Source organism: Flavimaricola marinus (assembly GCF_900184895.1).
GTDB classification, from domain to species: Bacteria; Pseudomonadota; Alphaproteobacteria; order Rhodobacterales; family Rhodobacteraceae; genus Flavimaricola; species Flavimaricola marinus.
Genome location: NZ_FXZK01000007.1, coordinates 56634 through 113669 on the forward strand (window position 1 = coordinate 56634; position 57036 = coordinate 113669).

The 57036-nt window shown below is 63.9% G+C and carries 53 protein-coding genes (2 of these 53 running past the window's edge); 20 read left to right on the forward strand and 33 right to left on the reverse strand.

Features of this window, described 5'->3' with window-relative positions; all coding sequences use genetic code 11:
* The 3 genes from LOM8899_RS16140 to LOM8899_RS16150 form a co-directional block, all read right to left on the reverse strand.
* Positions 1 to 229 carry the 5' end (the start) of a multidrug effflux MFS transporter gene (locus tag LOM8899_RS16140; protein ID WP_093993285.1) on the reverse strand. Its footprint begins 983 nt before the window's first position, so the window shows 229 of its 1212 coding nt (coding positions 1-229); it begins with the start codon at positions 227 to 229; its stop codon lies beyond the left edge, outside the window.
* A gap of 127 nt (positions 230 to 356) precedes the next feature.
* Entirely contained in the window at positions 357 to 2183 is a 1827-nt protein-coding gene (locus LOM8899_RS16145; protein ID WP_093993286.1) for an ABCB family ABC transporter ATP-binding protein/permease, read from the reverse strand.
* 82 nt (positions 2184 to 2265) lie between these two features.
* Positions 2266 to 4302, reverse strand: a complete 2037-nt coding sequence (locus tag LOM8899_RS16150; RefSeq protein WP_133065053.1) for a LysM peptidoglycan-binding domain-containing protein — start codon at positions 4300 to 4302, stop codon at positions 2266 to 2268.
* A 112-nt stretch (positions 4303 to 4414) separates the two neighbouring features.
* Here LOM8899_RS16150 and LOM8899_RS16155 point away from each other — a divergent pair, with 112 nt between their 5' ends.
* Positions 4415 to 4972: an LOG family protein gene (locus tag LOM8899_RS16155; RefSeq protein ID WP_093993288.1), complete on the forward strand. Its 558-nt coding sequence runs from the start codon at positions 4415 to 4417 to the stop codon at positions 4970 to 4972.
* Here the strand turns inward: LOM8899_RS16155 and rarD are convergent.
* The 3 genes from rarD to LOM8899_RS16170 all read right to left on the reverse strand — a co-directional run bounded on the left by rarD (position 4909) and on the right by LOM8899_RS16170 (position 7316).
* A complete protein-coding gene (gene rarD / locus LOM8899_RS16160; RefSeq protein WP_093993393.1) occupies positions 4909 to 5823 on the reverse strand; it encodes an EamA family transporter RarD in 915 nt (304 codons plus the stop codon). The genes LOM8899_RS16155 and rarD overlap by 64 nt on opposite strands.
* A 109-nt stretch (positions 5824 to 5932) precedes the next feature.
* A complete protein-coding gene (locus LOM8899_RS16165; RefSeq protein ID WP_093993289.1) occupies positions 5933 to 6532 on the reverse strand; it encodes a superoxide dismutase in 600 nt (199 codons plus the stop codon).
* A 124-nt stretch (positions 6533 to 6656) separates the two neighbouring features.
* Complete coding sequence (locus tag LOM8899_RS16170; protein WP_168770569.1) at positions 6657 to 7316, reverse strand: class I SAM-dependent methyltransferase; 660 nt, start codon at positions 7314 to 7316, stop codon at positions 6657 to 6659.
* 312 nt (positions 7317 to 7628) lie between these two features.
* Between LOM8899_RS16170 and LOM8899_RS16175 the strand changes: the two genes are divergently transcribed.
* On the forward strand, positions 7629 to 9800 hold the full coding sequence (locus tag LOM8899_RS16175; protein ID WP_133065054.1) for an O-fucosyltransferase family protein: 2172 nt from the start codon (positions 7629 to 7631) through the stop codon (positions 9798 to 9800).
* 62 nt (positions 9801 to 9862) lie between these two features.
* Here LOM8899_RS16175 and LOM8899_RS16180 read toward each other — a convergent pair whose 3' ends face one another.
* From LOM8899_RS16180 to LOM8899_RS16200, 5 genes are all read right to left on the reverse strand, one after another.
* On the reverse strand, positions 9863 to 10411 hold the full coding sequence (locus LOM8899_RS16180; protein WP_093993291.1) for a sarcosine oxidase subunit gamma: 549 nt from the start codon (positions 10409 to 10411) through the stop codon (positions 9863 to 9865).
* Positions 10404 to 13403, reverse strand: coding sequence for a sarcosine oxidase subunit alpha family protein (locus LOM8899_RS16185; protein WP_093993292.1), 3000 nt, complete (start codon positions 13401 to 13403; stop codon positions 10404 to 10406). The genes LOM8899_RS16180 and LOM8899_RS16185 overlap by 8 nt, the downstream gene beginning before the upstream one ends.
* Entirely contained in the window at positions 13400 to 13729 is a 330-nt protein-coding gene (locus LOM8899_RS16190) for a sarcosine oxidase subunit delta (protein ID WP_093993293.1), read from the reverse strand. The genes LOM8899_RS16185 and LOM8899_RS16190 overlap by 4 nt, the downstream gene beginning before the upstream one ends.
* A gap of 84 nt (positions 13730 to 13813) precedes the next feature.
* Positions 13814 to 14023 (reverse strand): hypothetical protein, encoded by a 210-nt coding sequence (locus tag LOM8899_RS16195; protein WP_093993294.1) that lies wholly within the window; start codon positions 14021 to 14023, stop codon positions 13814 to 13816.
* Positions 14024 to 14155: 132 nt separating this feature from the next.
* Positions 14156 to 14341, reverse strand: a complete 186-nt coding sequence (locus tag LOM8899_RS16200; RefSeq protein WP_093993295.1) for a hypothetical protein — start codon at positions 14339 to 14341, stop codon at positions 14156 to 14158.
* A gap of 140 nt (positions 14342 to 14481) precedes the next feature.
* On the opposite strand from LOM8899_RS16200, the gene LOM8899_RS23455 reads away from it, so the two are divergent.
* Positions 14482 to 14622: a hypothetical protein gene (locus tag LOM8899_RS23455; protein ID WP_168770570.1), complete on the forward strand. Its 141-nt coding sequence runs from the start codon at positions 14482 to 14484 to the stop codon at positions 14620 to 14622.
* A gap of 20 nt (positions 14623 to 14642) precedes the next feature.
* On the opposite strand, the gene LOM8899_RS16205 is transcribed toward LOM8899_RS23455, so the two are convergent.
* Entirely contained in the window at positions 14643 to 15893 is a 1251-nt protein-coding gene (locus tag LOM8899_RS16205) for a sarcosine oxidase subunit beta family protein (protein WP_093993296.1), read from the reverse strand.
* Positions 15894 to 16076: 183 nt separating this feature from the next.
* Here LOM8899_RS16205 and ccmI point away from each other — a divergent pair, with 183 nt between their 5' ends.
* The 3 genes from ccmI to LOM8899_RS16220 are packed head-to-tail and all read left to right on the forward strand — an operon-like array spanning position 16077 to position 18036.
* Entirely contained in the window at positions 16077 to 17315 is a 1239-nt protein-coding gene (ccmI, locus tag LOM8899_RS16210) for a c-type cytochrome biogenesis protein CcmI (protein ID WP_093993297.1), read from the forward strand.
* On the forward strand, positions 17312 to 17788 hold the full coding sequence (gene ruvX / locus LOM8899_RS16215; protein WP_093993298.1) for a Holliday junction resolvase RuvX: 477 nt from the start codon (positions 17312 to 17314) through the stop codon (positions 17786 to 17788). Before ccmI ends, ruvX begins: the two co-directional genes overlap by 4 nt.
* Positions 17785 to 18036: a DUF1289 domain-containing protein gene (locus tag LOM8899_RS16220; protein ID WP_093993299.1), complete on the forward strand. Its 252-nt coding sequence runs from the start codon at positions 17785 to 17787 to the stop codon at positions 18034 to 18036. Before ruvX ends, LOM8899_RS16220 begins: the two co-directional genes overlap by 4 nt.
* Positions 18037 to 18222: 186 nt before the next feature.
* On the opposite strand, the gene LOM8899_RS16225 is transcribed toward LOM8899_RS16220, so the two are convergent.
* The 9 genes from LOM8899_RS16225 to LOM8899_RS16265 form a co-directional block, all read right to left on the reverse strand.
* Positions 18223 to 18990: a hypothetical protein gene (locus LOM8899_RS16225; RefSeq protein ID WP_093993300.1), complete on the reverse strand. Its 768-nt coding sequence runs from the start codon at positions 18988 to 18990 to the stop codon at positions 18223 to 18225.
* Positions 18987 to 19811 carry a sulfite exporter TauE/SafE family protein gene (locus tag LOM8899_RS16230; RefSeq protein WP_093993301.1) on the reverse strand — a complete coding sequence of 275 codons (825 nt, stop codon included), beginning with the start codon at positions 19809 to 19811 and terminating at the stop codon, positions 18987 to 18989. Before LOM8899_RS16230 ends, LOM8899_RS16225 begins: the two co-directional genes overlap by 4 nt.
* Before the next feature lie 82 nt (positions 19812 to 19893).
* Positions 19894 to 20850, reverse strand: coding sequence for a tRNA dihydrouridine(20/20a) synthase DusA (dusA, locus tag LOM8899_RS16235; RefSeq protein ID WP_245820579.1), 957 nt, complete (start codon positions 20848 to 20850; stop codon positions 19894 to 19896).
* A 603-nt stretch (positions 20851 to 21453) separates the two neighbouring features.
* Positions 21454 to 21801, reverse strand: coding sequence for a chaperone modulator CbpM (locus LOM8899_RS16240; protein ID WP_093993303.1), 348 nt, complete (start codon positions 21799 to 21801; stop codon positions 21454 to 21456).
* Positions 21798 to 22742, reverse strand: coding sequence for a DnaJ C-terminal domain-containing protein (locus LOM8899_RS16245; protein WP_093993304.1), 945 nt, complete (start codon positions 22740 to 22742; stop codon positions 21798 to 21800). Before LOM8899_RS16245 ends, LOM8899_RS16240 begins: the two co-directional genes overlap by 4 nt.
* A gap of 245 nt (positions 22743 to 22987) precedes the next feature.
* On the reverse strand, positions 22988 to 23371 hold the full coding sequence (locus tag LOM8899_RS16250; protein ID WP_093993305.1) for a hypothetical protein: 384 nt from the start codon (positions 23369 to 23371) through the stop codon (positions 22988 to 22990).
* Positions 23368 to 23673 carry a hypothetical protein gene (locus LOM8899_RS16255; protein ID WP_133065055.1) on the reverse strand — a complete coding sequence of 102 codons (306 nt, stop codon included), beginning with the start codon at positions 23671 to 23673 and terminating at the stop codon, positions 23368 to 23370. The genes LOM8899_RS16250 and LOM8899_RS16255 overlap by 4 nt, the downstream gene beginning before the upstream one ends.
* 87 nt (positions 23674 to 23760) lie before the next feature.
* Positions 23761 to 24180, reverse strand: coding sequence for a cupin domain-containing protein (locus LOM8899_RS16260; RefSeq protein ID WP_093993307.1), 420 nt, complete (start codon positions 24178 to 24180; stop codon positions 23761 to 23763).
* Positions 24181 to 24356: 176 nt separating this feature from the next.
* Positions 24357 to 25076 (reverse strand): Crp/Fnr family transcriptional regulator, encoded by a 720-nt coding sequence (locus LOM8899_RS16265; protein WP_245820580.1) that lies wholly within the window; start codon positions 25074 to 25076, stop codon positions 24357 to 24359.
* Positions 25077 to 25238: 162 nt separating this feature from the next.
* Between LOM8899_RS16265 and LOM8899_RS16270 the strand changes: the two genes are divergently transcribed.
* Positions 25239 to 25475, forward strand: a complete 237-nt coding sequence (locus LOM8899_RS16270; RefSeq protein WP_093993309.1) for a hypothetical protein — start codon at positions 25239 to 25241, stop codon at positions 25473 to 25475.
* Positions 25476 to 25500: 25 nt separating this feature from the next.
* Here the strand turns inward: LOM8899_RS16270 and LOM8899_RS16275 are convergent, their stop codons facing one another.
* Both LOM8899_RS16275 and LOM8899_RS16280 read right to left on the reverse strand, forming a co-directional pair.
* Positions 25501 to 27903, reverse strand: a complete 2403-nt coding sequence (locus tag LOM8899_RS16275; RefSeq protein WP_093993310.1) for a YbcC family protein — start codon at positions 27901 to 27903, stop codon at positions 25501 to 25503.
* Positions 27900 to 29486 carry a proton-conducting transporter transmembrane domain-containing protein gene (locus LOM8899_RS16280; protein ID WP_093993395.1) on the reverse strand — a complete coding sequence of 529 codons (1587 nt, stop codon included), beginning with the start codon at positions 29484 to 29486 and terminating at the stop codon, positions 27900 to 27902. The genes LOM8899_RS16275 and LOM8899_RS16280 overlap by 4 nt, the downstream gene beginning before the upstream one ends.
* 104 nt (positions 29487 to 29590) lie before the next feature.
* On the opposite strand from LOM8899_RS16280, the gene LOM8899_RS16285 reads away from it, so the two are divergent.
* A complete protein-coding gene (locus LOM8899_RS16285; RefSeq protein ID WP_093993396.1) occupies positions 29591 to 30484 on the forward strand; it encodes a LysR family transcriptional regulator in 894 nt (297 codons plus the stop codon).
* A gap of 67 nt (positions 30485 to 30551) precedes the next feature.
* Here the strand turns inward: LOM8899_RS16285 and LOM8899_RS16290 are convergent, their stop codons facing one another.
* From LOM8899_RS16290 to LOM8899_RS16300, 3 genes are all read right to left on the reverse strand, one after another.
* Positions 30552 to 31574 (reverse strand): AbrB family transcriptional regulator, encoded by a 1023-nt coding sequence (locus tag LOM8899_RS16290; RefSeq protein ID WP_168770571.1) that lies wholly within the window; start codon positions 31572 to 31574, stop codon positions 30552 to 30554.
* A 37-nt stretch (positions 31575 to 31611) separates the two neighbouring features.
* Positions 31612 to 32358, reverse strand: coding sequence for an SDR family oxidoreductase (locus LOM8899_RS16295; RefSeq protein WP_093993312.1), 747 nt, complete (start codon positions 32356 to 32358; stop codon positions 31612 to 31614).
* 221 nt (positions 32359 to 32579) lie between these two features.
* On the reverse strand, positions 32580 to 33857 hold the full coding sequence (locus LOM8899_RS16300; RefSeq protein WP_093993397.1) for a 4-aminobutyrate--2-oxoglutarate transaminase: 1278 nt from the start codon (positions 33855 to 33857) through the stop codon (positions 32580 to 32582).
* Positions 33858 to 34037: 180 nt separating this feature from the next.
* On the opposite strand from LOM8899_RS16300, the gene LOM8899_RS16305 reads away from it, so the two are divergent.
* Positions 34038 to 34631 carry a cupin domain-containing protein gene (locus tag LOM8899_RS16305; RefSeq protein WP_093993398.1) on the forward strand — a complete coding sequence of 198 codons (594 nt, stop codon included), beginning with the start codon at positions 34038 to 34040 and terminating at the stop codon, positions 34629 to 34631.
* On the opposite strand, the gene LOM8899_RS16310 is transcribed toward LOM8899_RS16305, so the two are convergent.
* Both LOM8899_RS16310 and LOM8899_RS16315 read right to left on the reverse strand, forming a co-directional pair.
* Positions 34628 to 35683 carry a Gfo/Idh/MocA family protein gene (locus LOM8899_RS16310; protein WP_370739376.1) on the reverse strand — a complete coding sequence of 352 codons (1056 nt, stop codon included), beginning with the start codon at positions 35681 to 35683 and terminating at the stop codon, positions 34628 to 34630. The genes LOM8899_RS16305 and LOM8899_RS16310 overlap by 4 nt on opposite strands.
* Before the next feature lie 38 nt (positions 35684 to 35721).
* Complete coding sequence (locus tag LOM8899_RS16315; RefSeq protein WP_245820581.1) at positions 35722 to 36444, reverse strand: GntR family transcriptional regulator; 723 nt, start codon at positions 36442 to 36444, stop codon at positions 35722 to 35724.
* A gap of 101 nt (positions 36445 to 36545) precedes the next feature.
* On the opposite strand from LOM8899_RS16315, the gene LOM8899_RS16320 reads away from it, so the two are divergent.
* The 7 genes from LOM8899_RS16320 to LOM8899_RS16350 all read left to right on the forward strand — a co-directional run bounded on the left by LOM8899_RS16320 (position 36546) and on the right by LOM8899_RS16350 (position 44796).
* A complete protein-coding gene (locus LOM8899_RS16320) occupies positions 36546 to 37703 on the forward strand; it encodes an LLM class flavin-dependent oxidoreductase (RefSeq protein ID WP_093993314.1) in 1158 nt (385 codons plus the stop codon).
* Entirely contained in the window at positions 37703 to 38596 is an 894-nt protein-coding gene (locus LOM8899_RS16325) for an aldo/keto reductase (protein WP_093993315.1), read from the forward strand. The genes LOM8899_RS16320 and LOM8899_RS16325 overlap by 1 nt, the downstream gene beginning before the upstream one ends.
* Positions 38593 to 39111 carry a flavin reductase family protein gene (locus LOM8899_RS16330; RefSeq protein ID WP_245820582.1) on the forward strand — a complete coding sequence of 173 codons (519 nt, stop codon included), beginning with the start codon at positions 38593 to 38595 and terminating at the stop codon, positions 39109 to 39111. The genes LOM8899_RS16325 and LOM8899_RS16330 overlap by 4 nt, the downstream gene beginning before the upstream one ends.
* A gap of 89 nt (positions 39112 to 39200) precedes the next feature.
* Complete coding sequence (locus LOM8899_RS16335) at positions 39201 to 39800, forward strand: TRAP transporter small permease (RefSeq protein WP_093993316.1); 600 nt, start codon at positions 39201 to 39203, stop codon at positions 39798 to 39800.
* Entirely contained in the window at positions 39800 to 41290 is a 1491-nt protein-coding gene (locus LOM8899_RS16340) for a TRAP transporter large permease (RefSeq protein ID WP_093993317.1), read from the forward strand. The genes LOM8899_RS16335 and LOM8899_RS16340 overlap by 1 nt, the downstream gene beginning before the upstream one ends.
* Before the next feature lie 30 nt (positions 41291 to 41320).
* On the forward strand, positions 41321 to 42379 hold the full coding sequence (locus LOM8899_RS16345; RefSeq protein ID WP_093993318.1) for a TRAP transporter substrate-binding protein: 1059 nt from the start codon (positions 41321 to 41323) through the stop codon (positions 42377 to 42379).
* 203 nt (positions 42380 to 42582) lie between these two features.
* Positions 42583 to 44796, forward strand: a complete 2214-nt coding sequence (locus LOM8899_RS16350) for a putative bifunctional diguanylate cyclase/phosphodiesterase (RefSeq protein ID WP_093993319.1) — start codon at positions 42583 to 42585, stop codon at positions 44794 to 44796.
* Here the strand turns inward: LOM8899_RS16350 and LOM8899_RS16355 are convergent.
* The 5 genes from LOM8899_RS16355 to LOM8899_RS16375 form a co-directional block, all read right to left on the reverse strand.
* The gene (locus tag LOM8899_RS16355; protein WP_093993320.1) at positions 44718 to 45683 is read right to left on the reverse strand and encodes a nitroreductase family protein; all 966 of its coding nucleotides are present in this window, start codon (positions 45681 to 45683) and stop codon (positions 44718 to 44720) included. The genes LOM8899_RS16350 and LOM8899_RS16355 overlap by 79 nt on opposite strands.
* Entirely contained in the window at positions 45680 to 46867 is a 1188-nt protein-coding gene (locus LOM8899_RS16360; RefSeq protein ID WP_093993321.1) for a hypothetical protein, read from the reverse strand. The genes LOM8899_RS16355 and LOM8899_RS16360 overlap by 4 nt, the downstream gene beginning before the upstream one ends.
* Positions 46864 to 47733, reverse strand: coding sequence for a HesA/MoeB/ThiF family protein (locus tag LOM8899_RS16365; RefSeq protein WP_093993322.1), 870 nt, complete (start codon positions 47731 to 47733; stop codon positions 46864 to 46866). Before LOM8899_RS16365 ends, LOM8899_RS16360 begins: the two co-directional genes overlap by 4 nt.
* A complete protein-coding gene (locus LOM8899_RS16370; RefSeq protein ID WP_093993323.1) occupies positions 47730 to 48674 on the reverse strand; it encodes a hypothetical protein in 945 nt (314 codons plus the stop codon). The genes LOM8899_RS16365 and LOM8899_RS16370 overlap by 4 nt, the downstream gene beginning before the upstream one ends.
* Positions 48675 to 48814: 140 nt before the next feature.
* Complete coding sequence (locus LOM8899_RS16375; protein ID WP_093993324.1) at positions 48815 to 50143, reverse strand: cytochrome-c peroxidase; 1329 nt, start codon at positions 50141 to 50143, stop codon at positions 48815 to 48817.
* A 152-nt stretch (positions 50144 to 50295) separates the two neighbouring features.
* Between LOM8899_RS16375 and LOM8899_RS16380 the strand changes: the two genes are divergently transcribed.
* From LOM8899_RS16380 to LOM8899_RS16395, 4 genes are all read left to right on the forward strand, one after another.
* Complete coding sequence (locus LOM8899_RS16380; RefSeq protein WP_211096215.1) at positions 50296 to 50955, forward strand: ImuA family protein; 660 nt, start codon at positions 50296 to 50298, stop codon at positions 50953 to 50955.
* 21 nt (positions 50956 to 50976) lie between these two features.
* Positions 50977 to 52896 (forward strand): Y-family DNA polymerase, encoded by a 1920-nt coding sequence (locus tag LOM8899_RS16385; protein ID WP_110521984.1) that lies wholly within the window; start codon positions 50977 to 50979, stop codon positions 52894 to 52896.
* Positions 52897 to 53088: 192 nt separating this feature from the next.
* Complete coding sequence (locus LOM8899_RS16390; RefSeq protein ID WP_093993402.1) at positions 53089 to 56403, forward strand: error-prone DNA polymerase; 3315 nt, start codon at positions 53089 to 53091, stop codon at positions 56401 to 56403.
* Between the two features lie 114 nt (positions 56404 to 56517).
* Positions 56518 to 57036, forward strand: the 5' end (the start) of a protein-coding gene (locus LOM8899_RS16395; protein ID WP_093993325.1) for a circularly permuted type 2 ATP-grasp protein. Its footprint extends 933 nt past the window's final position; the window shows 519 of its 1452 coding nt (coding positions 1-519); its start codon is at positions 56518 to 56520; its stop codon lies off the right edge, out of view.

Sequence of the window (57036 nt, forward strand, 5' to 3'; positions counted from 1 at the left end):
CGATCAAGGGCCGCTTGCGGCCAACCTGATCGGCCAGTGGTCCGTAGAACATCTGCGCAAGACCAAAAGCCACGAAATACATCGTCAGGGTCAATTGCGTGGCCGCGACGGTTGTTTCGAGCCCCTCTGCAATAGCCGGCAATGCGGGAAGATACATGTCGATGGCAAACGGACCGACAGCGGACAACAAGCCCAGCACAACGGCTGTGCGAACAAACGAATTTTGCATAAGGATACCTAAAGGGACGAGGTCGTCTTCAAGGGCGACTCGCGCATTTTAGGTCTGTCGACAATCGGTGTCTATGCACGGTCGGCGACAAACTTCGGCCCCGACCCGCGGATGCTTCGGGCTCGGCTCAGGCCGCCACCTGCTCCTCGGTCTCCTGACGGAACCAGAGATGCGCATAACGGCCCTCGAGAGCGAGAAGCTCGTCGTGGGTGCCCTCCTCCACGATCACGCCGTCCTCGAGCACCACGATCCGGTCGGCGTCGGCGATGGTCGACAGTCGGTGCGCGATGGTCAGAACGGTGCGGCCCTCGCCCATCGCTTTCAGTTCGGCCTGAATCTCGCGTTCGGTTTCGGTGTCGAGCGCACTGGTCGCCTCGTCCAACAGCAGGATCGGCGGGTTCTTGAGCAGCGTCCGGGCGATGCCCACCCGCTGCTTTTCTCCGCCCGACAGCTTCAGACCACGTTCGCCCACGGCCGTTTTGTATCCCTGCGGAAGGCTCATCACAAAGTCATGGATCTTGGCCGCCTTGGCCGCGGCTTCGATCTCGGCGCGGGTCGCATCGGCCCGGCCGTAGCCGATGTTGTAGAGGATCGTGTCGTTGAACAGCACCGTGTCCTGCGGCACGACACCGATCTGGTGATGCAGGCTTTCCTGTGTCACGTCGCGCACGTCCTGACCGTCGATCTTCAAACTGCCGCCGGTGACATCGTAGAACCGGAACAGCAACCGTCCGATGGTGGATTTGCCAGAGCCGGACGAGCCGACGATGGCCACCTTCTGACCGGCCTCCACGCGGATGCTCACGCCTTTGAGGATCGGCCGTTCCGGGTCGTAACCAAAGTGGACGTCGTCCAGAACCACCTGCCCGCCTTGCACTTTTAGAACATCTGCGCCCGGTTTGTCGGTCACTTCCGGCGGTTGCTCTAACAATTCGAACATGTCGGCCATATCGATCAAGGCTTGACGAATTTCGCGATACACCGTGCCGAGGAAGTTCAACGGCATCGTGATCTGGATCATATAGGCGTTGACCAGAACGAAATCGCCGACGGTCAGCGTGCCCGCCTGCACCCCGAGCGCAGCAAACACCATCACGATGACAAGGCCGGTGGTGATCAGGAACGACTGGCCAAAGTTCAGGAAAGCCAGCGAATAGTTCGTCTTGACGGCGGCCGCGGCATAGGCCTCCATCGCGCGGTCATAGCGCTCCGCCTCGCGGCTCTCGGCCCCGAAATACTTCACCGTTTCGAAATTGAGCAGGCTGTCGATGGCCTTCTGGTTGGCGTCGGTGTCCTGATCGTTCATCACCTTGCGGATCTTCACCCGCCATTCGGTGACCTTGAAGGTAAACCAGACATAGAGGGTGATCGTGGCCACCACGACCGCCAAATACCAAGCATCGAACATGAAGAACAGAATGCCCATGACGAGGAGCAGTTCCAGAACCAGCGGTCCGATCGAGAACAGGATAAAGCGCAGCAGGAAATCCACGCCCTTCACGCCCCGTTCGATCACCCGGCTCAGACCGCCGGTCTTGCGGGTGATGTGATAGCGCATCGACAGGCGGTGAATATGGGTAAAGGTCTCGAACGCCAGCTTGCGCAGGGCGCGCTGTCCGACCGGCGTGAACACCACGTCGCGCAATTGCTGAAAGCCGACGTTCAACAGCCGGATCACGCCGTAGGCCACGGTCAGCCCGACGGCCCCCAGCATCAGCGCCATCTCGGGCACGTTCTCCGCATTGCCCAGACTATCGACCGCCCATTTGAAAAACAGCGGGGTCGTGACGGCCACCAGTTTGGCGAAAATCAGCATCGACACGGCCAGAACCACGCGGACCTTGACCCCGGTCTCGCCCGCCGGCCAGAGATACGGGATTACCCGGCGCACCGTGCGCCAACCGCTGATCGGAGCACCGCTCAGGTTCGCATCGGTCTTGGAAAGTCGCCGCATCTACTGCCCCCGCCCGAAAGGGCCTTCGTTGCTGAAGCGTAAACCTAAGAACTCGGCGCCCGAATAACCAGACCGCGACGCACTATTCAGCGCCATTCGCCGCGCCGATCTCGGGCAGTCGAAAGACCTGGCCGGGATAGATCAGGTCCGGGTCGCGGATCAGATCCTGATTGGCCTCGAACACCGCGACATAGAGAATGCCTTCGCCATACCGCTCTCGCGCGATTGCCCAGAGCGTGTTGCCGGGCTGCACGGTGCGCACCGCCACGCTAAAGTCCTCCGCGGTCGTGTCCTCGGCCATGACGGCAGCAATCGTGGCACGTTCCTCGCGCAGGAATGGGGTCTCGATCCGGGACGTCACCCGTCCGGCCTCGGTCAACTGATCGGCGCGTAGCGTGTAGAGTCCCGGCGACACGCCCGCCAAGGCCATCGCCCAGGTTCCGTCCTCGCGCACTGGCGCGTCGCCTTGCGGCACATTGTCGAGATAGACCCGCACCGTTCCACCGGTGGTCGCCCGGCCAGAGACGCTGACCTCGCCGCTGTCGTCATAGCTGATCGTGTCGAGCGCCACCGTGCGCAGAAGTTCCGGCACCACGACCGGCGTCCGCGATGGCTGCAACACCCGCACCCCGGTTTCGTCGACCATCAGCAGCGGCGGCGTGCTGACAGGCAGCGGCGCGGGGGCCACCGGTTCGATTTCGGCGGTCACGACCGGCGGTGCGGCGTTCTCTGCAGCATCCATCGGGGCCAGCGGGTCCGGTGCCTCTGGCACCTCGGCGATATCGAGGCTGACAGCCGCGTCGCCCTGCACCTCCGGGCCCGGCGCGACAGCCGGCGGGGCAAGGGGCTCCAGCGCCGGTGCGGCCTCCGCCACGACGGGCGCCACCTCCGGCACCTCGGCGGCAGGAACATCGTCCGCCACGATGTCCACTGGTGGCGCGGCCACCTCGGCCGTCGCCGTCTCAGGCGCATCGGCGGACGGTTCGGTCGCGATTGCATCGGCTTGGGCGGTGCTCGGCGCCTCTGCCTCGGTGTCCACCCCCTCGTTGCCTGTCTCCTCGGCGCCCGTGGCGTCGGGCACGATCGCCTCGACGGCGGCGGCCACGCCTGCGGTTGCCAAGGATGCCACGACATCCCCCGCCCCAAGGCCCGCATCGGCATCGGTGTCGGTATCGGCTTCGGCCGCAACCGCCTCCTGCTCTGCATCCGCCGCGCCCGGCAACGGATCGGACTCTGGAACCATGATTTCCGGTGCGACGGCGGCCGTCTCGACAGCTTGCTCGGTCTCCACGGCCCCGGCATCCGGCGTGCCATCAGATACGGTGTCCGCCGGCTCTACAGGAGCGTCTTGAGACGCAGGCTCCGCCTGCACCCCGGCGTCGGCCACGGCGACTTCCGGCGCGGCAAGGGGCTGTGCATCGAGGCCGGCGGCAGCGATGGACGGCGCATCGGTCACAACGTCCGGCGACGCGACAGGCTCCGCCACCTCCTGCTCGGCCTCAGCGGGCGCATCCTCGGCAGGCGCCGGATCGACCTCTTCGGCAGGATCGGCCGCATCCGCGACCGTCTCCGGGCCCGCTTCCGGCGCGACCTCCGCGCTTGCAATCACGATCGGCTCTTCGGACGCGACGACAGGCTGCGGGGTCGGGGCGACGACGACGGTCTGATCCGATGCGAGGGCCTCACCGGCCGGGTCGGCCACCAAGGCCAGAATACGTGGCTTGTCCGAGGGCTCCAGCGCCAGAAAGCCGACGAACCGGCCAGAGCCATCCGCCTCGGTTTCGAGCAATGCGGTATCGTCGAGCATGATCGCGACTGTCAGACCGGCCTGCGCCTGCCCGGCGACCAATCCGGTGCCATCGGCCTCGATGCGGACCACGTCAAAGGAGGGCGGCACCATCTGTGGAACGGCGGCGGTCTCCGGGGCCGCGACCGGCTCTGGCGCGTCGGGCGGGGTCACGTCCGTCGGCGGCAGCGCCGTGGCGACCTCCGCCGCGGGAGAGTCTGGCGGGGTCACCGGGTCCGGCGACAGCAACGGCACCCCCAGAACGACAGCGACAACACCGACAACGGCACCTCCAGCGCCCAGCGCCAGTCTCGATCCTTGGCTCAGCGCCACTCGCAGTCCTCCGTCTTCGGCCCCGTCTATGCGGTTGAGAGACCATATCAACCCCGCTATGAGCGGTCAAAAGATGTTGATCCGATCCGTTCCGTAACACAAGAGGCCGTCCATGTCCCTGATCCCCAAATCCGTTTGCGTCTACTGTGGCTCCCGGCCGGGTGCGCGGCCCGGCTACATGCAGTCCGCCGACGCCACGGGGCAGATGCTCGCCCGCAATGGCTGGCGGCTGGTCTACGGGGCGGGCGATGTCGGGCTGATGGGACGGGTCGCGCAATCGGTGCAGGAAGCGGGGGGCAAGACCTTCGGAGTGATCCCCACGCATCTGGTGGCGATGGAGGTGGGGCGGACCAGCCTCGACAGCTATGTGATCACCGAGACGATGCACGAGCGCAAGAAGGTCATGTTCATGAACGCCGACGCGATCGTGATGCTGCCCGGCGGTGCCGGATCGCTCGACGAATTCTTCGAGGCGGTCACCTGGCGGCAACTGGGGCTCCATGGCAAGCCGGTGATCCTGCTCAACGTCGAAGGTTACTGGGACGGGCTTATCGCCATGGTCGACACCATCATCCGCGAAGGCTTCGCGGATGCCAGCCTGCGGGACTATATCACCGTCGCCGCCGGATTGGAGGATTTGGAAGCCGCCCTGCGCAGCGCCCTCTCCTGACGCAGACTGGCGGCGGAATAGACCGCCAGCGCCAGCCAGATCAGCGGGAACGCGACCCCATGCCACGGGGTAAAGGGCTCGGCGAAATAAAGGACGGCGCAGCCGAACTGAAGCGTGGGGTTGAGGTATTGGAGAAGCCCGACGGTCGACAGACGCACCCGGCGGGCGGCATAGCTGAACAGGATCAGCGGGGTCGCGGTCAGCGGCCCGGACAGGGCCAGCAACAGATGGGTGGTCACTGACCACCCGCCCATGACCGGGGCGCCGTTCACGGCGATCCAGATCACGGCGATGGGGAGCAGGATGAGCATCTCGGCGGTGACGGAGACCACTGGACCCATGTCGAGGCGCTTCTTGATGAGGCCGTAAAGGCCAAAGGTCGCCGCGATGCTCAGCGCGATCCACGGCGCAGCACCAAGCCCCACCGTCAAGACCAGCACCGCCGCGCACGCGATGGCGACGGCGAGCCATTGCGCGGCCAACAGGGCCTCGCCGAGTATGACGCGGCCGAGCAGGACCGCCACCAGCGGAAAGATGTAATAGCCCAACGACGCTTCGGTCGCATGGCCGTGGCCGATCGACCAGATAAAGACCGACCAGTTGGTTCCGATCATCACGGCGGCCAAGGCGATGCGGCGCAGGCTCGGCCAATCGGACACCGCCGCGATCAACACGCGCAAACGGCCCTGCAACGCCAGAACTGCCGCGAAAAAGATCAGCGACCAGACCGTGCGATAGCTGACCACCTCAAGGGCGGGCACATGGACAAGCTGATCGTAGTAGAGCGGCGAAAGGCCCCAGACCACGCAGGCCAGCACCATCGCCGCAATCCCCTTGCTCGCATCCGTCATCTGCATCCTCCTCGGCGCCAGAACGCACGGTCGGGCGGCAATGACAAGGGGGCCGAAACGCAAAACGGCACCCCGAAGGGTGCCGCCTGCGTAATCGGTCCGGTCAGGATCACATGCGCGATGCGACGTTTTCCCAGTTGACCAGATTGTCGAGGAAGTTGGTCAGGTAGGCCGGGCGCTTGTTGCGGAAATCGATGTAGTAGGAATGCTCCCATACATCGCAGCCCAGCAGCGCAGTCTGACCAAAGCACAGCGGGTTCACGCCGTTCTCGGTCTTGGTGACCTTGAGGCTGCCGTCCTTGTCCTTGACCAGCCAGGCCCAGCCAGAGCCGAACTGGCCAGCGCCGGCGGCGGAGAACTGCGACTTGAACTCGTCGACAGAGCCAAAGCTCTCGGTCAGGGCCTTTTCCAGCTCGCCGGGCATCGCGGAGGCGCCGGGGCTCATCATCTGCCAGAACTCATTGTGATTCCACAACTGGCTGATGTTGTTGAAGATGCCGTTCTGGGCGACGGCAGAGGCGTCATAGGTGCCGACGATGATCTCTTCGAGGGACTTGCCCTCCCACTCGGTGCCCGAGATCAGCTTGTTGCCGTTGTCCACATAGGCCTTGTGGTGCAGGTCGTGGTGATACTCCAGCGTCTCCTTGGACATGCCGTTGTCGGCAAGAGCGTCGTGCGCATACGGAAGGTCGGGAAGTTCAAAAGCCATGGCTGTCTCACTTTTCTGTGGGGTTTCGGGTCTGTGGCATAACAAAGCCCTCAGACAGCAAAGGTCAATGGCCGATCCGGTGCAAAGCACCCGGACCGAGCCATAATCAGCCGTTTTTCAGGGGTCAGGACAGTGGCTTTTCGTCCAGCGGCGTGATCTTTTCGAGCGCGATTTGCGCCCCGATCACGGTCATGATGCGAATTTCCGACGGATGCGCCCCGATAAACTCATGGATCGCGCGCAGCACGCCGTCGCCCCACCAGCCGCGGCGGTGATAATCGTCAAACGCCATGATGCCGCCCGAGACCATCTTGGGCATCAGCGCCTCCAGATCGGCCTTCACGCCCTCATAGGAATGATCGCCGTCCACATAGGCAAAGTTGATCGTCTCGTCCTTGAACTTCTTGAGCGCATCCAGAGACATCTCGCGCATCATGATGACCTGCTTGGATTTGATCTCGGCCTCGTACATGCGGGACACGTCGGCAAAGATCTCGTCCATCTTCTCGGCCTCTTCGCGTCCGGAAAAGGCGGCGTCGTCGTGATCTTCAAAGGATTTCCAAGGGTCGATCAGGCACAGCTTCTTGGGCTCCAGAGCATCGAGGATCTTGCGAGAGAATTCACCGCGCCAAACGCCGATCTCGATCGCCACACCGCCCTTCGGCATCTTTTGCAGGAACCGGGCGCGGTTCATGCTCTTGATCTGCTTTTTCTTGCCGCGCGGCTTCTTCGCCGATTTGGTGGAGTTGTCTTGGGGTTTTTCTTTCAGCTTGGTCTGCGCCATGAATATCCGCCTGTCATCTATCCGGGTGACGTGCACGGGAGAGCTCTTTTTCGGCCTCCTGGACGCGCAACATTGACTGCTCAGATCGCCACCATTGGTGGTAAGTTAACCTTCGCCCCCGATGTTTAGCAAGGAATAGATGGAAAAGGCGTGAACACGCGTCACTTCTGCATCGGTCCGGATCACGATGCCGGTTTCCGGGGGCCTCGGGTTTGACACGCGTGCAAGGCTTGGCCACAAACAGGGCGAGGCAACCCAAAACAGGCCGGCCCCTGCGATGCGCAGGTCGTCAAAGGTCGGGAAAGCAACAGGATGACGTCAGAGCATACAGCGGCCGGTCAGGTCATCGCATTTCGGAATGATCGACTTGGCGGACGGCTCATGATGCTGGTCAACGCCATGCGTCTGGCCGGGCTCGCCGGAGTGCCGTTCAAGGTGCACTGGCATCAGGGCACGGATTTCTCCGCCGTCATCAACGACCCCACGCAATTCTTCGAAACAGGCTTTGTCGACGCGCATTTCATCGACCGCGACAGCTATCTGGCGCTGCGCGAAAATGCCGTGCGGCCACAAGAGCGGCGCGATCTCGATGTCGCGGGGTTCAAGGCCCTGCTGGCGCAGGGAACCAATATCCTCGTCGACGAAGCCTTCGGCTTTCCGGCCTATCCCGGCGAAGACGCGGAACAGGTCGCCCGCGACGGCGCCGCGATCTGGCGCTCGGTGCCGCTCGCGGCCCCGGTCCGCAAGGTGCTGGACGACATCCGCACCGCGGTCGGGCCCCAGACCACCGCCTATCATATCCGGCGCGGCGACATCCTTACCCTGCCGCGCGCGGTCAACCGGCCATGGCCGAACAAATACGTCTATGACGAACTCTATCAGACCCATATCGAAGGGGTGCTGGAAAGCGGTGCGCGGCCGATCCTGTTCTCCGACGACGCCGCCACCATCGCCCGGTTCAAGGAGCGATATCCCGCACTGATCCCCGCGGCGACGTTGTTTGACAGCAGCACGGTGACACCGGGTCAGGCCGATTTCCTCGAACTGCTGGCGCTCGCCTCCTGCACACAGATCGTGGCGCCGCCGCAAAGCGCCTTCTCCTCCGGGGCGGCGACCTTGGGCGAAGTGCCGATCTGCGACGTCGAAACCGCGCTTTCGGAGAAGGATCGGCTGGCCGCCGGGAACCGCTTGCACGAGCGGCTGTGCACACCTGATCCGACAGGGCCGATGGGGCCGGGCGATATCGGGCAGTCGCTGGTGCATCTGGATCGGTTCCTCGGCACGCAAGGACGGCTCCCAGAGGCGCGGGACGCGATCAACAAACACCTGCAATCGGGGCTCGAAATCTCATTCCTCTTTCCCCGGCTGATCGAATTGAACCTGCTGACCGACGATCCGCAAGGGGCGATCGCGGCGGGAGAGTTGATGGAGAACGCCCAGGTCTACCACCGGCCCGACTATGCCAAGGGGCAGATGCTGCACAGCTTCGCCCATCTGGCCACGGGCCAGCCCGCGGCGTGCGCGCGGCTCGCCAATATCGGGTTCTGGCACGATCCCAGCACGCCCTATGTCGGCGAGGGAATGGGCGCGCTCTATGCGGCCGGGGTGCTCGACGATCGGACCGCCCTGCCCTTCAGCCCGGCCGCGCGGGCCATGTGGGCGCGGCCGGTGCTGCGGCTGCCGATCTGCGCTGCGACTTCGCTCGCGCTTGCGAACAGCCCCAAGGACAGCCTCGGGCGGGCGCTCGTGCCCTGCACCGATCCCGTCACATGGGATTGGGCGCCGTTCATGCGGTCCTTTGCGCGGGGCGCTCTGGCGAAACATCGGCACCGGGCAAACTACGAACGCGGGCTCACGCGGCTGGCCGAGATCATGCCCGGGGCAGACACCGCCTCGCTCACCGCGATCTTCGAAATGCATGTGGGCGAAAAGGACGACTGGCTGGACAGGCTGATCGACCTCGGCGCACGGCATCCCGAGGAGGCCATCGTGCAGCACAGGCTGTCGCTCGCCGCCACCATCGCGCAAGACTACCAGACCGCCGGCACCGCCGCCGAGGCGGCGGCCGAGGCCGCCCCCGGCGTGCCTGCGCACATCATGTGGCGCTCCGCCACGCGGATGCGGCAAAAACGGTATCGGCTGGCGATGAATGACATCCGGGTCGGGCTCGACGCGGGATTGGCCTTTCCCAAGATGCACCTGCGGCTGGCCACCATCGCGGCGCGGGCCGGGCATCCCAATGTCGAACGGGCCGCCATCGACGAAGGGATCCGAACCGCTCCGCGGGACGCACAACTGCGGCTCAATCGGGCGCAATACGAATACGAGAGCGGCAATCTCGACGCCGCCCTGCGCGATCTGGATTTGCTGATGAACTACGACATCGTGCCCGCCGCCGTCACGGCGCTGCGGCAGACATGCCTCGACGAACTCGCCGAATACGAGGCGTTTGAAACCAAGGCAGACCTGCGCAAAGGCGCCTGATCTAACCCGGCGCAGGTAGGCGTGTCAGCTGACCACCTGCGCCGCCATACGCGCCGGCTCGCTTAGTAATAGCCCACCGGGCCGGCCTTGGCCGAGACCGTCAGCAGATCAAAGGCATAGTCTGCCACCGACCGGAAACAGACCACCTCGAAGGTCGCCGCATCGCGCATCCAGAACGCCGCCGCGATCTGGCCCATCCGGGTCCGGCGAAACTGGCCGGGGGCGAACTGATCGGGGTGCAGGTCCACCGGGCAGAGCTTGCCCATGACCTCCCGCGCGCCAGAGCCGCACACCCGGAACACCGCCCGCGCGTCGGACACGTCCACCGCGAGGTAATGGCTGCCCTTCAGCGCCGCATCGATCTTGGCAATCGCAGCCGGCACCTCGGCATGTGGCAGCATGATCAACAGCTCGTCGGGCGACATCCACGCCAGACCCGTCTCCTTGACCACGGTCGCATGACCGGCGGCGGGAATGTCCGCACCCGTCAGCGCCTTGCACACGGCCTTGAGCTTCGACGCGGCCAGATCGCCGCGCAGGGTAATCATGCCGCGCGGCCCCAGTGCCGTCACCACCGCCATCGGAGAGGTCTTTTGCATTGCCTCAGCCATTCTGCTTCTCCCCTTCAGGGTCGTAAAACACCGGGCTCACGATCTTGGCCGTCACGCTGGTGCCGTCGATCTTGGGAAACTCGACCAACTCACCCATCCGGTCCGGGCCGTTCAGGATCAGACCCATCGCGATGCCGCGTCCCAGCGTCGGGGACATGTAGGTCGAGGTGACGCGGCCCTGCGTGTTGCGCTGACCATTGTCGTTCACGCCTTCGGACACCGCATAGGCCCCGTCCGGGATCACCGATCCGTCCGTGGTCTCCAGCCCCACCAGCTTCCAGCGGTTGGGGTCGGTCATATGCGGGCGCTGATGGGCGCGCTTGCCCAGATAGTCGTCCTTCTTCTTGGAAATCGCCCAGCTCAGGCCAAGGTCTTGCGGAATGATCGTGCCGTCGGTCTCGTCGCCGATCATGATAAAGCCCTTCTCGGCCCGCATGATATGCAGCGCCTCGGTGCCATAGGGCATCACGCCGAACTCTTCGCCCGCGGCCAAGAGCGCCTCCCAAAAGGCAAGTCCCTGCCCGGCCGGCACCGCGACTTCGTAGGACAACTCGCCCGAGAAACTGATCCGATAGACCCGCGCGTCGAAATCGCCAATGCGGCCGTCCGCCCATTGCATGAACGGCAAAGCCTCTTTCGACAGGTCCATGCCCCCGCCCAGCTTTTCGAGCAGCATCCGTGCCTTGGGGCCGACAACGGCAACCTGCGCATATTGCTCGGTCACGTTGGCCACATAGACCTTCCAGTTCCACCACTCGCATTGCAGCCAGTCCTCCATCCACGCATGGATGCGGTCGGCCCCGCCGGTGGTGGTGTGGCACAGCCATGTGTCTTCGTCGATCCGGGCGACCACGCCGTCGTCGCTCAGAAACCCGTTCTCGCTGCACATCAGGCCATAACGGCATTTGCCCACCGGCAGCGTGCTCATCATGTTGGTGTAAAGCATATCGAGGAATTTGCCCGCATCCGGGCCTTTCACGATCAGCTTGCCCAGTGTGGAGGCATCGAGCAGCCCAACAGCGTCGCGAGTGTTCTTCACCTCGCGGTGAACCGCGGCCTCGGTGCTCTCGCCATTGCGGCGGAACGCATAGGGGCGCCGCCACTGACCCACCGGCTCAAATTCTGCACCGTTGGCCTCGTGCCAGCCATGCATCGGGGTCTTGCGGATGGGCTGGAACAGTCCGTCACGGGCCGCACCCGCAATCGCACCCATCGAAATCGGGGTATAGGGCGGACGGAAGGTCGTCGTCCCAACCGACGGGATCGGCCGACCCAGACTGTCGGACAAGATCGCCAAACCGTTGATATTGCTCAGCTTGCCCTGATCGGTCGCCATGCCGAGGGTGGTATAGCGCTTGGTATGCTCGACGCTCTCATAGCCTTCGCGGGCGGCGAGTTGAACGTCCGAAACCTTCACGTCGTTCTGGTAATCCAGCCACATCTTCTCGCGCAGCGAAATCGCGGCACCCTGCGGCATCATCCAGACCGGAGCCATCGGCTCTTCTGCAGGGGCAAGCGCACTCGGCCCCTTGCCCTTCTTGATCCCGGCGGCGATTTGCCCGGCGGCATAGGCATCGGCCAGCGCCTCGGACGTGGCCAGAAACCCGTTCGCCGTGCCGGCGGCCAGCACAAAGCCCTCGCCGTCAGCGCCGGTCGGCGGCCTGTCGGGGTCCGGACGGAACATCGCGCCCGCCTCGTCCCATGTCAGCTTGCCGCCGCAATGGGACCACAGATGGACCACAGGCGACCAGCCGCCCGACATCGCGACAGCATCGCAGGGGATCTCTTCCAGAACGGCGCCCTCGCCCGCCTGAGCACACAAGGCCACGGCGGTGACACGCTTGCCGCCCTTGACCTTGGCGATGCCCTTGCCGGCTTCGACCCGGATGCCCAGGGCGCGGGCCTCGGCCACCAACTCACCGGTCGGCGCGGGGCGGGCATCGACGATGCAGGGCACGTCGAGGCCGGCGGTCTTGAGGACGATGGCGGTGCGATAGGCGTCGTCGTTGTTGGTCACGACGACCGTGCGGTCGCCAACAGATACGCCAAAATTGACGACGAAGTCGCGCAAGGCGGCGGCCAGCATCACGCCCGGCACATCGTTGCCGGCAAAGGACAGAGGACGCTCGATCGCGCCTGTCGCGGTGATGACGCGATCTGCACGCACCTGCCACAGGCGGTGGCGCGGGCCATCCTTCGGGCCGATATGGTCGGTCAACTGCTCATAGCACAGCACAGAGCCGTGGTCGTAGACACCGGCCCCCATCATGCGAGTGCGAATTTGAACATTCGGCATTTCTTCAAGGGCTTGCAGGGTGGAGTTGATCCACTCTTCAGCGCCCAGCCCGTTGATCTGGGGATCATCCACCGGGGCGCGGCCGCCCCAATGGGCGGTCTGTTCGATCAACAGCACGCGCACCCCGGCGCGGCCGGCGGCCAATGCCGCGGCCAGCCCGGAGATCCCGCCGCCGATGACCAGCACATCCACATGCGCATGAAAATGCTCGTAGGTGTCGGCATCCCGCGACTTCGGCGCCTTGCCCAGCCCGGCAGAGGCTCGGATGAACGGCTCGTAGATGTGCTTCCAGAACGACCGGGGATGGATGAACATCTTGTAGTAGAACCCGGCAGGCAGGAACCGGGAAAGGCGCGCGTTCACCGCACCCACGTCGAATTCAAGGCTCGGCCAATGGTTCTGGCTCTCGGCCTCCAGCCCGTCGAACAGCTCTGTCGTGGTGACACGCTGGTTCGGCTCGAAATGCTGGCCCTTGCCCAGATTGACGAGGCCATTGGGCTCTTCGGCACCGGCGGCGACGACGCCGCGCGGGCGGTGGTATTTGAACGACCGGCCCACCAGCATCTGATCATTGGCGAGCAAGGCAGAGGCGAGGGTATCGCCCGCATATCCGCGCAACCTCTTGCCGTTGAACGAAAACGCGCGGGGCTGCGAGCGGTCGATGAAACGACCGCCAGTTGCGAGACGGGTGCTCATGTGTCGGCCTCCCATGACCAGCCGGGCCGTTTGGCGGCGATGGTCTCCAAGATGTGTTCAGGCGGCTCTGTCGTCTGCGCGGGATAGGTGCCGTAAACCTCCAGCGTGGTGGTGCAGCGGGCGGCCAGAAACCACTTGCCGCAGCCATAGGCATGGCGCCAACGCTCGAAATGCACGCCCTTGGGGTTGGCGCGACGGAAAAGGTAATCCTCAAAGTCCTCGTCCGAGGAGCCGGGGCCGAAACGCTTCAGATGCGCTTCGCCGCCGGGGGCCAGCTCGGTTTCGTCGGCATGGGTGCCGCAATAGGGGCAAGTCAGGGTCAGCATGGGCAGGCCTTGAGGCTGTCAGACGGCAAAAAGGCGAGCGCTGAGAAGCGCCCGCCAGTTGCGGAGTCTTGTGTGAGTGGTGGGTTATTCTGGAACGGCCACCGGTTCCGGGGCCGTTGGCGCGACGGTCTCAGGGCCCGCGATGGGCTCTGGGTCGACAAGCGGTGTTGACGGCACTGTCTCATCGCCACCGCCCATGGAAAGCAGGCCGAGGATGATGACCAAAGCGACCGCGCCGATCCCGAGGTAGATCGGGGCCCTGCTGCGGCCGGTGCCGGAAATGTAGTCTGCCATGCTGAGTCCTCCTTATGGAACGGTCTCACAATGACAGGTCTTTCGGCCCGGCCCAGATCGGCAGGAATGCCCGGTGCATTCCGGCGCAAGGCAGCCGAAACCACCCCGATGGGTCGGCAATCCGCCGCCCGATCACTCGATGAAGTAAACCTGCTCGACCGGCTTTGGCTGTCCGCCCACCGGAACCCCGGTGATCGCGACCACAAAGAACAGCGTGATCGTCCACGTCCCGAAGGTGCCAAAGGCGAAACCGGCGATCTTGCCGCGGTGAAGGTAGAGCCAGTCGGTGTCGGTGACGGCGTGATAAAGTCGGCGCATTGCTGTCTGTCCTGCTTGGTGCACGGGACAGATACGTCGATGGACTCAGGGATCAAGGCTGGACGCTCCGGCGAGGCTTGAGGCCGTCCGTCGCAGCGCGCGGATTTGTAGCGATAGCCTTGTGATGCTATAAAGCCGTGATGGAAAACTGGACCGAACTGCTGGCCCTCTGGCCCCTCGTCCTCATCGTGCTTCTGGCCGTGGTGCTGATCCGCGCCGGTCGCGGAACCAAGCCGCACGGCGACGACCCGCGCGACAGCACCGGTGGCTACGATCCCTGACAAAGTGCGGCTCAGTTCGGTCAATGCGCCACCCCTGCGGCCACGCTTTCGTCGATGAACTTGCCAACCTTGAAGCGGTCGACGGTGAATTCGGCGGCCAACGGCCCCGGCTCGCCCTTGGCCATCAGTTCGGCCATCGCCCAGCCGCTACCCGGGATCGCCTTGAACCCGCCGGTGCCCCAACCACAGTTGACGAAGATGCCGCCCACGGGGGTTTTCGAGATGATCGGTGACCGGTCGCCCGTCATATCCACGATGCCGCCCCACTGGCGCAGCATCTTGAGGCGGCTGATCATCGGAAATGTCTCGACCAGCGCCCGCACGGTCTCCTCGATATGATGGAACGACCCGCGCTGGGTGTAGTTGTTGAACCCGTCGGTGCCGCCGCCGATGACCATCTCGCCCTTGTCGGACTGGGACATATAGCCATGAACGGTATTGGCCATGATGACCACGTCCATCGCGGGCTTGATCGGCTCCGAAACAAGCGCCTGAAGCGCCACGCTCTCGATCGGCAACCGGAACCCAGCCATATCGGCCAAGGCGCTGGAATGGCCCGCCACGACGATACCCAGCTTGTCACAAGCGATATCGCCCTTGGTGGTGGTCACGCCGGTGACCTTGCCAGCCTCCGTCGAGACGCCGGTGACTTCGCACTGCTGGATGATGTCCATGCCCATGTCAGAACAGGCGCGGGCATAGCCCCAGGCCACCGCATCGTGGCGGGCGGTGCCGCCGCGGGCCTGATACAGACCGCCAAGCACCGGATAGCGGGGACCGTCGAGGTTGATGATCGGGCACAGTTCCTTGACGCGGCGGGGCTCGATCCACTCGGTCTTGACGCCCTGCAAGGCGTTCGCATGGGCGGTGCGCTGATAGCCCCGGATCTCGGCCTGTGTCTGGGCGAGCATGATCACGCCGCGCGGCGAAAACATGATGTTGTAGTTCAGATCCTGGCTCAGCGTCTCATAGAGGGAACGGGATTTCTCATAGATCGCGGCGGACGGATCCTGCAGATAGTTCGACCGGATGATCGTCGTATTGCGGCCTGTATTGCCACCGCCCAGCCAGCCCTTTTCGAGAATGGCGACATTGCGCAGACCGTGGTTCTTGCCGAGGTAATAGGCGGTCGCCAAGCCGTGGCCACCGGCACCGACGATAATCGCGTCGTATTTCGGCTTCGGGCTGGGCGCGGCCCATGCACGTTCCCAGCCAAGATGATGGCGGGCGGCCTCCTTGGCGATGGCAAACACGGAATAGCGTTTCTTCACAGGCGAATCCCCTCTGGGTCAGACGCGGCATCTCTTGGGGATAATTGGACCCGGTGCAAAGGAAAATGGCGACTGGCTGCGTCACATAGCCCCCCGAATGCGACAACTGGGGGTGCGCCCCTTTCGCAAGAGGCCAAGGATGCGTAGATAACGAGCAATGAAACGTCATAAGGCCGCACTCCTATGCTGTTCTGGATCATAGCCACGCTAATGGCCGCTGCGGTGGCCGGAACGCTGCTTCCCGCGCTGCTCCGGCGGTCGAACGAGGACGCGAGCGACACGCCGGACGTGGCGCTCTACCGGGATCAACTGGCCGAGATCGACCGGGATCTGGCACGGGGCACCCTGGCAGCAGACGAGGCAGAACGGACGCGGACCGAAGTCGCCCGCAGACTCTTGGCTGCGGACAAGGCCGGGGCGCAGGCGGTGAACGAAGCGCCCAAGCGGGCCACCCTGATCGTCGCCGCGATCAGCGGGCTCGTCGTCATCGGCGGCGGGCTCTGGGGCTATGAACGGCTCGGGGCGCCGGGCTATCCCGACATCCCGCTGGCGCAGCGGATCGCGGACAGCGCCCAGATGCGGGCCGGACGGATCAGCCAAGCCGAAGCCGAACAACTGGTCGCCGCGCAATGGATGGCCCAGGGGCTGAGCGGGCCGCTGCCGCCCGCAGGCGTGCCAGACGACTACCTTGCAATGGTCGAGGAGTTGCGCAGCATCGTGCCCGAACGGCCCGAGGATATGCGGGGCTGGGAACTGCTGGCGCTGCACGAGGCACGGCTCGGGCAATTCGGGGCCGCCGCGCGGGCGCAGGAACGGGTGATCCAGCTCAAGGGCAATGACGCGACAGAGGCTGACAGGATCGCGCTGATCGACAGGATGGTGGCGGCCGCGCAGGGCTTTGTCTCGCCAGAGGCCGAGGCGATCCTCGTCGGGATCCTCGACCGCGATCCCTCCAACATCGGGGCGCGGTATTACATGGGGCTGCTCTACGCCCAGACCGACAGGCCGGACGTGGCCTTCCGTCTTTGGCGGGGGGTCGTCGACGAAGGCTCCAGCAGCGACCAGCACGTCGAACTGGCGCGGATGCAGATCGAAGACGTCGCCTTCCGGGCCGGGGTTGAATATACCCTGCCCGAACTGCGTGGCCCGGATGCCGATATGATGGCCGCCGCCCGCGACATGAGCGCCGAAGATCAGCAGGCCATGATCGAAGGGATGGTCGCGCAACTGTCCGACAGGTTGGCCACGCAGGGCGGCACTGCCGAAGAATGGGCGCGTCTGATCGGCGCCTACGGGGTGCTCGGCGATACCGAACAGGCCGAGGCGATCTGGGTCGAGGCACAGGGCGTTTTCGGCAGCTCCGAAGCCGCGATGACCGTGCTGCGCGAGGCCGCCGACCGGGCCGGAGTGCTTGGCGAATGATCCTCGAAACCCCCGAGGAGCTGGCCGACGCCCTGCCCCGCAATCGCGCCCTTGCCGGGCTCGACCTTGGCACCGTGACCATCGGTGTCGCGGTGTCGGATCGGTCGCTCTCGGTGGCCACGCCGCTGGAAACCATCCGGCGCAAGAAATTCGGGCTGGATGCGGCGCGATTGCTCGACATCGCCAAGGCGCGCGAACTCGGCGGCTTCGTGCTCGGCCTGCCGCGCAACATGGACGGCTCCGAAGGGCCGCGCTGCCAATCGACCCGCGCCTTCGCCCGCAATCTCGAAAAGCTGACAGACCTGCCGATCAGCTTCTGGGACGAGCGGCTCAGCACCGTCGCCGCCGAACGGGCGCTGATCGAGGCGGATACGTCACGCAAACGTCGCGCCGAGGTGATCGACCACGTCGCCGCCGGGTATATCCTGCAAGGACTGCTCGACCGACTGGCCCATATGCGGAGCAACGGATGACCAAACCCGACCCCATCGAAGCCATCTGGCAACGGGCCGAGATCGAAAGCCCCTGCATCAAGATCTGCGTGATCCATCCGGCCACCCGGCTCTGCACCGGCTGCCTGCGCTCCATCGACGAGATCGGCGCATGGAGCCGGATGACACCCCAGGCCCGCGCAGAGGTCATGGCCGATCTGCCGGGTCGTGCGGACCAGTTCAAGAAGCGCCGCGGTGGCCGCGCCGCTCGGTTGCGCCAAAACTCCTGATGTTGCGGTGGGCGGGTCGCCCCACCCGGCAGGCCGATGCGTCGCGCTGATCCGCGATGACCGAGCGGTCTGGTGACGTTTCGCCCCTCGGCTCCGCACCGAACATGACACCGCCCGAATACCGACGGCACACCGACGTGTTGCCGCAGCCGAAATCGGGCGTCAGGGAAATGGTAAACAGCGCCGTTAGGGGGCTTCGATCCAGTCCTGCGGGTGGTCCAAAAGGGGGCGGAAATAGGCCATCATCCGCCCCTCTTCCGGCCCCCAAGCCCCTGATTTCCATGGCGCAATTCCATGAATGGCCAAACGATGCACCAGCACCGACTGCCCCGGCAAAAGCGGCAGTTTGCGCGGCGGACAGCGGTCGAACACCGTTCGCCGCGCCTCTTGATAGACATCCGTCAGGTCGACCTCCGCATAAGCATCAGGCTCCAACCCCTTGAACCTGTTCGCAAAAGCCTCACGAATCACGTGGTGACTGCCCTCGTAAACGACCAAAGGCGCGGCCTCTGGCGACGCGGCGTTCAGCGCCATCCCAAGGATAAAGGCGTGCGGCTCCTTCAGCATCCGCCGCCGGTTCGGCCCCACCGGCAAGAGGCCGTCCAAATGAGCCGCAAACCTGTCCCGACGAAACGCGAAAGCGGTGTCGGATTCGCTTTCATCCCGGCGCGGATACCCCTGATAAACCACGGAAATCTGCGCCTTGTGCCAGTGCTCCTGTGGCGCGACAAGCTGCTCCCAAGGGCCGGTCAGTGGCACGCCGTCAAGGCTGCCGTCCCCGGCATTATCCAGCATATCCACGCCAACGAACCACGTGCCGCCATGGCGCAACCATTTGGCCCGGGCAGCCTCCGACGCCACCAGCGTCCGCGCCCGCACCGCTGCCGCCTCCGCCCATTCCAACACCCCTGAATCCGCTGGTAAAACAGCGTATCCCCGGGTCGTGAGGCTCATGCAAAAACGGCCTTGCGAAGCATGTTAAGTGCCACGAGAAAAAGGAAAATTCCGAATGTGCGCTTTAGCCGGGCGGCGTCGGTCCTATGCGCCAAGCCGGCCCCGATCGGCGCCGTGATCAGGGTCATCGCGATGACCAATCCAAAGGCCACCAGATTGACCGCACCGATGGTCAAGGGCGGGGTCGCTCCCTCCGGCATCTGCACCAGCAAAAAGCCCGCCACCGACGGCACCGCGATCAAAACCCCAAAGCCCGCCGCCGTCGCCACGGCCCTGTGAATCGGCACTCCGAACAGCGACATCACCGGCACGCCAAAAGACCCGCCGCCAATGCCCATCAACACCGACAAAAAGCCCAAGACAGGCGACATCGCCCACCGCACGGGGCCCACCGGCATCGCTTGGCCCAGCCGCCATGAGGAGCGGCCAAATGTCATGTAAAGTGCGACGATCATTGCCAAAAATCCAAAGATCAACTGCAACGCACCGGACCGCAAACTCGCCGCCAAGGCAACGCCGAAAAGCGATCCGACGACGATCCCCGGCGCCCAGCCACGCAGGATCTCCCAATCCACGGCACCCTTGCGATTGTGCGCCAGAACCGACCGGATCGAGGTGACGATGATCGTGGCCAGCGACGTCGCCAGACACATCTGCATCAGCTGCGGGCTGTCATATCCAAGCACTTGAAACGCATAGAAGAACGCCGGAACCAGCACGATGCCGCCGCCCACCCCAAGCAGCCCGGCCAAGACACCCGCAAAGGCGCCAATCACCAGCAAAAGGACCGCCATGCTCAGCAGCAACATCAGATCGGGCATCTTCGGTCTCCGGGATTAGGGTCTGCGCCCATCTGTTCCTGTAAGGGTCGATTTCACAATGGGAAAAGCGCGCCAACCCGCCTCAAACCGTTTGAAACCGGGCCTCGTCGACCTGCTCCAATGCCTGATCGAGCAGCTGTAGCCCCGCCCCGTCTTTGCTCGCCCCCTCGGACAAGACCCGCCGCCATCCCCGCGCACCGGGTTTCCCGGCGAACAGTCCAAGCATGTGCCGCGTGATCTGATGCAACCGGCCACCGGCCTCCAGATGGGCGGCGATATAGGGGCGCATGCGTTCAATCACCTCGGCGGCGGTCGGGCCGGGTCCGGCACCGAACAGCCGTTCGTCGACCTCGGACAAGGCGTCGAACGGCGTCTGATACGCAGCCCGACCGATCATCACACCATCCAATCCGCCAGCCAGCATTTCTTCGGCCTGATCGAGCGTCGTGATTCCGCCGTTTATTGAAATGTGCAATTCTGGAAACGCCTTTTTCATCTCGAAAACAAGGGGATAATCCAACGGGGGAATATCGCGGTTTTCCTTGGGCGAGAGCCCCTGAAGCCAGGCCTTGCGGGCGTGGATCGAAAAGCGGCGCACTCCGCCGGCGGAAACGGTTTCCAAAAACCGCGGCAGGATCTCGGCAGGCACCTGATCGTCCACTCCAATCCGGCATTTCACGGTCACCTCCACCGGTGAGGCAGACATCATCGCAGCCACGCAATCGGCCACGAGATCAGGCGTCTCCATCAGAACCGCGCCAAAGGCACCGGATTGAACCCGGTCGGACGGGCAGCCGCAATTGAGGTTGATCTCGTCATACCCATATTCGGCCGCGATTTTCGTAGCCCGAGCCAGTTGCGTCGGATCGGCACCTCCCAGTTGCAGGGCGACCGGATGTTCGACCGGGTCAAATCCAAGCAGACGATCGCGGTCGCCATGAACAATCGCCGGCGCTGTGACCATCTCCGTATAAAGCAGCGCTTCACGCGTGATAGCCCGATGAAAGACACGGCAATGCCGGTCGGTCCAATCCATCATGGGCGCAACTGAAAGCCTAGCGTTTCGATTTATCTTCATTTTTCCTGCACGCTCAAAATGTTGTTTGACAGATCCCTACGCAGGAATACGCCCCAATATCCCCGATTGCCCCTTTTACGACGCATGGCGCACGATGTGGCCACAATAGGCGAGCTTCCGGCCGGTGGATACCGGGTCCAGATCAGACGCAAGGGCCGCTCCGCCAGCGAGGCCCTTCACCGCCGTAACGACGCTCACAAATGGGCCCGTCAGGCGGAGACGCGTGTTGATCGGGGTCCGGCACCGAACAAGTCGTCCACCGCCCGCTTTGCAACGTTTGGTGATCTCGTTGAGCTGTATATAGACGCATGTGCGCTGTTGGGAAACCACCTAGCAGAAGCTAGGCCGCGAGGGCGGTGGCTGACACTAAGACCTTCGGGCATCTGTCATATCTGGTTCCGACGCGTCCTCAGTTTTTAGGACTGCCGATCAGGCGGCCTCGCCCCTTTTGACGCCCCAAACTGGATGCCGTGCGATATGCTTTGACGTAGATCGCGTCGATCATCGCAGTCTTTGCTCACCATGGCTACGGCATCGTGTTCATCAGTCGACATATCTCCCGGCTCAGGCGGAATCGAACGGTTTATCCTGTTTGAGCGCCTCAAGAACGCTGTCGCGCAACTCAGGTGGCAGGATCTCGATCGCGCGGGCCATGGCGGTCAAATCCTGCCGTGCCGCATGCAACTGATCAATGAGCGAAATCACGATGCCAATAGCAGTCTCATCCAGATCGAGGTCCTGTGACAGATCACACAACAGTTCGAGCCGTGCGATATCGATACGCCGGAATTCATATCCGCCGGCGCCTCGCTTCGGTTTGACGAATTCACCTTCGACGAAGCGGACGAGCTCGGTCCGCGTCAGTCGCGTGACGATCGTGACGACTTGATCCTCCGAGTATCGGTCCGTCATTGTCCTGCTCTCCTTAGCAGCTCGGCACGCGGGTCGAATGTATGGGTCTTGCGCCATTCCGAAAGGAAATCGCGCAACGCGTCATCGGGCTCCGGAGGCGCGATGATTGTCAGTTCGACCTTCTGGTCGCCTTTGGCCTTTTGCCCTGCCCGCTCGATACCGCGACCGCGCAATCGCAAAACCCGGCCAGAGCTGGCACCGGCCGGGATCGTCAGGCCGACAGGTCCGTCAATCGTCGGTGTCGTCACCTTGCCGCCGAGAACGGCCTCGTCGATGGTGATCGGCAGGGTGATCAAGATGTCATCGCCGTCCCGACGAAAGACTGGATGGGGCCGCACGAGGATCGTGATATACGCATCCCCCGGCGAGCCGCCGCCGAACCCGGCTTCACCCTTGCCCCGCAGGCGCAGGGTCTGACCGTCCTCTGTTCCCCGCGGGATCCTGACAGCGAGGCTCTGGCCGTCCGGCAGTGTGATCTTGGTCTCGGTCCCGCGCGCCGCGTCGAGGAAGGGCACCTCCAGACTGTAGCGGACATCCGGCCCGGCCGCGCGAAAGCCACGCTCGCCATATTCGCCACCGCCTTGGCGGGCGCGATTGCGCAAGATTTCTGCGAATATGTCGGCCGGGTCCTCGGACCGATCAAAGCCGGCACGCCCGTGATAGGCGTTGTCGGGGGTGTCCGAGAAATCGCGGTAATATTGGCGTTGCGGACGCTCTGCACCTTGCGCGTCGATCTCTCCTGCATCGAACCGGGCGCGGGTGTCGGGATCTTTCAACAGGTCATAGGCCAAGGAGATCTCCTTGAACCTCGCCTCGGCTCCGGCATCGTCCGGGTGCAGGTCCGGATGGCTCGTGCGCACGAGCTTGCGATAAGCCTTCTTGATATCCTCCGCCGATGCCGACTTGGTCAATCCAAGGGCCGCATAGGGATCTTTGGGCATCACACCTCCTCTTGCCTGACCAACGCGCCTCCAGATCATCAGCGACCGTCGGCACAACTCCGGGCCAAAGTGTCATATCCGCCCTGACGGATCCCTGATCCAAATCAATGCGGAGACAACGCTGTTCGGTCAGGTCCGGCGCTGACGAATTCGGCCAGGCTCGGGCAAGGCAAAGTGGCATATGGCGGTCATGATCGCGCGGGAAGGCTGGGGGCACTGACCCGATCACAACGCCGGGAAAGGCGTCACTCGCGCTTTTTGCCCGCAACATAGCGGCCGGCGACGAATGCGGCTGTAAACACCGCCAAGGTGGCAGGGTCGACAGGGTGTTGCTCCGCCTCCTTCGGCGGCGGCGGAGCAACCGGTTCTCGGCTTCCCGCGCGGCGGTTGGCAAAGGCCAATAGAAGGGCCCCAACGATCAGGGAACCGGCCCCCAAAAGAACCGAAGCCCAAATCGGCCCCAAGGCGTCACTCAGCGCAATGAAACCGGCGGCAATGCAGAAGCCAACACCTGCAATCACCATCAGGACGCCGAGCGTGGCGAGCATCAGTCGCGCCAAGACGTCACGCAGAGCAACGCGGGCCCCGTCTTCGAGGGCCTGCGTCAGATCGTGCAGCAGTCTGTTCACCGACGTGACATCGTGCCGACGAGAAACCCGGCAAGCGCGGCCAACCCGAGGGTCATCATCGGGTGCTCGACCACCGAGGCCTCGATCTGGCGCTCAACGGATTTGCCGCTGCTGGCGGCGTATCTCTTGGCCTCTTCCAACCCGTCGGCGATATCGGCCGTCAGGTTGCTGCTCCGGCGGCCCGCGATTCCGGCCATGGTCTCTGCAAGGCTGGCCATGTCTTCCTTCAGCGCGGCCAGTTGCTTGCGAACGGCTTCCAGATCACTGGCCATCGTCTCTTCGGCATTGCGGCTTTGCGGCATTTGAAACTCCATTCAGTGAAAAATCCGGTCCACGGTTCTTTTTCGGTATGCGAAGATATAGGGCGGCCGAAGCGCGTGTCTAAGCGACTATACCCGAACCACATCCGTTGGTTTCTCGGTGGCCTGCCCTTCGAAGGCTTCGTCCGATGCCTCTGCCTCCGCCTTGGTCTTTTGAACCAGATGGTCCTTGTGATGGGGCGGGCCATAGATCGTATAGAGTTTGAGAGGCTCGTGGCCCGTGCAGATGACATTGTGATGCGCCCCGGCGGGAACGACAACCCCGTCGCCGGGCTCCAGCTTGTGAGGGACGCCGTCGATCACGATCCGTCCCTTTCCAGCCTGAATGCAAAAGAACTGATCCGTATCGTGGTGGATCTCTCCACCGATGTCTTCGCTCGGGGCAAGTGACATCAAGACCAACTGCAACTTGGTTCCTGAATACAGGACATGTCTGTAACTGGTGTTGTTTTCGGCCCGCTCCGCGATATCCGCGATGTATCCGATCATGACAAGTCTCCGCCTTCTGCTTTGTCTGGCATGTGTATGCCTTGCACTGTGTCGCCTAATTCGGCGCCGCGCACTGATCAGGGTTAATCCCGCGGCCATTCATCGGCATGGTATGGGGCAGAAGCACGCGCCAGAAGGCCGCAGCCGGCTTATGGGCCGGCAAGACAAATGCGAGGTCAGGTCAGAAGCGGTCCGACCTGATCGAGGTAGGTCGGATCGAATTCGGCAAATTCGGCCAAACGGTCATGATCCTGAAACGTCACCTGACCATCGCGGAATGTCACCATCCCCGCCTCGCGCAGCTGTCGCAGCACGCGATTGACATGCACCGAGCTCAGACCCAGAGCGTCGGCCAGAAGGTATTGGGTCAAGGGACAGGCAAAACCGTCGCGGCTTCCCATGCCGGCCAAGGTCAGGCGTGACCCCAGCTCCAACAGGAAATGGGCCATTCGCTGGGCCGCATCCCGCCGACCGACATCGACCAGATGTTCGACCACCATCGCCTCGTCCCGCGACGCCGCCCACAACACCGCGGTGGCAAGACGCGGCGCACTGGCAAAGGCGTCGAGCAGATCGGAAACATGGATCTCGGTGACCTCGATATCCGTGACAGGCTCGATCGTGTGATCGGACATATGGAGCAGGATGCTGCGCAGGCCCAGAAAGTCGCCGGGTATCTGGAAGTCGACGATCTGGCGCTGACCGTCGGGCAACAGCTTGTAGGAACAGGCCCAGCCAGAGATCATGACATAGGCCGAGCGATCCGATTGGCCCTGATGGACCAACTCACGACCGGCAACAAAGGTCCGACGCCGTTTGTGCAGCCCGTCGAGCACCGTCAGCTCGTCATCGGTCAGAGCGACGAAAGCTCCAAGTTTTCGCGCAAGTGGCCTCATATCCCAGAGTTGCCCCATTCCCGGACGACATTGCAGATCGCACACTCAAATAGACCGGACGGTGACTAATGTCGATCAGGGCACACCGGCGCGTTCTCTGAAAACATGGGGGAAAGCCGCTCAGGGTCTCTGGACTCGTCATTCCCGGAAGGCACCCACAGAATGCCCAATCACGACACATACTCAGGTGTGGCCGCGCTCTCGATCTGCGAAGCGTTGCTGCTTGCCCTCGGCGACGCCCGTATCCTGCCCGAGAGCGAGATCATAGGCTTGCTGGAAGACGCCGCTGCCAGCCACGAAAATGCGAGCGGGCCGGACATCGACCCGGAAATGCACCGAGCCGTCGCAGCCCTGATCCGTTCGCTCAGAAAAGAGGTCAGGTCGGCGCGCCGTATATGACGCGCCGACGCCCCCGTCGCAGCAGTCAGGCCGCAAGGTCCGCGGCAACTGCGAACGGCTCGAACCGCAGGCCCCCGACATAGCGGCTCTCGATATGTCCTGCGGCGTCCAGCAACAGCAGATGCAGCCAACGATTGTCGAACAGGGCACTCACCTGCGAGTGGCGCGAGAGGATCTCCGCTACCGCCTCGGCCGGCGCCTCCAGGCAAACCGACAAGCGTAGGGGATCGTGGACGAATGCGCTGCCGTCATGGACGGACTGCGTCGGCAGGCCCGCTCGCAGTACGCCGCCGTTGCCTTCGACGACGCCGATCCCGCCAGTGACGTTGTGCAACAGCTTGTTACCACCGCCGAACACGTCCGGAGCGACGACAGAGCCGTAATACTGCAAGCTGATCCAGCTTGCGACGACGACGGGCGCGGTCAGGATCAATTCGAGTACCGCAAATCCTTCGTCCTCGGTCCAATCATAGTCATGCAGGAATGCCTTGCCGTTCAGGGCCTTGCCGCGAGTCCTGCCGCGCGGCGCCGCGATAAAGGCATTGCACCCGGCCAGAGCCCATTCGGGCCGGGTCTCGGCCCAATCGGTGCCGCGACTCGAGACGGCATCACCGTCCTCGGCTCTCGGCAGACGCAGCGCACGTTCCGTCCGGGCGATCCGACCCGCCGCGGCGAGTCCTTCCTTGGCTCTGCTTAGGCTGGCGGCAAACCGCTGTTCGATGTCGTCGGTGTCGAATAGGGTGACAGTGTCGTTCGAGGTATCGTGCAACGCTCCCACAAAGATCGTGTCCGCAGGGATGTGGATACCCTCCTCGGCAAGGCCTTCCCTGACGGACGGCTCGTTCAGCAATCCCGCCAGCAGCCGGGCGTTCACATCTCCCGCATAGCCACCGCAGGCCCCGCATTGCAATGCGCTTGCATTCGGATTGTTCACCACGCTCGAACCATGGCCAACCAGCAGGACCAAGGGGGCAAAATTCTCGGTCAGAGACATGGCGCGCAGGATTTTGCCCGCTGCCGCGATCCGGTCGGCGGTCGCGAAATCATCGCTGAAACGCGGCTGGGGCGTGTCGCTTTGCCGCCCATGCGGCAACCGCATCGCATCGCGCAACAGCTTGCCGACATAGACGGGGCCGGTCGCCTCGACAAAGGCAAAGGACGACACCGCGGCCAGCTTGAACCGGCCCCAGGCCCGCGCCGCCCGTGCGCCCACACGGGCCGCAAGGTCGGCCGCGGCGGCTTCGGGTGCGGTAGCCGAGCTTTGCAGGCCCGGCGTCAACAAGACCGGCAAACGTGCCTCGACGACGTCTGACGCGAAATCCCGATGCCCGGCGGTCACGCCAAAGAAGCCGGCAAACCCGAGCGTCTGGCACTCCGGGTGCACCGTCTCCAAAGCACGGCGAAACACCTCGGAGCGGACGTCGATGCAGAACGCGGCCTGCAACTCCGGGCGTCCATCGGGCTGCGGCTGATCCGACCCGGCAAGCGTTGCGGCCAATGTTCTCTGCCCTGCCCGTTCCGCCGCGTCCTGAAGGATCGCTTTCGCGATCTGAGACGACGTCGGCTTGGGTTTCTCGGCATGTTCCGCGACGACCTGCGCCCACCGCGCCCGGATCTGATCGCCGTACCGCTCCATGAGAGCCTGTTCCCAGACAAGGCGTATGGCCAGCATATCGCCGGTGATCGGGTCGGACCCACCGGACAACTCCGCCTCCCACAACCTTTGACGGGCGAGTTGCGCCCACCCGCCAAGGCCGAGCAACAACTGATGGAAATAGGTTGGCGCGGCGGCATGGGAGAGACCGACGGCATCGCATGCCAGCGACAGAACGGTCCGCGCGCGCGTAGGCAATTCGGAAACCGTGGCGGCAAACCCCGTGAGACCCGCGATCTCGGGGGTCAGGTCGCGGCTGGCGAAGAGCTGCCAGCATTCAAAGGCACCGCTACCGGGGCTGACCTGCCAAAGCGCCTGCCCGGTGTCGAAATAGCCCGCGGCCCAGGCACCGATCCGATCCTCGATCAGGCGTGGCCAATCCGTGCCGGAGACCTCTGCCGCGCAATCGGCAACCGTCGGAAGCGCACTCACCGCGTCGTCCGGTGCCAGTGCCGCTGCCTTCAGGGCCTCCAGACTGGCCGGCGCGCCCGCGGGGGCATCTGCCAGCGCCGCGATAAGATCCGCATCATTGATCGTGCCATCGGCAATGCGGCTCTGATACCAGGCGTTCGGCATCGTCGCCTCGGTGCCCGCAACCCGTGACAATAGGCTGGAAACCTCCGGCAAGGGGCGATCCGCCTGCCCCAGGAACGGGTTGACCGCGACGGAGGAGGACAAGGGCCAGAGCGGTGGGATGGCGCGGCAGGCCGCTTCCGCATCGGCAATGAACTCAAGGTGCGCGCCAGAGAACCCGGCGTGTGTTTCGGCCTTCATGATGCAGCTCCTTCGATCTTGGATTTGGTCGACCAGCCCTTGAGCAGACGGTCTTCGACGGCGTTGATATACAGGCCATTTGAGAGATGGATGCGTAGCCCCTGCGCCGCTGGATGGTGCGACCACAACGGCAAGGTCGCCTGCGCCAGCGCCACCGCGCCAAAGCTGATCAGCGCGAGCAGGATCAGCGCCCATTCCAGCGGGCCGACCGCCGGCGCGGGAGGCAAGGTGCCCGCCGTCAACCACTCCGATCCACGTTGGAACGCCACGTAGGCCACCGTCGCCAGCACCGACGCCAGCGCGGTCCGTCGTGTCAAAGCGCGCGGGGCCGCATCGGCCAGCCCCTGGGCCAGCAGATAGGCCACGCCAAAGATCAGGATCGCGCCCAGCGCCACCGCCTGTGGGGACTTGGCCCCAAAACCGATCAGCAGCCCCGTCGCCAGATAGACCAGACCATAGATCAGCAGTGCCAGCGCAAAGGCCAGACCGACGGATCTCAGGTTTGGAATCGCCACCGGGCCGGGTCTGCGAATGGCGGCGACGCGCTCAACGGCTCCACCTGCCGACAGAAAGGCGTGAGCCTTGTAGAGCGAATGCGCCACAATGTGCAGCAGCGCCAGTGGAAACAGCGCCAGGCCGCATTGCAGGATCATGAACCCCATCTGCGCCACCGTGGACCACGCCAAAGAGACTTTGACAGTTGGCTGGGTGAGCATGACCACCCCGCCGAACAGGGCCGTAAAGCCCCCGATCGCGGCCAACACGGCCAACACCAGCGGCGACAACAGCATCACATCCGCAAAACGGATCAACAAGAACCCGCCGCCGTTCACCACGCCCGCATGAAGGAGCGCGGAAACAGGTGTCGGCGCTTCCATCACCTCGGTCAGCCAGCCGTGAGTCGGGAACTGCGCCGATTTGAGGATCGCGGCGAATGCCAGCAAGGCTGCGGCACCGGCAGCAAGCCCGCCGCCTTCGCCAGCCCTTGCCGCCATCAGAATGTCTGAGATTTGCGTGGTGCCGTATGCCGCGACCAGCAGGGCGGCAGCGCCGATCAGGGCCGCGTCGCCCACACGTGCGGTCACGTATTTCTTGAACCCCGCCCGACGCGCCGCCAAGCGCGTCGGATAGAACAGCAACAGCCTGTGCAGACATAGACTCGTTGCGATCCATGCCCCGACGAATTGCAGCAAAGCGCCCGACTGGACGAGGAGCAGGACCGAGCCCAATGTCGCCATCAGCCAGATGGTAAAGTCGGTCTGGCGGGCCTCCCCGTCCAGATAGGTCCGGGAATAGCGCACCACCACCCACCCGATGAAGGACACCAAGAGAAGCATCGTCACGCTCACGACGTCCACGCGAGCCGACAGACCGATGCCCATCAGGCCCAGAAACGGGCTGCTCCCCGGACCGGCGAGGATTAACGAGACCATTGCGGCAAGGGTCACGAAGAGAGCGGAAGCGGCCGCAGCCTCCCCGAGCCTTGCGCCGTCCCGTGGCGCGATCCCTCGCTTGAGGTGCAACACAACGGCCGTGCAAAGCAGCAAACAGGGGGCCAACAGCGGCAAGAGGTAAATCGACATCACCGTCTCCATTCAGGGGCAAGGCATTGGGCACCTCATAAGGAAAGCGGTTTCGATAGAAAAATTCATTGTTCGCAACATGACGTTCACTTAAAGTGAACGATATGTCGGACCTCAACCTCAATCATCTGCGATACTTCTGGGAAGTCGCCCACGACGGGAACCTCACCCGCACGGCGTCGCGGCTGAACTTGTCGCAATCGGCCGTCTCGGTCCAGATTCGCAAACTCGAAGACAGGCTCGGCCATGCCGTGTTCGAGCGCCGGGGGCGGCAGCTGCATCTGACCGAAGCGGGTCGGATCACGCTCGATTATGCCGATACGATCTTCGGCGCGGGGCAAGAGATGCTCGCCACGCTCAAGCAGATGGGCAGCCCGCGACAGGTGCTTCGGGTCGGCGCTCTGGCCACTCTGTCGCGCAACTTTCAGATCGAATTTCTGAGGCCGCTACTCGGCAAGCCCGACGTGGAGCTTGTGCTGCGGTCGGGAACATCTGTCGAGCTTCTGCAAGGGCTGGAGACGCTCAGTCTCGACGTGGTTCTCACCAACCGGGCGCCCGCTCCGGATGCGATGACGGCCTTCAACGTCCATCCACTCTCCGAACAGCCGGTAAGCGTGATCGGCACACCCGCGCGACTTGGCGCACCGCTCTCCCTGCCCGACCTGTTACAGTCGAACCCGATCATCGTGCCCACCAAGGACAGCCCGGTCCGGGTCGGCTTCGACACGCTCTGCGCCAAGCTCGGTATCACGCCGATGCTGGCCGCCGAAGTCGACGACATGGCGATGATGCGGCTGCTCGTGCGCGAGGACGTCGGCCTCGCCGTCCTGCCGCCGATCGTGGTCAAGAACGAATTGGCTTCGGGGATGTTGAAAGAGGTCGATCATCTCGCCGGCCTGACCGAAAGTTTCCAAGCCGTCACGATCTCGCGGAAATTCCCGAACCCCCTGCTCGCGCCGCTGCTCCGGCGATTGCAGGAAGCGAACCGGCCGACATGACCGCGCGGCAGACCAGTCTGGGATCACGCAGCTTCCGGCCGGACCGATGACCCGCGGACAATGCCTACTACGCGCCGCCCCGCTTGCGGCCCAGCGCCAATGGCAAAAGCAGCACCAGCGCCAGAATACGGACGAAGTGGTGCAACGCCACGAAGGCGGGATCATAACCGAGCGACAGTCCGATCGCTGCCATCGCCTCTACGCCGCCGGGAGCGAAGGCGATCCAGACCTCCGCCAATGGCAGGCCCGATACGGAAGCGGTCACATAGGCAAAGATCAGCGAAACCGACAGCGTCACGACCATCAACGCACTGCCCGCCCGCAGAAAGAGCGACAGCGACCGAAGGCCCACCTTTGTGATGCGGGTGCCGAGCGTCGCCCCCGTCAAGGCGAACCCCGCAAAGACGACCCAATCCGGCACCGCTCCGTGAATGACACCGGTTGCATGGGCCGAACCGCTCAGCAACAGCCCTGCCAGCAGGCAAGCTGCAGGCACACCGATCCTTTGTCCAAAAAGGCCCACGGCATATGCGGCGAGCATCAGCACGGCGAGCGGGCCAAGCCCCATGAAGTCCCGCACAGGCAGATCGACAGGGCTGGCCTCGAGATAGCTTGCAACCGGCGGCACAAGCGTGACGAGCACCAGCAGACGAAGCACCTGCAACGTCATGATGGCCGTCACGTCGCCCCTGCCTTCGATGCCCAGCGCAATCACGTTCGACATCGTGCCGGGACAGGTCGCCAGAACCGCAGTCTGGCGGTCAAAGCCGAACAGTCGGCTCAGCACCCACGCGCCCAGCGCGAGCGTCGCCGCAAGCGAGACGACCAGGAAACCGAGGCTCAGCGCCCACTCCGCGACCTGCTCGCCAAAGCGGGTGTCGATGCCCCCGCCCAGCGATAGGCCGATTACAACGAAGGCCAGATCCCGCAGGCGTTCGGGCATCTGTCCGATCCCTGCAATGGCACCCAAGAGGGCGACCGCAAGGCTCGCGCCGATGAGCGACCCCGCCGGAACGCCCAGCGCGGTGAATGCCGAGGCCCCCACGGCGCCCGCAAGCAACGTCCAGCCCACGTGTTTTGCGCTCATCATGGGCAAACCCTGCCCTCCCGCTGCGACGGCCTGCCGGTCAGACCGACCAGCCACCGTCGATGGCATGCGCCTGACCGGTCGTGAAACCGCTTTCGTCGCTGGCCAGATACAGCGCAAGCGAGGCGATCTCCTCGGCGGTTCCGATCCGCCCCATCGGCTGGCGCGCGATGAATGCGGCAAGTGCGGCTTCATAATCGCCGGTCGCGCGCAAACGGCCATGCATGGACGGGCTGTCCACGGTGCCGGGGCAGATCGCGTTGCAGCGGATGCCCTGCTGAACATAGTCCGCCGCGACAGATTTGGTCAGCCCGATCACCGCCGCCTTGGAGGCGCAATAGGCAAACCTGTTCGGCACGCCTTTGATCGACGAGGCGACGGACGACATGTTGATGATCGAGCCACCGCCGTTCTTCAACATCTCCGGCAGGGTCAATTTGATCAGCCGAAACATCGCTGTGACGTTCAGGTTGAAGCTGAAGTCCCAGTCTTCATCAGAGCATTCGAGGATCGAGCCGTTGGCCACGACCCCGGCGCAATTGAACAACACGTTGATCGGGCCGATCTCCGCCACAAGGGCCGCGGTTGCCTCCGGGTCGGTCACGTCGAGCTTGACGGCACGAATGCCTGGGATCTCTCCCACCTCGGCGAGGGCAGCTTCGTTGATATCGGTTGCAATCACCTCGGCGCCTTCGGCTGCAAACATCTCGGCACTGGCGCGCCCGATCCCTTGAGCCGCCGCCGTGATCAGCGCCCGTTTCCCCGCCAACCGGCCTTGTTTTTGCATGAAATTGGTCTCCCTTCGGCTTCCGACGCAAGGGAATGCGCCGCTTTGCGTGCATTTGCCCACACAAAACGGGATTCATCAATCCGCGACGCAACCAGCGCCGCGAATTCCCAAATCAAGTCCAACGGTTGAGACCGGATGCCCGATCATGCGCCCAAGGCCCCGGCAGTCGGTTCCGATCTGAGATCGGACCTGCCGGGGCCTTGCCGGTTTGCCAGAGATCAGGCCTCTCGCGCCGCGGCGACGGAGTCCTCGAGGATGTCTAGGGCTTCCGCGAAAACCTCGTCCTGAATCGTGATCGGTGCGAGGAAACGGATCACGTTGCCATACACACCGCAGGTGAGCAGGATCAGGTTGCGCTTGAGCGCCTCGACGCGCACGCGTGCGGCAAAGTCCGGCGATGGCGCTTTACCGTCGGTGGTGTTGAATTCGACGGCCACCATGAAACCGGGGCCGCGAATATCCACGATCTCCGGGGTCACGGAGCGGATCGCTTCAAGACGCTGCTTGAGGCGCGAACCTAGCGCATTTGCGCGGTCGCACAGGCCCTCTTCCTCGATCACATCGAGAACGGCCAACGCGGCGGCGATGCCCAACGGGTTGCCGCCATATGTGCCACCCAGACCGCCCGGATTGGCGGCATCCATGATCTCGGCCCGGCCGACAACGGCAGCAAGCGGAACGCCGCCTGCCAGCCCCTTGGCCATCGTGATCAGATCGGCGGTGACGTCGTATTGCTCCATCGCAAACACATGTCCGGTCCGGGCAAAGCCGGTCTGGATCTCGTCTGCGATCATCACGATGCCATGCTCGTCACAGATCTTGCGAATGCCAGAGACCAACTCCGGCGGCGCCACATAGAAACCGCCCTCGCCCTGCACCGGTTCGAAAATGATCGCGGCCACGCGCTCGGGATCGAGGTCGGCCTTGAACAGCTTGTTCAGCGCCGCCATGGCATCCTCAGTCGACACGCCGTGCAAATCGATGGGGAACGGGATGTGATAGACATCCGGCATCATGGAGCCGAATTTCTGCTTGTAGGGCGCCACCTTGCCGGTCAGCGCCATGCCCATGAATGTGCGGCCGTGAAAGGCGCCGCCAAAGGCGATGACGGCATTGCGGCCGGTATGGGCGCGCGCCACCTTGATGGCGTTTTCGACCGCTTCGGCCCCTGTCGTCACGAAAACGGTCTTTTTCGGATCGTCGCCCGGTACCAGATCGTTCAGGCGCTCGGCCAGAGCGACGTAGTTCTCGTATGGCACGACCTGATGGCAGGTATGTGTAAACGCCTGCAACTGGGTCTGGATCGCGTCAATGATGCGCGGATGACAATGGCCGGTGTTGACCACCGCAATGCCCGCGGCAAAGTCGATATAGCGGTTGCCCTCGACATCCCAGATTTCGGAATTCAATGCTTTCTCAGCGAAAACAGGCGTTTGAACCCCGACACCGCGACAGATGGCGTCATCACGACGCACCATGATCTGTGCATTTTTCATTTGCGATTCCATTGAGTATTGGAGAATATTTCAATATATTAAACGGCACGAAATGATTGTTCAATATCGTCCGGTATCGCGTTGCAAAAATTCGTCAGGTTATCCGATAAGGTTGCGACAGGTGGTGATTTGCCTGACAAGGAAGAGCGCCTGACTGAAGGCGATCCTGCGGGGGAGCCCATGGACTTTGACGTTGGCGCAAGACTAAAGAGCATTCGGAAATCATTGGGTCTTTCGCAGCGCCGGCTGGCCGATCAGTCCGGCGTGACGAATGGTTTGATCTCGATGATCGAATCCAACAAGACGAGCCCGTCGATCTCCTCGCTCAAGAAGATCCTGTCCGTCTTTGGCCTGAGCCTGGCGGATTTCTTCGAAACCGAAGAGAGCAACCAAGACAACACCGAGAAGACCTTCGTCTTCCGCGCCAGCGCATTGAGAGAGATCAACCCGGCGCGCGTGTTTCACGAAGGAACCGAACAGGGGCTTGCCGCCGTGTCCCTCAAACGGATCGGGACAGGGCGCGACCACAAGCTGCTGATGCTCTATGAAACCTACGAGCCGGGGGCCGATACCGGACCGGAGACCTACGCCCACGACGGCGAAGAAGGCGGCTACGTGATCGAGGGCGAAATCGTGCTCGAGGTCGACAACCGGACCGAGACGCTGCAGGCCGGCGACAGCTATCTGTTCGACAGCCGTCTGCCGCACCGGTTCCGCAATGTGGGCAAGACCCGCTGCGTGATCGTCAGCGCCTGCACCCCACCCACATTCTAGCCAATCGGCACCGCCTGGCCCGTCTCGGCAGACCGCTGTGCAGCAAGGCCGATTGCCACCGCCATGGCACCGTCGTGCAGCGTCACCTCCACGGCCCCTTCGCCACGAACCACCGCGTTGAAGCGCTGGTGCTGGTAGAAGGTCGAACCATTGTGATCGCCGGCTTCCAGCAGGTCCGGGTCGACGGGAATGGCGCGCTCGATTGGCCCCTTCGGGCTGCGCGGGCTGACGATCAGGCGCGGGGTCGGCGCCGGGCCAAGCTCTGCCGACCAGAACCGCCCCGGTCCCGGGACAAAGCACTCGATCTTGCCATCGGGGCCGACGGCGCTGATTTCTTCCTGATAGCGACTGCCCTCGGCAAACATGCACAGTTCCAGCATCGCCCGCGCTCCGTTTGCGAAATCGAGAAGCACATAGCCATGATCCCAGATATCCGGGGTCCGGCCGCGGATCGTCTCCGACTTGTGATTGACCGCCTGCCCGGCGCTCGCCATCACGCGCACCGGGTCGCTGCCCAAGATCAACCGCATCAGATCGAAGAAGTGGCAGCACTTCTCCACGAGGGTTCCGCCGGTCTGCGCATTGAACCTGTTCCACTCCCCGATCTTGGGCAGGAACGGAAACCGGTGTTCACGAATGGACAGCATCTTGATGCCACCGGTGGCGGCGTCTGCTTCCTCGATCAATGCAGCCACCGGGGGCATGTAGCGATATTCCATCGCCACCCACACGGGCGCCGGATAGTCAGTCGCCATGGACGCGATGAAGCCTGCGTCGTCCGGGTCGGTATAGAGCGGTTTTTCCATCAACATGGGCAAGGCGCGGCGCGACGCGATCTCGCGGAACTGCGGCACGTGGATATGGTTGGGGCTGACGACCACGAGCGCGTCCAGCTCCGGCATCTCAAGCAACTCTGCCAGACTGGCCGCGACCTTGGCACCGCCACACATCTTGGCGGCGTATTCGGCCAATTCGGCGACAGGATCGTAGACGCCGACGATCTCCGCCCCCGGCAACAGCGCAATGTTGCGGATGTGCTCTTGGCCCATCATCCCGCAGCCGACCAATCCGTAGCTTACCTTTTTCAACGTCAAACGCCCTTTCCCATGCGCGATATGTAGCGAGACTTGTCCTTATCGAACCAAGTCCGCGAGTACTCGACCCGATGACCGGATTCCGACCAACTGACCCGCTCGACAAAGCCTGCCCAGTCCCCGGCACGCGGCCCGAACCGAGGATCCGTCCACTCCGGCACCTGCTCGACACCGACGCGATCCTCGACCCGTGCGATCACGAGCCCCAGCTTGTCGCGGTAATACAGATACAGAGACTCCGACAGATCATCGGCCTTGATCCGTCGCACCTGCCCACCATCCAGCCAAATCTCCTCCAGAGCGACCACCTCGCCGTCCAGCCTGCGCAATCTGCGGATGCGATGCGCCTCGTCCGAGCGGCCGAAATCGGGCGCACCATCCGGTTTCGGCATCCGATCGACCGTCAGCACGTCGGCGGTGGGCAATCCGCCGCCCTGCGCACGTTCGAGGCGCAAGAAAGCATAGACCGATGCGGTCTCGGGCTGCTGGCGCACATAATTGCCGCTGCCCTGGATCCGTAGCAAAAGGCCCTTCGCCTCGAGGTCGGCCAAGGCTTTGCGAAGCGTGCCGACCGAGGTGCCGAGATCGACCGCCATCTCCCGCTCGGGCGGCAGTCGCGCGCCGTCGGCAAGGTGGCCTGCCGCGATTTCCCGGATCAGTCGCTCACTGATCCGGACGTATTTCGGCAGTGCGGCGCTCTTGGCGATAATGTCGGGCACGCTTCGCCCCCCTAGCGATACGCGAAATTGATATATGATTGATGCACCAGATCAGAGATGCTACGCAAGTGCCAATAGCGGGGGCCAGTTGGGGGGAATCAATGACCATCGTTCCGGTGACAAGCGCCGATCTCGACGCAAGCGAAGTCTCTTGGTTCTCGGCTCTCTGCGGCGATGATTATCGCTATCTCGGCGTGCCGGAAAGCGCACTCAAGCCGACGTGGGAGCATTGCAGCAACATCGTCAAGACCGCCGAGGCCCAAGGGTTTCGCAACGTATTGTGCCCCTCCTCCTATCAGGTCGGGCAGGACGTGCTCACCTTCGTGTCGGGCTGCGCGCCATTGACGGAAAAGATCAACATGCTTGCCGCCATCCGGTGCGGCGAGTTGCACCCGCTGATGCTGGCGCGGACGGTGGCCGCCATCGACCATATGATGAAAGGGCGGCTGACGCTCAACGTCATCTCCTCGGATTTTCCGGGGGAGAAGGCCGACAGCGCCCTGCGCTACCGCCGCAGCCACGAGGTCGTCGAGATCCTGCGTCAATGCTGGACGCGCGAGACAGTGGACTACGACGGGCAATTCTACAAATTCGATGGGGTCAGCACCGCCCCCGCAGTCCCCTACCAGCAAAACGGTGGGCCCCTGCTCTATTTCGGCGGCTATTCGCCGGACGCGCTCGAACTTTGCGGCGCGCAATGTGACGTCTACCTGATGTGGCCAGAGCCCAAAGAACAGTTGGCCGAGCGGATGCGTGCCGTGAACGAACGGGCCGCCGCCCACGGGCGCACGCTGGACTACGGGCTTCGGGTGCACGTCGTGGTGCGTGACACCGAGGCCGAGGCCCGCGAATACGCCGAAAGCCTCGTCAGCAAGCTCGACGACGAGTTGGGCCGCCTGATCCGCGAACGCAGTCACGACGCGATCTCTCTGGGGGTGTCGCATCAGGCCCGGACGCGCGAGTTGGCCGATCAATTCGGCTATGTCGAGCGGCACCTGTGGACGGGCATCGGACGGGCGCGGTCCGGCTGCGGGGCGGCGATCGTCGGGTCGACCGATCAGGTCTTGTCCGAGATCGAGGAGTACCGCAAAATGGGCATTCGTGCCTTCATTTTCTCGGGCTATCCTCATATCGATGAGGCCGAACACTTCGGCAGCCGGGTCATGCCTCAGCTCAAGACCTGCTCACTGCCGCATGAATATGGTCGCGTGCCCAGCACGACGCCCGCAACGCCCTTGGGCACAGGAGAGCGCCGTTGATGGATCGCGTCAAAATCACCCCAGACCTCGATTTCAGCCGCATGGTTTACGGCATGTGGCGGCTGGGCGACGATCCAGACACCAGCCCCGGACATGTGCAGGCGAAAATCGAGGCATGTCTCGCGCAGGGCATGACCACGATGGATCAGGCCGACATCTATGGCGGCTACATGGCCGAAGAGATCCTCGGTGCCGCGCTCAAAGCCGCCCCCGCGCTCAAGGACCAGATCGAGATCGTGACGAAATGCGATATCGTGGTCGGCGCCGGTCGGCATGCGGGCGCAACGGTTAAGCATTACGACACAAGCCGCGCCCATATCGAGGCATCGGTCGACGCGTCCCTGCGGCTGATGGGGATCGACAAGATCGACCTTCTGTTGATCCACCGCCCCGATCCGCTCATTGACCCGGACGAAACCGGGCGCACGCTGGACGACCTCGTCGCGAATGGCAAAGTCCGCGCCGTCGGGGTGTCGAACTTCCGGCCCTGGGATTGTTCGCTCCTGCAAAGCCGGATGGGCACACAACTGGCAACCAATCAGATCGAGCTAAGCCTTGGCTGTCATGAGCCGCTGACAAACGGCGATGTGGCTTTCCTGCACGAACAGCGCAAACCGATCATGGCGTGGTCGCCCCTGGCGGGCGGGTCGCTGATGGCAGAGGCGCGTCCCGGACTGACGACGCTGCTACGGTCCGTGGGCGAGGCCAACGGCACGGATGCGGCGGCTGTTGCGGTGGCATGGCTGTTGGCGCATCCTGCGGGTATCCTGCCCGTCATGGGCACCAATACCCTGTCCCGGATCGCAACGTTGAGCGACGCGTTCAAGGTCCAGATGGACCGGTCCACATGGTTTTCGCTCTATGAGGCCGCGCTCGGCCATGAGGTTGCATGATGGATGACATATTGCTGACACCCGGCACACCGTTTTCACCCGAAGCCGACACACGGGCCTTCCGCGACGCGCTCGGGGCCTTTGCCACCGGCGTCACCATCGTGACGACGGACAGCGCGGACGGACCGGTTGGGATCACCGCCAACAGCTTCGCTTCGGTGTCGCTGGACCCGCCGCTGGTGCTCTGGTCGCCAGCCAAGGCGTCGCATCGGTTCGAGCATTTCGGTGCCGCCCAGCGCTTCGCCATTCATGTGCTGTCGGCCGCGCAAATGAACATCTGCGAGGCGTTCACCAAATCCAAAACAGCGTTTACCGGATTGGACTGGGTCACGTCGCCATCCGGAGTGCCGCTGATCAACGGCGTCTCGGCCTGCTTTGAATGCAGCCTCGAGGCGACGCACGATGCCGGCGACCACGTCATCGTCATTGGCCGGGTTATCCGGGCGCACCACGGGGGAGGAGACCCGTTGGTGTTCCACGCAGGCAAATACGGCGCATTCAAAGGGCATAGCTAGGCTCGACCGGCGCAGGGGGCATCCAAGACCCCCAGCCACCAAAGCGACGCCGGCGGCGCAAGCCCCGGTCATAGGGAGGAGACACCGCCATGGCGGTCCTGTTCGGGGTCTTGTGGCCTCTGGAGCGGCTGAACAACGGTATCCTGGCGGTGTGCCGGGTCATCGCCATTCTGGCGTTGGTCATCATGGTGTGCCTGATCCTCGGGCAGGTCTTCTTTCGATACGTGCTGAACGACGCACCTGCCTGGACAGAGGAAGGCGCCCGCTTCGGGATGCTGTGGATGACCGGGCTGATGGCGCCGCTGGCCTACCGGAGGGGCGGCTTTGTCGCGATCGACATGCTCGAACGGGCCCTGCCCCGGCTTCTGAGCGGACTGTTGTCACTGGCGCTTCTGGCTCTGTCGCTCTGGGTGTTGATCGTGATGCTCGACAAGGGGATCAATAACCACGTCTTCTCGCTCTCGGGCCGAGGGAACAGCCCGTCCCTGCGCATCCCGCTCAACTATCTGGGCGAAGGCTGGGAGGCGATCAGGTTCAAGAACTCCTGGGTCTACGCCGGGCTAGCAACCGGGGTCGCGTTGCTCATCCTCGTGAACATCGAATTGATGCTGCGGCAGGTCATCACGCTCTTGGGCGGCGGTGACCGGCTATCCGATCTGACCGACCCCAACGTGGCGAGGGCCGATTGATGCTGGTCTGGTTCCTGCCTGTCTTCCTCGTGATGATCATGATCGGCCTGCCGGTGTTCTTCGCCCTGTTGGCCGCGCCCGGCGCTTTGCTGATCCTCAGCGGCCAGGAACGCGACATCGCCGTGCTTTACCGCAACGTCTATACCGGCATGGACAGCTTCCCGCTGATGGCGCTGCCGTTCTTCATGCTGGCGGGCGAAGTCATGAATCGGGGCGGCATCACCACCCGGCTGGTGGAGTTCTCCCAAGCGATCATGGGGCACCTGCGCGGCGGCCTGGCGCATGTGAACATCCTGTCGTCCTTCCTGTTCGCGGGGATGTCCGGCTCTGCGGTGGCCGACGTCAGCGCGCTCGGCGGGACGCTGATCCCGGCGATGGAAAAGAACGGCTACACAAGGCGCTTTGCCGCTGCGATCACAGCGGCGTCGTCGGTGATCGGGCCGATCATCCCGCCCTCGGGCATCATGATCATCTACGCCTACGTCATGGGCGAAAGCGTCGCGGCGCTGTTCCTTGCAGGGATCGTGCCGGGGGTTCTGATGGGGCTGGGGCTGATGCTCGCGGTGCGGCTCTTGGCCGACAAATACGACCTGCCCAAGGCCGAACGGATCGTGCATCGCGGCCAGACCATGAGCGGGCTGGAGCATTGGGTCAGCCTTGTTTTGGTGCGGATCAACATCGCCGCCCTGCTCTACGGCGCCTCGCTGCTGGTCGAAGGGTTGACCCCGATCTCGCTGGGCGAAACCAGCCATTGGATCGTCTTCCTCATCATGCTGCCGGTGGCGCATTTCATGATGATGTGGCTGCGCAGCCGGGTCGATCACGACTTCCGGATCATCTGCAAAAAGGCCGTCGCACCGCTGCAAACGCCGATCATTATCCTCGGCGGCATCCTGATCGGCGTCTCTACGCCCACAGAAGCCTCCGCCGTCGCTGTCGCCTATGCACTCATCATCGCCTTTTTCGTGCTGCGGTCCATGACGCTGGCCGACCTCTGGCAAGTGCTCGGACGGGCCGCCTTGGGGACATCTGCCGTGCTGCTGCTCGTGGGGGCAGCGGTCGCGTTCAAGACCGTCGTGTCCTTGTCACATGCGCCTGAAATCCTGACGGACATGATCCTCGGCCTGTCGAACAACCCGCTGATCCTGCTGTTCCTGATCAACGTCCTGTTGTTCATCGTGGGCATGTTCCTTGACGCGGGGCCGGCTATCATCATCCTCGGGCCGATTTTGGGCCCGATCTTCGTGGAACTGGGGGTGCATCCGGTCCACTTCGCGATGATCATGTCGGTCAACCTGACCGTCGGGCTGGCCACACCGCCGATGGGGCTCGTGCTCTTCGTCGCCGCAGGGGTGAGCGGCGAAAAGGTGGAAACGATTGCAAAGGCCATCATGCCGTTTCTTCTGGTGGAAATTCTGGTGATCTTCCTGATCACCTATTTCCCCGCAATCTCGATGACGATCCCGCGTCTGACCGGGTTCGTCCAATGACCAAGACCAACATAGCAAGGGAGGTTACACATGCTTAAAGGTCTCACCACGTCGCTCCTCGCGGCAACACTTCTGGCCGGTTCGGCCATGGCCGTCTCGGCCCAGTCGATCACGCTGCGGGCCACGGCCAACTCCAACGATCAGGACGAAGACTACGACGGTCTCGTCGTGTTCAAGAACTACGTCGAAGCCGCCTCCAACGGCGACATCGCCGTTGAGCTGTTCATCGGCACACAGCTGTGCTCGACCGGTGAAGAATGCATCGAAGGCGTCTCCGAAGGCTCCATCGACATCTATATCTCCACCTCGGGCGGTGCCGCGTCGATCTTCCCCTACATTCAGGTGCTCGACCTGCCCTATCTGATGAGCGATGACCGCGTGGCCGAGGCCGTGCTGTCGGGCGATTTCACCCGCACCATGCGGGACATGGCGCTCGAAACATCGGGCGACACCGTGCGTCTGATGACCATCGGCAACACCGGCGGCTGGCGGTCCTTTGCCAACACCGAGCGGCGGGTGACGTCGCCCGAGGATCTGGCCGGGCTCAAGCTGCGGACCGTGCCGGCCGACCTGCCACAAGAGCTGACCCGCGCCTTGGGCGCATCCCCGACCCCGATCCCGTGGCCGGAGCTGTTCACCTCGCTGCAAACCGGCGTCGTGGAAGGCACAGCCAACGGCATCACCGACATCATGAACATGAAGTTCCCCGACGCGGGCCTGCAGTATCTCACGCTGGACGGTCACGCCTATATGGGGGCGTTCTGGTGGATGTCGAACGAGCGGTTCATGGGGATGGACGAAGCCCAGCGCCGGATCATCGTCGACGGGTTCTACCAGCTTCAGCAGGCCACCTTCGCCTCGCCAAAGCGCAAATCCATCGCCGCTTATGAGGAATTCGTCGCCGGTGGCGGTGACCTCTACGTGCCTTCGCCGGAAGAGAAAGCCGCATTCGCAGCCGCGGCCGCTCCGGTTTACGAGTGGTTCACTTCTACAGTGGATGGTGGCGATGTCGCCCTTGCAGCCCTGCAAGAGGCCGTTGCTGAAGTAGAAGCAGAGCTCGCCGCAGAATACGCGGCGGATCTGAACTAAATCGTGCATGAATATCCCGGGGCAGCATACGCTGCCCCGGACTGCATCTCCATTGTTTTTGAGAATTTTTTCAATGGCTTGGACTGACGCGAGGGAAGTCCGGCAACGAACGATCCTTCACCAATCCGCAAGATATCGCCTCCAAGATAGACATATTGTCCGGCAACCGTGCCGGATATCGGGTCAAATCTCAGGGGCAATGAATGCCGACAGAACAGTGCCAGGATGCGATCCTTGCGGCGGCGTTTGATCACGCCCCCAGCGAGGCATTCGTGTTCGACGCTGTGTCGCATGAGATCTCCAACGCCAACCTGCGGTTCTGCAACAACCTCCGGGTCGATCGGGACAGGCTGATCGGCTTGTCCCCGGTCCAGTTCTGGCACGGGCTGACCGAGATAGGCCTCGACTACCTGCTCGAGCCATTGGTGTCCGGAAAATCCGACCGGATCGAACATTCCGCGGCATTCCGGCGGATCGACGGGTCGGTCTATGACGTTCAGATCAGCCTGCTCAGGATCGACGCGGAGACGCCCAGCATCCTCGTGCTCGGTCTCGACCTTTCCCAACAACGGGCCGCCGAAATCGCCGCGCTTACTGCGCAGACGACGCTGAAGAACGCGATCGAAACGCTCCCCGACGGCTTCGTGCTTTACGACAAGGACGACAGGCTGGTCGTCTGCAACGATCGCTACCGCGAGACCTATGCGCTCAGCGCGGATGCGATGCGGCCGGGCGCGGCGTTCGAGGATATTCTGCGGGTCGGGCTCCAGCGCGGGCAATACGCCGACGCGATCGGTCGAGAGGAGGACTGGCTGGCCGACCGGCTTCGTTGGCACGAACAGGCCGATCACGCCGTCGAGCAGGAACTGTCGGACGGGCGCTGGCTGCGGGTCGTCGAACGCAAGACACCCGAAGGCGGGCGGGTTGGCTTTCGGGTCGACATCACCGAAATCAAGCAACGGCAGCAGTTGCTCGAACGCGCCGCCGAGACCGACGTGCTCACCAATCTGACCAACCGTCGGGGGGTCAGCGCCTATCTGTCGCTGATCGAATCGCAGATCGGCCCCGGCGAACGTCTCGCCGTGCTTCATCTCGATCTGGACAAGTTCAAGGCGATCAATGACGCCAACGGTCACGAGGCAGGTGATTTCCTGCTCGTCACCGTGGCCAACCGGCTGCGCGGTCACGTGCGCAGCAGCGACATCGTGGCGCGGAACGGCGGCGACGAATTTCTCATCCTGATCCGGACAACGCGCACCGACGAAGAGCTTCTGGATGTCGCCGACAGAATTCGGGCCGACGTCGGGCGGCCCATGACGTTCAAGGGAAAACGCTGTCAGATCGGGGTCAGTATCGGCGTCGCGGTCTGGCAGTCCGACAGTTCCCAGCCGATCGAACAAGTCCTCGCCGACGCCGACATCGCGCTCTATTCCGGCAAACGGGCTGGTCGCAACAGGGTTGCCCTGTTCAGCCCGCAAATGCGCGAGGTCACCGTGCGCAATGCGCGCCTCGCCCAGCAAATCCATGTCGCTCTGAACCACGATCAAATCCTGCCGCATTTCCAGCCGCAGCTCGATATCACCGGCACCCGGATCACCGGGTTCGAGGCGTTGGCCCGCTGGGATGATCCGGAGCGCGGGATCATCTCCGGTGGCGAGTTTCTGGCCGCCGCCGAAGAAACCGGGTTGATCGCGGATATCGACGCGGCCATCCTGATCAAGAGCCTCTCTTTCGTGCGCACGCTCACCGATGCCGGGTTCGAGAACGCGAGCGTTAGCGTCAACATCTCCAGCGCACGGCTCAGCGATGCGGGTCTTGCGGACCGGATCGCCAAACAGGTCGCCGCTTTCGGTCTCAAACCCAGCCAGATTCACATCGAAATTCTTGAAAGCACCTTGCTCGACGACCGCTCGACCGCGGTTGTCCAGACCATCACGAGCCTGTCGCAAAAGGGGTTCAAGATCGAACTGGATGATTTTGGCACCGGGCATACCGCCATCGCGTCGCTGCGAAAATTTCCGGTGGACCGGCTCAAGATCGACCGGAGCCTCGTGGCGGATATCGACAAGGATCACAGCACCCGGCTGATCACCAACGCCATCCTGCGGCTTGCCGAACAGCTAGGAATCCGGGTTCTGGCCGAGGGCGTCGAAACCGAAGGCGAACGGGCCACGCTCGAGGAGATCGGTTGCTCGGATGTGCAGGGGTTTCTCTTTGCAAAGCCGATGGGCGCCGATGCCTTGCTGCACTGGCTGAGGTCACGGGGGTTGTTCAAGGAAAAGCCGCCCAGCGCGTCGCTCTTCGATCCGGATGTGCCCCGGATGATGCGGGTCAAATCTCAGAGGATCAAGGTCTCGGCCGAACGGCGCGCGCGCGGCGGTGGCGGGCCGTCCACCTTGCCAAACCGCAGCACTTGAACCAAGCGGCGATCCTCCGGGATCCCGATCCGCTGGCAAATCTCGGTCCTGCTCTCTCGGGTATCGGCCAAGGCGGCCATCGGCCAACCGGCCATACCCAGATGCGCGGCCTCGAGACACATGCGCAGATAGGCGCGGCCCGACACCACCGGGCTTTCATCCAGCGGGCGGTGAAAACACGCAATCGCTTGCGCCGATATCGTGGCCTCCGCCTCGGCGGTGATCGCCGCGGTCAGGCCCAGCAGGTCGCACAGCCGCCAGAGCGGGCCAAGGACGAGCCGCGCAGCAATGGCCACCGCGGGCGACATGCGCATCGCCTCTCGGCTCAGGCCGTCGATCTCGGCCCGGCGATCCCAGGGAAGCAACCGTATCCAGCCAAGCAGTTCCCTCCGAAATCGGGCATCGCGCATGACCTGCAACGACACCCGATCGTTCAAGGCGGCAAGCCATGCCTTGCGGGTTGGGTCCGTGAGCAGCATCGTATCGGCCCGGCCCCAGCCAAACAACGACACCGGACCTTCGGCGAACAGTCCGCGATGGGTGTAGCGGCGCTCCAATTGGCGGGCCATCGGATCCGGCTCGCATGACCCTGCAAAGGTCAGGCGTGCCACCGGACGCACGCCCGGCCCCTGCCCCGCCCATAGGTCTTCGACCGTGACCGCAATCCCCTCCGCGGAGAGGGCGATCACCGTCGCCTCGACCGCGGCACCGCACGACAGGGCTGCATCTCGGCCGTCTGGATCACCCACGGGCAGGGCCACGGCGCCATCGCACAGGACGTCGATTCCAGTCTCGTCCAATCGCCATCGGGCGGGTTGGGTGTTGTGAACAGACGGTGCCAATGCCGCCTGTGCGACGATCCGTTCAAAGGTTTGCCGATCCATCATGCCGCCTCCCGGGTCATCAACAGGGCCATCCGCTGCACCGCCGCCAGCTCCAGCTCCAACCGTGACGACGCCGCCACCGATGGCATCGCCAAGGCCAACAACTGCAACGGTTCCTCCGCTACCAGCATGACATGGCTGGCTTCAAATCGGTCGAACAAAAAGGCCGCGTAGTCCGCCACTTCGTCCGCCGCCTGCAAATCCGCACGGCGCAGGACGGGGCGGCGGGCAAACATGTCACGCAGCACAGCGGCATCCAGATCCGGCAGGTCCTCCATCCCGATCCGGACCGCGCCCTCGACCATGGGATGACCCTGCACTCCACGCAGGAATGCGTCTGGATCGTCGCCACCGGCCGCCAGCTGGCGCAACAGCGACAGGCCGTCCGCCTCCGCGCGCACCGCCTGCGCCTCCGCAAAGATCGCCGTGGTCAGCATCGCAGCCGCCACCACGGCCCCCGATAGCAGCGCCCCTTGCCACGGCATCGACCAGATCACCGAGAGAAGCGTCGTCACGACGGCGGCCATCCCGATGACGAAGGCAAAGCCCCAAAGGCTCGCCCCATGCCTCGCTTCGCCGCGGGTCAGTCCAACGGCCAGCCAGCACAGGAACAGCACCGCCAAGGGCGAAGGTTGCACCGGCAAAGCCAAGGCCTCGGCCCAGAAATCTGCGCCCACCAGCGGCACGAGCAGCACCAGCGACAGGCCCAGCCGCCCCACCGCCCGATTCTCCGCCGCCGACAACGACGCGCGATCCCGGCCAAGCACCATCGTGCCACAGGCGGCCAAAGTGCCCAATTGATAGGCCAGCAACCCACGCCAACGGATCGGCTCGGCCAGCGTGGGCCAAAACGCCCAAAGCACGAACACACAGGCCGCCCCCGCGATCAGCACCTTGACCAATCGCGGCGCATGGCGGCGGAGCAATCCTTCGGTGAGGATCAGAACCGCCAGCGGGATCAGCGCCGCCGCGACCAACTCGATCACGCGAAAGCCCGCGACCCCGGTCATCACGATCAGCGCCCGCCCCGCGAACAACAGCATCGTCACACGCAATCCGATCAGGAACCGTCGATTGAGCGGCATCCATGCGCCCTGCGCCGCGATCAAGCCATGCAACGCCCAGAGCCCCGCCAAGGCAGCGACCGACAAGAACAGATTGGCCAGTGTCGGAGCCGCGGCAATCATGCCAACATCCGGGCCATGAACCGGCGGACGATCATCCGCATGATGGCGGCCAGCCACGCCGGCTTCGGTCGCTCGACACGGCCCGCATGGGGGTTGAAGAACCAGCCGCGATTGTCCGCGCCGCGCTTGCGGCCCAGCACCGCGTTCACCACCTCATAAGCCATCAACTGGCCCGTGGTGATCACCATCGGGGCAAAGGACATGCGGCTGCGCGTCCCCGACACCACCTCCGCCACGAGATCGAGATCGATGTAATGGCGTGACGAGGAATGGATCATCACATGCTCCGCCTCGCGCATGAACGCCTCGGAACGTTGGTCTTCGGTCAGCTTGTCCCACGCTGTGCCGACGGTGGGATAGCCCAGACGCACCTCGTGCGGCGTATCTGTCGGTGCCGTCACATAAATTGACGGCAAGGGCGAGGCATAGGCATCGATCACCGATTTGCCCGCCGCCCGGGCAGTCCGGTAAAGCAGCAAGGACGCGCCCAGATCGTCCGTTCCATTGACGACGACAGCCGCCTGAGCGACGGCCTCGGTCACATGTTCGGGCCAGTCGTCGCGCCAGACCGTGATCTGCAATTCTGGATTGATGCGCAGCAAAATATCGCGGGTTGCCTCCGCCTTGTGCCGGTCAATCGTCTCGGCAAAGGCAAAGACCTGACGATTGAGGTTCGACACTTCGAATTCGTCGATATCAGCAATGATCAGATGGCCGACACCGATGCGGGCCAGCGCGAGCAGACAGGCCCCGCCCATGCCGCCCGTGCCGCAGACGAATACCGTGGCATCTTTCAGCCGCGCCTGCTCGGCCACGGTGACAAAGCCGATGTTGCGGCGGGTCATCTCGGCATAGGAAAACATCATTTCAATCCCCCGCGAGCACGCAAAATGCCCCAGTCCCGGCTGGCGTCGAACCAATGCAGGGCCGGCAGCACCACCCGGCTCACCGCTACGAACGCGCCCGTGATCACAAGCCCCAGGATCTTTGATTTCGGCACTTCCCGAAGCAGATATCGACGCATCGCGGGCATGTCCATGCGGCCGAGCTGGATCACGTCATCGCCGCGGTCATAGTCCAGCTCAGCGGCGCAAAACTCATTGAACACGGGGTCGCGGTGTTTCGGAGCCTGCTCCCAGGTCTTCTTCAGATCGTCCGATCCGCCGGTATAGGCATTCGTGATCACAAACCGGTCCTCGTCGAACCCAGCCTCCTCGCCCACGCCAAACACATAGGCATGATGGGCGAGGATCCGGCGGGCGAGCATTTGATGGGTCAAAGTGCGGCGTCCAGCCACCGGGCTTGGCCAGACATCGGAAAACATGCCCGACACCATACCCACGATAGCCGGCACCTGAGTCACATTGGAAATCCACACAGGGCGAAACTGGCGCCGGAAAAACACCAGAAAACAGGTGAGGCCATACAAGACCCAAGACAGGCCCCCCGACCGCTCGTCAGGGTCGACCATGACCAATCCCAGATGCAGAACCTCGGTCGGGCGCGGCTCGGTCTGCACCGTCATGACGGCCAGCGCGTTGAATGCCACCGGGCGGCCGTCGCGGCTGACCAAGGTGATGATGCTCTCCGACATGCGCGACGCATCGCCCGAGAACACTCCATAGGTCAGATCGCCCTGCAACGTGCGCCCCGCCACCCGGCGCAGATCAGCACTCAACGCCGCGAGGGCCTCCGGGGCCATCCACAGGCCGGGTCGCTCCACGATGCGCACCTGCATATCTGCGCCGGATCGGAGCGAGACATCCAGATACTCCCGTCCCAAAGATTTCAGTGCCGTGCCAAGCATATATAACCCTCTAGCCTGCCGGTCACGCTAAGGGGCGAGTGACAAAGGAACAAGCACGGCATTCCTGACCTTCATCTTGGCCAAGAAACTCATGGCGCAGAGCCATCCAGCCCCGCGACGGCGCAGAAAAGCGGGCCAGTTCAGCGGCCCACGACAGGCAGACCGCTCGGAACAGCGGCCGGGATACCCAGCCGTCCGGTCAACGCCACCGGGTCGGTCAGCTGCTCCAGAAATGCGATCAGCGCGGCCACTTCGGCGTCGCTCAGCGTCACGCCGGGGCCGGTCACGGTGGCAAGGATCGCCGCACGTTCCGCCGGATCGTCCAAGACCCGCCACGTATCGGCCTCCAGCGGCGCGACGCGGGCGGCCGCATGGCCATATCCGGCCCAAGCGGCGGCGGGATCGGCATGGGCGCGCAGATAGTCGGCCAGTTCGGCATAGGCGCCGGCGTGGCCATAGGGGGCAGTCTCCGCAATGTTGCGCAATGAGGGCGTGCGAAAGGCATAGAGATCGTCGGTATGGCCGGTCACCCGAAAACGGCCTTCGTCGCGGGCGTGGCTCTCGAACCGGGCGGCCTTGCCCGGCCCGATCTGCACATCGCCCATGGCGTGAAATCCGTGGTCGGTCTGAAACGGGCCGGCGTGGCACCCGGCACATCCCAATGTCTCATAGAACAAGACCCTGCCCGCCTCCGCCTCTGCGGGCAGCGCCGGTCCGCCGCGCAGATAGGCGTCGAACGGGCTGGTATCCGAGCGCCACTCATGGGCGACGAAGGCCGCAATCGCGTTCGATATGTCGGTAAAGGCAATCTGATCCGGCTCGGTGATATGCGGATAAACCGCCGTGAAAGCCTCGGCATAGGCGGGGATCTGGGCGACACGATCCGAGATCAGCGCCCAGGCCCCGTCCGGCCCGGTGATCAGGCCCTGACGGACCGCGCGGGCGATCTCGTTTTCGGTGTAATGGCCTGCCATCTCGTCCTGACTGAGAACCGGAAACATCGTCTGCGCCGAGAGCAGATTGGCAAAGCCGACCACCATCTCGTCGTCCAGCGGCGTGCGCAGGCCACCGGGGCGATCCGGGTCCACGGCGATCCGGCCATCGTGGAACAGGGCGGTGAATTCCGTCGCGCCCAGATTGAACAAGGCGGGGGCGTTGCGGGGGATATGCTGCTCGGGCGGGTTGTCGGGATCCGGACGACGCTCCGGGCCAAGGCCGATGCCGCCATCGCCCAGCGACAGCGAGACCCCGTCCGAGGTGGCAAAGTCCGGATGGTGGCAGGTCGCGCAAGAGACAGTGCGATTGCCCGACAGGATCGGATCATAGAACAGTTGCTGGCCAAGCAGGGCTTCCTGCAGGTTCACCGGCGCATAATCGGCCTCCGTCACTGGGCGCAACGCCTCCGCCTGCGCCGTCAGAGACGCCGCGCAAAGCATTGATATCGAAACGAAACCAACTGACGATCGCATGGAAACCCCTCCCTGTTCCGCAGACAGGATGCCCCAGAGACGGCTTTGTCGCAATGGGGGGCAAAGGGCAAAAGGAATTTGACGACAGACGCGACTCGATCTAGAACAGAGAATAGGAACAAAAAGAGAACACTTGTAACGAAGGAGCGCCCGTGACGTGCCCGCCGAGCCTGCACATAGCCAACCATCCCCGGCCCGCGTCAGAGCCGCGACAGGCGACGCTGGCCGAGGTGTTTCCTGGCACGGCGGTGGACGGGGCAGCGCCCGGCTTCGTGATCGCGCACCTGCCCGCCAAGTCGGGGCCAGTGCTGTGGATTCAGGATCGGCAGTCGCTGCGCGAAACTGGCAGGCCCTATCTGGCCGGGATGACGCATCCACCCGAAATACTGTTTCTGACGGTCAGCCGGGCAGTCGACGTGCTCTGGGCAATGGAACAGGGTCTGGGCTGCTCCGGACTGTCGGCCGTGGTGGGCGAGGTCTGGGGGGATCCGCCCGCACTGGATTTCACCGCATCGAAACGGCTGGCGCTGCGATCCGAGGCGCACAACGTGCCGGCATGGCTGATCCGCAGGGCGGGATCGGCCGATCTCAGCGCGGCACGGGAACGCTGGCGGCTGGCGTCGCTGCCATCCCTGCCCAATCCCGCCGATATGCGCAGCCCCGGCGCGCCACAATGGCGGGCCGATCTGTTCCGGGCGCGATGGCGGACACCGGGGCAATGGGTGGTGCGCTATGATCCGGCCGCACACTCCATGGCCTTTGACCATCCGGTCAGCAGCAGCCCCACAGATCAGCAACAGGCGACGGGCTAAACCAGCCCGCCCCCCAAGACCATGAGGGGCGAGGACGCGCTGCCGGTCCTCGCCTTTCCCACGCCTCAAACCGATCCTCGATCTGGCCCCCAAACCGCGCCCAAACAGACCTCCCGTCCCGGCAGACGGGCCAACCCCGACGATCTGACGCGGGCGATCGCCGCGCTGCAATCGGCAGAGCAAGCCGAACAGGCCCCCGCCAGAAGGCCCCCAACCACGCCGGAAACGGAGCAGGAAGACAGCTTCAGCCCCGTCGGCCTGCCCAAAGCGAAAGCCAAACCGAGGACCAAACCGCAGTGGCGGGCCGGGCCAGAGCAGGGCCGCGACGTGGGCGATACAGGGCCCGGGCGGGTGGGTGCCGCCGCAGGCGCAGTCACCCCGACCGGCACCGCTCCGAAACCACGCGACCCGCTCGCAAGGCGTATACTGTCGCTGCACCTGCCGAACTTCGCCATGGAGCGGTGGCAACGGGAGGCGGCACGCCGTGGCGATGCACTGCCCGAAGATCTGCCGCAGGCGCTCGCCATCGAAGGACAGCACGGGCCCATTATCCACGCCCTCAACCGGGCGGCGGCGCTGGCAGGTGTGCATCTCGGGGCGCGGGTCGTGGACATGCGGGCGCTCGTGCCAACGCTCAAGGTGGAGTATGCCGACACCGGAGCCGACCGGGCCGCGCTCGGACGGCTGATGCTCTGGGCGCGGCGCTGGTGTCCGTGGACAGCACTCGACGGGGCGGCGGGGCTGGTGATGGACACCACAGGATCGGATCACCTCTGGGGCGGCGAAGCGGCGATGCTGCGCGAGATCGAAGGACGACTGGGCAGCCTCGGGCTCAGCTCCAGCCTTGCCATCGCGCCCACCCACGGCGCCGCATGGGCGCTGGCGCGAATGGGCGGGGTGCGCGAGGTGTGCGATGCCGAGGGGCTGGCGCTGCGGATGGCGCCGCTGCCGGTGCGGGCGCTGCGGCTGGATGGGGAGACTGTGCTGCTGCTCAAACGGCTCGGGCTGAAAACCATAGGCGAACTGGCGGCTGTGCCACGGCTGTCACTGGCGCGACGGTTCAGCCGGGCGGCACTCCCCGGCAACCCCCTGCTGCGGCTCGATCAGATGATGGGTACATTGGCCGAACCGGTCTCGGCCCCCGATGACCCACCACGCTTCGCGGTGCAATCAGCCCTCGCCGAACCGGTGCAGGACCCGACCCCGCACCTGCCCGCCCTCTGCGCCGAACTCTGCGACGGAATGGCCGCGGCGGGCTTTGGAGCACGACGGATCAGCCTCACGATCTACCGCAGCGATGGCGAAGTGAGCACCGTCGAGGCGGCAGCCTCGCAGCCCAGCCGCGATCCGGGGCACCTGATGCGACTGTTTGACGGCAAACTCGACAGGATCGACCCCGGCTTCGGCTTTGACCTGATCACCCTGGCCGCCACTGTGGCGGAAAAGATCATCGTGACGCAAACCCGGCTGGACGGCGAAGCCGAAGCCGGACCGGATCTGGCGCGACTGATCGACCGGCTCTCGGCGAGGTTCGGCGCCAGTGCGCTGCGCAGACCTGCGATGCGTGAAAGCCACATGCCGGAACGGCGCGAAATCTGGGCACCCGCAATGGCAGGGGCACCACGACGGCCGGAACCCGGAGCGCAGCCGCGGCCGGTCCGACTGTTCGACCCGGCCGAGGAAGTGCGGGTTGTCTATGCCGTCCCCGAAGGACCGCCAGCGCAGTTCATCTGGCGCAGACAAACCCACCGGGTCACACGGTTCGCCGGCCCGGAACGGATCGCCCCCGAATGGTGGGCCGACCGGCCCGGCACCCGGCTGCGGGATTACTACCGGGTCGAAGATCACCACGGGCAGCGTTTCTGGATCTATCGCGAAGGCGTGCAGGAGGATGGACGCGGCGGCGTTCCGGCCTGGTTCGTCCATGGGGTCTTTGCATGACCCCGCCAATCCAAATGCGCGCCTGCGGCGCACGCTTTTTTGCCCTTCGGGCAGCTTGGGGCTCTGCCCCAAACCCCGCCGTACTTCTGGCCAAAAGAAGCGATGGATATCCTCGTGTTTCTTTTGGCGTCAAATACGGCGGGGGTTCGGGGGCAGCGCCCCCGGCAAGCTCTCGGCAAACCCAGCGGTCTCATGCCTGAGAACGATCATGCCCACCCCCGCCGGACCTTGCCCGAGGACGGGGCGTTCACGCCAAACCCACCGGCCTCCTTCGTGGAGTTTGGCCTGGCGTCATGTTTCTCGTTCCTGCGCGGGGCGTCGGATGCGGTGGATTTTGCCCATGAGGCCTGGGCCTTGGGCTATAGCCAGATCGGAATCGCCGACTTCAACTCGCTCGCCGGTGTCGTGCGTTTGCATGTCGAGGCCCGCAAGGCGGCGCTGCGCCCGCTGATCGGCTGCCGCTTGGTGCTGATCTCGGGCGAGGCGTTCCTGGCCTATCCTGCGGACCGCGACGCCTACGGCCGTCTTTCGCGTTTGCTCTCGAAGGGCAAGATGCGTGATCCGGAGGGCGTTTGGCAGGCCAAGGGGCTTTGCGATCTGACCCTCGATGATCTTGCCCGCGACAGCGAGGGCGTGCATCTGATTGCCCTGCCCGGCGAGGATCTGGACCGCTTCGCCAAGGATCTGCCCCGCCTCACCCGCCGCCTGCCCAGCCTGCGCCACATCGCTGCCGCGCACCTCTATCGTGGCGATGACCGCGCCCGGATCAACAGGCTCGACCGCCTCGCCACGCAGCACGGCCTGCGCCTCTTGGCCACCAATGACGTGCTTTATCACGCTCCTGATCGCCGCCCGCTTCAGGATGTGATGACCTGTATCCGCGAGAAATGCACATTGGCCGATGCCGGCTTTCGCCTCGAGCCCAACGCCGAGCGCCACCTGAAATCCCCCGCCGAGATGGCCCGCCTCTTCTCGGAATGGCCCCATGCCATCCGCGCCACCCGCGAGTTGGCTGGCCAGATCCGCTTTTGCCTGACTGACCTAGCCTATGAATATCCTCGCGAGGTGATCCCGGCCGATTGCACCCCGCAGGCGCATCTGGAAAAGCTGACCTGGGAGGGCGCCGCGTGGCGCTACCCCGACGGGGTGACACCCGAGACCGCCGCCACCCTGCGCAAAGAGCTTGCGATGATCGAAAAGCTCGACATCGCCCGCTATTTCCTGACCATCCACGACATCATCCGCTTTGCCCGCCACGAGACCAGCCCGCCGATTCTGTGCCAGGGGCGTGGCTCGGCCGCCAATTCCGCCGTCTGTTACGTGCTCGGGATCACCGCTGTCGACCCGGTCCAACACAGCCTTTTGTTCGAGCGCTTCATCTCTGAGGAGCGCAAAGAGCCCCCCGATATCGACGTCGATTTCGAGCATGAGCGCCGCGAGGAGGTGATCCAGCACATCTACTCGAAATATGGCCGCGAGCGGGCGGGCCTTTGCGCCACCGTGATCCACTATCGCCCCCGCTCCGCGATCCGCGAGGTGGGCAAGGTCATGGGCCTGTCCGAAGACGTGACCGGTGCTCTGGCCAAGACCATCTGGGGCTCTTGGGGCAAGGAGGTCGGCGGCGAACACGTCAAGGAGGCAGGCCTCGATCTGTCTGATCCGCTCTTGCGCAAGACGATCCTCATCGCCCAGCAATTGATCGGGATGCCGCGCCATCTGGGCCAGCATGTCGGCGGCTTCATCCTGACCGAGCGGCCCCTGACAGAGACCGTGCCCATCGGCAATGGGGCGATGCCAGACCGGACCTTTATCGAATGGGACAAGGACGACATCGACGCGCTTGGCATTCTCAAGGTCGACATTCTGGCGCTTGGAATGCTCACCTGCATCCGCAAGGCTTTCGACCTGATTTCAGCGCATTACGGGCAGAGCTTCACATTGGCGACCACCCCGCGGGAAGACCCGCGCGTCTATGAGATGCTCTGCCGGGGTGACAGCGTCGGCGTGTTTCAGGTGGAGAGCCGCGCCCAGATGAACATGCTGCCGCGCCTGCGCCCGCGCGAGTTCTACGATCTGGTGATCGAGGTGGCCATCGTGCGACCGGGGCCAATCCAGGGCGATATGGTCCACCCCTATCTGCGCCGCCGCAATGGCGAGGAGATCGTGGAATATCCCAGCCCCGGCGCGCCGCATGACCCGTCCGAGCTGAAAAACATCCTTGGGCGCACCCTCGGGGTGCCGATTTTCCAAGAGCAGGCGATGAAGATCGCGATCGAGGCGGCGCAGTTCTCGCCCGCCGAGGCCAACGAATTGCGCAAGGCGATGGCCACCTTCCGCTCCAAGGGCACCATCGGACTGCTGGAGGACAAGATGGTCGGCCGGATGACGACACGCGGCTATGACGAAGACTTCGCCCGGCGCTGTTTCAACCAGATCAAGGGCTTTGGCGAATACGGCTTTCCCGAAAGTCACGCCGCCAGCTTCGCGCATCTGGTCTACGTCTCCTCATGGCTGAAATGTCATTTCCCTGCCGTGTTTTGCGCCGCACTCTTGAACTCGCAGCCGATGGGGTTCTACGCCCCCGCCCAGATCGTGCGAGACGCCCGCGAGCATGGGGTCGAGGTGCGTCCGCCGGATGTGAACTACTCCGAATGGAACAATACGCTCGAACCCACCCGCGAAGGCTTTGCCGTGCGCCTTGGTCTGCGCCAGATCGGCGGCTTCCGCGAGGATGCCGCGCATCGCCTGACCGCCGCCCGCGATGCGCCCTATGCCGATCCCAAGGATCTGCAGACCCGCGCCGGGCTGTCGGCGGCACATGTGCGCAGGCTGGCCGAGGCCGACGCCATGCGCTCCATGTTCATCGACCGCAGGCAGGCGCTCTGGGAGGCCAAGGGGCTGCGCGATGCCCCCGACTTGCCGCTGTTCCAACAGGGCTCGGATGAGGGGATCGAGGCCACCGTGCCCCTGCCCGTCATGCCGGTCTGCGAGCAGGTGGTGGCCGATTACCAGACGCTCCGGCTCAGCCTCAAGGCGCACCCGATGGCGTTTCTGCGCAAGAGCCTGACCAAGCAGCGCTATATCTCCACCGCCGATCTGCAACGCAGCCGCAACTGGCAACAGGTCAGCCTTGCCGGGCTCGTGCTGATCCGGCAGCGGCCGGGCAGCGCCAAGGGGGTCTGCTTCATCACGCTCGAGGATGAACTGGGCGTGGCCAATCTGGTGATCTGGCCCAAGGTCATGGAGGCCTACCGCAAGGTCATCATGCAATCGCGGCTTCTGGTGATCCACGGGCGGGTGCAGCGCGATGTCGAGATCATTCACGTGGTGGCCGACAGGCTGGAGGATCGGTCCGACGCGCTGCTGCGATTGGCTCCGGACGGGCTGGCTCCGCCGACGGCCCATGCCGACGAAGTGAACAGACCTCTGGGCAGCGCCATGTCCGCGCCCACTTCCCGGCACCCACGGGATGTGCGGGTGATCCCGAAAAGTCGCGACTTTCACTAGGCTTATCCAGCGTTCGCCTAAATAACAGGCAGCTTCCCAGAGACAAAGAGCCGCACGTCGGGGCAATACGGGGGAACGCATTGCCAATCCGTTAATCACCTATATCCTGACGCCATGAGACAAACGCAAAACCAACAGGGCCAAAGCCAATCGCAGTGCTTTGATGAGATGTGGGGCCGCAACGACGGTCTCCGCGAACCATACGGCAAATTCAACGAATGGTTCGCCGAAGAAGACCCGGCCCGCCTGCGCGCCAAACAGCGCGAGGCCGAGGAAGTGTTTCGCCTCACCGGAATCACCTTCAACGTCTACGGACGCGAAGAGGCCGCCGAACGGCTGATCCCCTTCGACATCGTGCCGCGGATCATTTCCGGCCGGGAATGGACCAAGCTCGAACGCGGCATCGAACAGCGGGTGCGGGCGATCAACGCCTTCCTCCACGACATCTACCACCGGCAAGAAATCGTGCGGGCGGGCCGCCTGCCTGCCGAGATGATCTCCAAGAACGCGGCCTTCATTCCCGAGATGATCGGGGTCACGCCGCCCGGCGGGATCTATACCCACATCGTGGGGATCGATCTGGTGCGCACCGGGGATGACGACTTCTTCGTGCTCGAGGACAACGCCCGCACA

Bases quoted from the DNA above. Each gene is read 5' to 3' on its own strand.
- LOM8899_RS16145 (WP_093993286.1), bottom strand. From the start codon at position 2,183: ATGCGGCGACTTTCCAAGACCGATGCGAACCTGAGCGGTGCTCCGATC.
- LOM8899_RS16155 (WP_093993288.1), top strand. From the start codon at position 4,415: ATGTCCCTGATCCCCAAATCCGTTTGCGTCTACTGTGGCTCCCGGCCG.
- rarD (WP_093993393.1), bottom strand. From the start codon at position 5,823: ATGACGGATGCGAGCAAGGGGATTGCGGCGATGGTGCTGGCCTGCGTG.
- LOM8899_RS16165 (WP_093993289.1), bottom strand. From the start codon at position 6,532: ATGGCTTTTGAACTTCCCGACCTTCCGTATGCGCACGACGCTCTTGCC.
- LOM8899_RS16170 (WP_168770569.1), bottom strand. From the start codon at position 7,316: ATGGCGCAGACCAAGCTGAAAGAAAAACCCCAAGACAACTCCACCAAA.
- LOM8899_RS16175 (WP_133065054.1), top strand. From the start codon at position 7,629: ATGACGTCAGAGCATACAGCGGCCGGTCAGGTCATCGCATTTCGGAAT.
- LOM8899_RS16180 (WP_093993291.1), bottom strand. From the start codon at position 10,411: ATGGCTGAGGCAATGCAAAAGACCTCTCCGATGGCGGTGGTGACGGCA.
- LOM8899_RS16185 (WP_093993292.1), bottom strand. From the start codon at position 13,403: ATGAGCACCCGTCTCGCAACTGGCGGTCGTTTCATCGACCGCTCGCAG.
- LOM8899_RS16190 (WP_093993293.1), bottom strand. From the start codon at position 13,729: ATGCTGACCCTGACTTGCCCCTATTGCGGCACCCATGCCGACGAAACC.
- LOM8899_RS16195 (WP_093993294.1), bottom strand. From the start codon at position 14,023: ATGGCAGACTACATTTCCGGCACCGGCCGCAGCAGGGCCCCGATCTAC.
- LOM8899_RS16200 (WP_093993295.1), bottom strand. From the start codon at position 14,341: ATGCGCCGACTTTATCACGCCGTCACCGACACCGACTGGCTCTACCTT.
- LOM8899_RS23455 (WP_168770570.1), top strand. From the start codon at position 14,482: ATGGAAAACTGGACCGAACTGCTGGCCCTCTGGCCCCTCGTCCTCATC.
- ccmI (WP_093993297.1), top strand. From the start codon at position 16,077: ATGCTGTTCTGGATCATAGCCACGCTAATGGCCGCTGCGGTGGCCGGA.
- ruvX (WP_093993298.1), top strand. From the start codon at position 17,312: ATGATCCTCGAAACCCCCGAGGAGCTGGCCGACGCCCTGCCCCGCAAT.
- LOM8899_RS16220 (WP_093993299.1), top strand. From the start codon at position 17,785: ATGACCAAACCCGACCCCATCGAAGCCATCTGGCAACGGGCCGAGATC.
- LOM8899_RS16225 (WP_093993300.1), bottom strand. From the start codon at position 18,990: ATGAGCCTCACGACCCGGGGATACGCTGTTTTACCAGCGGATTCAGGG.
- LOM8899_RS16230 (WP_093993301.1), bottom strand. From the start codon at position 19,811: ATGCCCGATCTGATGTTGCTGCTGAGCATGGCGGTCCTTTTGCTGGTG.
- dusA (WP_245820579.1), bottom strand. From the start codon at position 20,850: ATGATGGATTGGACCGACCGGCATTGCCGTGTCTTTCATCGGGCTATC.
- LOM8899_RS16240 (WP_093993303.1), bottom strand. From the start codon at position 21,801: ATGACGGACCGATACTCGGAGGATCAAGTCGTCACGATCGTCACGCGA.
- LOM8899_RS16245 (WP_093993304.1), bottom strand. From the start codon at position 22,742: ATGCCCAAAGATCCCTATGCGGCCCTTGGATTGACCAAGTCGGCATCG.
- LOM8899_RS16255 (WP_133065055.1), bottom strand. From the start codon at position 23,673: ATGCCGCAAAGCCGCAATGCCGAAGAGACGATGGCCAGTGATCTGGAA.
- LOM8899_RS16260 (WP_093993307.1), bottom strand. From the start codon at position 24,180: ATGATCGGATACATCGCGGATATCGCGGAGCGGGCCGAAAACAACACC.
- LOM8899_RS16265 (WP_245820580.1), bottom strand. From the start codon at position 25,076: ATGAGGCCACTTGCGCGAAAACTTGGAGCTTTCGTCGCTCTGACCGAT.
- LOM8899_RS16270 (WP_093993309.1), top strand. From the start codon at position 25,239: ATGCCCAATCACGACACATACTCAGGTGTGGCCGCGCTCTCGATCTGC.
- LOM8899_RS16275 (WP_093993310.1), bottom strand. From the start codon at position 27,903: ATGAAGGCCGAAACACACGCCGGGTTCTCTGGCGCGCACCTTGAGTTC.
- LOM8899_RS16280 (WP_093993395.1), bottom strand. From the start codon at position 29,486: ATGTCGATTTACCTCTTGCCGCTGTTGGCCCCCTGTTTGCTGCTTTGC.
- LOM8899_RS16285 (WP_093993396.1), top strand. From the start codon at position 29,591: ATGTCGGACCTCAACCTCAATCATCTGCGATACTTCTGGGAAGTCGCC.
- LOM8899_RS16290 (WP_168770571.1), bottom strand. From the start codon at position 31,574: ATGATGAGCGCAAAACACGTGGGCTGGACGTTGCTTGCGGGCGCCGTG.
- LOM8899_RS16295 (WP_093993312.1), bottom strand. From the start codon at position 32,358: ATGCAAAAACAAGGCCGGTTGGCGGGGAAACGGGCGCTGATCACGGCG.
- LOM8899_RS16300 (WP_093993397.1), bottom strand. From the start codon at position 33,857: ATGAAAAATGCACAGATCATGGTGCGTCGTGATGACGCCATCTGTCGC.
- LOM8899_RS16305 (WP_093993398.1), top strand. From the start codon at position 34,038: ATGGACTTTGACGTTGGCGCAAGACTAAAGAGCATTCGGAAATCATTG.
- LOM8899_RS16310 (WP_370739376.1), bottom strand. From the start codon at position 35,683: ATGATGGGCCAAGAGCACATCCGCAACATTGCGCTGTTGCCGGGGGCG.
- LOM8899_RS16320 (WP_093993314.1), top strand. From the start codon at position 36,546: ATGACCATCGTTCCGGTGACAAGCGCCGATCTCGACGCAAGCGAAGTC.
- LOM8899_RS16325 (WP_093993315.1), top strand. From the start codon at position 37,703: ATGGATCGCGTCAAAATCACCCCAGACCTCGATTTCAGCCGCATGGTT.
- LOM8899_RS16330 (WP_245820582.1), top strand. From the start codon at position 38,593: ATGATGGATGACATATTGCTGACACCCGGCACACCGTTTTCACCCGAA.
- LOM8899_RS16335 (WP_093993316.1), top strand. From the start codon at position 39,201: ATGGCGGTCCTGTTCGGGGTCTTGTGGCCTCTGGAGCGGCTGAACAAC.
- LOM8899_RS16340 (WP_093993317.1), top strand. From the start codon at position 39,800: ATGCTGGTCTGGTTCCTGCCTGTCTTCCTCGTGATGATCATGATCGGC.
- LOM8899_RS16345 (WP_093993318.1), top strand. From the start codon at position 41,321: ATGCTTAAAGGTCTCACCACGTCGCTCCTCGCGGCAACACTTCTGGCC.
- LOM8899_RS16350 (WP_093993319.1), top strand. From the start codon at position 42,583: ATGCCGACAGAACAGTGCCAGGATGCGATCCTTGCGGCGGCGTTTGAT.
- LOM8899_RS16355 (WP_093993320.1), bottom strand. From the start codon at position 45,683: ATGATGGATCGGCAAACCTTTGAACGGATCGTCGCACAGGCGGCATTG.
- LOM8899_RS16360 (WP_093993321.1), bottom strand. From the start codon at position 46,867: ATGATTGCCGCGGCTCCGACACTGGCCAATCTGTTCTTGTCGGTCGCT.
- LOM8899_RS16365 (WP_093993322.1), bottom strand. From the start codon at position 47,733: ATGATGTTTTCCTATGCCGAGATGACCCGCCGCAACATCGGCTTTGTC.
- LOM8899_RS16370 (WP_093993323.1), bottom strand. From the start codon at position 48,674: ATGCTTGGCACGGCACTGAAATCTTTGGGACGGGAGTATCTGGATGTC.
- LOM8899_RS16375 (WP_093993324.1), bottom strand. From the start codon at position 50,143: ATGCGATCGTCAGTTGGTTTCGTTTCGATATCAATGCTTTGCGCGGCG.
- LOM8899_RS16385 (WP_110521984.1), top strand. From the start codon at position 50,977: ATGAGGGGCGAGGACGCGCTGCCGGTCCTCGCCTTTCCCACGCCTCAA.
- LOM8899_RS16390 (WP_093993402.1), top strand. From the start codon at position 53,089: ATGCCTGAGAACGATCATGCCCACCCCCGCCGGACCTTGCCCGAGGAC.